General features: G+C 65.2%; 54 protein-coding genes (1 of these 54 cut by a window edge). 28 read left to right on the top strand and 26 right to left on the bottom strand.

The window, feature by feature from the left end:
* The 3 genes from DY467_RS11690 to DY467_RS11685 form a co-directional block, all read left to right on the top strand.
* A protein-coding gene (locus DY467_RS11690; RefSeq protein ID WP_164636176.1) for an autotransporter outer membrane beta-barrel domain-containing protein crosses the window boundary here: on the top strand, positions 1–429 show its 3' portion. It extends 2343 nt beyond the left edge of the window; 429 of the gene's 2772 nt are visible here — the last part of the coding sequence; its start codon lies beyond the left edge, outside the window; its stop codon occupies positions 427–429.
* 90 nt (positions 430–519) lie between these two features.
* Positions 520–720: a hypothetical protein gene (locus tag DY467_RS26215; RefSeq protein ID WP_205502290.1), complete on the top strand. Its 201-nt coding sequence runs from the start codon at positions 520–522 to the stop codon at positions 718–720.
* Between the two features lie 226 nt (positions 721–946).
* Positions 947–3619 (top strand): autotransporter outer membrane beta-barrel domain-containing protein, encoded by a 2673-nt coding sequence (locus tag DY467_RS11685; protein ID WP_349627630.1) that lies wholly within the window; start codon positions 947–949, stop codon positions 3617–3619.
* Between the two features lie 57 nt (positions 3620–3676).
* On the opposite strand, the gene DY467_RS11680 is transcribed toward DY467_RS11685, so the two are convergent.
* From DY467_RS11680 to groES, 3 genes are all read right to left on the bottom strand, one after another.
* A complete protein-coding gene (locus DY467_RS11680; protein ID WP_164636174.1) occupies positions 3677–4366 on the bottom strand; it encodes a UPF0149 family protein in 690 nt (229 codons plus the stop codon).
* A 338-nt stretch (positions 4367–4704) separates the two neighbouring features.
* The gene (gene groL / locus DY467_RS11675; protein ID WP_107344129.1) at positions 4705–6345 is read right to left on the bottom strand and encodes a chaperonin GroEL; all 1641 of its coding nucleotides are present in this window, start codon (positions 6343–6345) and stop codon (positions 4705–4707) included.
* A gap of 152 nt (positions 6346–6497) precedes the next feature.
* A complete protein-coding gene (gene groES / locus DY467_RS11670; protein ID WP_013503045.1) occupies positions 6498–6812 on the bottom strand; it encodes a co-chaperone GroES in 315 nt (104 codons plus the stop codon).
* Positions 6813–7255: 443 nt separating this feature from the next.
* Here groES and DY467_RS11665 point away from each other — a divergent pair, with 443 nt between their 5' ends.
* A complete protein-coding gene (locus tag DY467_RS11665; RefSeq protein ID WP_107344130.1) occupies positions 7256–7540 on the top strand; it encodes an usg protein in 285 nt (94 codons plus the stop codon).
* A gap of 204 nt (positions 7541–7744) precedes the next feature.
* On the opposite strand, the gene DY467_RS11660 is transcribed toward DY467_RS11665, so the two are convergent.
* Complete coding sequence (locus DY467_RS11660) at positions 7745–8995, bottom strand: NupC/NupG family nucleoside CNT transporter (protein ID WP_164636172.1); 1251 nt, start codon at positions 8993–8995, stop codon at positions 7745–7747.
* Between the two features lie 179 nt (positions 8996–9174).
* On the opposite strand from DY467_RS11660, the gene DY467_RS11655 reads away from it, so the two are divergent.
* Together DY467_RS11655 and DY467_RS11650 are read left to right on the top strand one after the other, a co-directional pair.
* Complete coding sequence (locus DY467_RS11655; RefSeq protein WP_164636170.1) at positions 9175–10275, top strand: RuBisCO large subunit C-terminal-like domain-containing protein; 1101 nt, start codon at positions 9175–9177, stop codon at positions 10273–10275.
* Positions 10265–10762, top strand: a complete 498-nt coding sequence (locus tag DY467_RS11650; RefSeq protein WP_164636168.1) for a cupin domain-containing protein — start codon at positions 10265–10267, stop codon at positions 10760–10762. Before DY467_RS11655 ends, DY467_RS11650 begins: the two co-directional genes overlap by 11 nt.
* Positions 10763–10768: 6 nt before the next feature.
* On the opposite strand, the gene DY467_RS11645 is transcribed toward DY467_RS11650, so the two are convergent.
* The 8 genes from DY467_RS11645 to DY467_RS11610 form a co-directional block, all read right to left on the bottom strand.
* A complete protein-coding gene (locus DY467_RS11645) occupies positions 10769–11188 on the bottom strand; it encodes a protease inhibitor I42 family protein (RefSeq protein WP_164636166.1) in 420 nt (139 codons plus the stop codon).
* Between the two features lie 23 nt (positions 11189–11211).
* On the bottom strand, positions 11212–11964 hold the full coding sequence (locus tag DY467_RS11640) for an SDR family oxidoreductase (protein ID WP_164636164.1): 753 nt from the start codon (positions 11962–11964) through the stop codon (positions 11212–11214).
* 80 nt (positions 11965–12044) lie between these two features.
* Positions 12045–13205 carry a GNAT family N-acetyltransferase gene (locus tag DY467_RS11635; RefSeq protein ID WP_164636162.1) on the bottom strand — a complete coding sequence of 387 codons (1161 nt, stop codon included), beginning with the start codon at positions 13203–13205 and terminating at the stop codon, positions 12045–12047.
* Between the two features lie 254 nt (positions 13206–13459).
* Positions 13460–13969 (bottom strand): GNAT family N-acetyltransferase, encoded by a 510-nt coding sequence (locus DY467_RS11630; RefSeq protein ID WP_164636161.1) that lies wholly within the window; start codon positions 13967–13969, stop codon positions 13460–13462.
* Positions 13970–13987: 18 nt separating this feature from the next.
* Positions 13988–14734, bottom strand: a complete 747-nt coding sequence (locus tag DY467_RS11625) for a proteasome-type protease (protein WP_164636159.1) — start codon at positions 14732–14734, stop codon at positions 13988–13990.
* 107 nt (positions 14735–14841) lie between these two features.
* Positions 14842–15669 carry a transglutaminase family protein gene (locus DY467_RS11620; RefSeq protein WP_164636157.1) on the bottom strand — a complete coding sequence of 276 codons (828 nt, stop codon included), beginning with the start codon at positions 15667–15669 and terminating at the stop codon, positions 14842–14844.
* 51 nt (positions 15670–15720) lie between these two features.
* The gene (locus tag DY467_RS11615) at positions 15721–16665 is read right to left on the bottom strand and encodes an alpha-E domain-containing protein (RefSeq protein WP_107344139.1); all 945 of its coding nucleotides are present in this window, start codon (positions 16663–16665) and stop codon (positions 15721–15723) included.
* Positions 16666–16775: 110 nt separating this feature from the next.
* Complete coding sequence (locus DY467_RS11610; RefSeq protein ID WP_107344140.1) at positions 16776–18194, bottom strand: circularly permuted type 2 ATP-grasp protein; 1419 nt, start codon at positions 18192–18194, stop codon at positions 16776–16778.
* A gap of 222 nt (positions 18195–18416) precedes the next feature.
* Between DY467_RS11610 and DY467_RS11605 the strand changes: the two genes are divergently transcribed.
* The 3 genes from DY467_RS11605 to DY467_RS11595 all read left to right on the top strand — a co-directional run bounded on the left by DY467_RS11605 (position 18417) and on the right by DY467_RS11595 (position 20617).
* On the top strand, positions 18417–19154 hold the full coding sequence (locus DY467_RS11605; protein WP_164636155.1) for a competence/damage-inducible protein A: 738 nt from the start codon (positions 18417–18419) through the stop codon (positions 19152–19154).
* 160 nt (positions 19155–19314) lie between these two features.
* Complete coding sequence (gene gpt, locus DY467_RS11600; protein ID WP_164571590.1) at positions 19315–19836, top strand: xanthine phosphoribosyltransferase; 522 nt, start codon at positions 19315–19317, stop codon at positions 19834–19836.
* Positions 19837–19942: 106 nt separating this feature from the next.
* Positions 19943–20617 (top strand): hypothetical protein, encoded by a 675-nt coding sequence (locus tag DY467_RS11595; RefSeq protein ID WP_164636153.1) that lies wholly within the window; start codon positions 19943–19945, stop codon positions 20615–20617.
* A gap of 191 nt (positions 20618–20808) precedes the next feature.
* On the opposite strand, the gene DY467_RS11590 is transcribed toward DY467_RS11595, so the two are convergent.
* A complete protein-coding gene (locus DY467_RS11590) occupies positions 20809–21831 on the bottom strand; it encodes a methionine synthase (RefSeq protein WP_164636152.1) in 1023 nt (340 codons plus the stop codon).
* 150 nt (positions 21832–21981) lie between these two features.
* On the opposite strand from DY467_RS11590, the gene DY467_RS11585 reads away from it, so the two are divergent.
* The 6 genes from DY467_RS11585 to DY467_RS11560 all read left to right on the top strand — a co-directional run bounded on the left by DY467_RS11585 (position 21982) and on the right by DY467_RS11560 (position 27486).
* A complete protein-coding gene (locus DY467_RS11585; protein WP_164636150.1) occupies positions 21982–22701 on the top strand; it encodes a glutathione binding-like protein in 720 nt (239 codons plus the stop codon).
* Between the two features lie 253 nt (positions 22702–22954).
* The gene (locus DY467_RS11580) at positions 22955–23575 is read left to right on the top strand and encodes a 2-hydroxychromene-2-carboxylate isomerase (RefSeq protein ID WP_164636149.1); all 621 of its coding nucleotides are present in this window, start codon (positions 22955–22957) and stop codon (positions 23573–23575) included.
* Positions 23575–24549 carry an NADPH:quinone oxidoreductase family protein gene (locus DY467_RS11575; protein WP_164636146.1) on the top strand — a complete coding sequence of 325 codons (975 nt, stop codon included), beginning with the start codon at positions 23575–23577 and terminating at the stop codon, positions 24547–24549. The genes DY467_RS11580 and DY467_RS11575 overlap by 1 nt, the downstream gene beginning before the upstream one ends.
* Before the next feature lie 92 nt (positions 24550–24641).
* Positions 24642–25109 carry a MaoC family dehydratase gene (locus tag DY467_RS11570; protein ID WP_107344148.1) on the top strand — a complete coding sequence of 156 codons (468 nt, stop codon included), beginning with the start codon at positions 24642–24644 and terminating at the stop codon, positions 25107–25109.
* Between the two features lie 18 nt (positions 25110–25127).
* A complete protein-coding gene (locus DY467_RS11565) occupies positions 25128–26045 on the top strand; it encodes an SDR family NAD(P)-dependent oxidoreductase (protein ID WP_012495736.1) in 918 nt (305 codons plus the stop codon).
* A 205-nt stretch (positions 26046–26250) separates the two neighbouring features.
* A complete protein-coding gene (locus DY467_RS11560; RefSeq protein ID WP_164636144.1) occupies positions 26251–27486 on the top strand; it encodes a BaiN/RdsA family NAD(P)/FAD-dependent oxidoreductase in 1236 nt (411 codons plus the stop codon).
* Between the two features lie 10 nt (positions 27487–27496).
* On the opposite strand, the gene DY467_RS11555 is transcribed toward DY467_RS11560, so the two are convergent.
* The 4 genes from DY467_RS11555 to DY467_RS11540 all read right to left on the bottom strand — a co-directional run bounded on the left by DY467_RS11555 (position 27497) and on the right by DY467_RS11540 (position 30878).
* A complete protein-coding gene (locus DY467_RS11555; RefSeq protein WP_164636142.1) occupies positions 27497–27805 on the bottom strand; it encodes a hypothetical protein in 309 nt (102 codons plus the stop codon).
* A gap of 11 nt (positions 27806–27816) precedes the next feature.
* Entirely contained in the window at positions 27817–28470 is a 654-nt protein-coding gene (locus tag DY467_RS11550) for a TetR/AcrR family transcriptional regulator (protein ID WP_164636141.1), read from the bottom strand.
* A 103-nt stretch (positions 28471–28573) separates the two neighbouring features.
* A complete protein-coding gene (locus DY467_RS11545) occupies positions 28574–30391 on the bottom strand; it encodes an ABC-F family ATP-binding cassette domain-containing protein (RefSeq protein WP_164636139.1) in 1818 nt (605 codons plus the stop codon).
* Positions 30392–30401: 10 nt separating this feature from the next.
* Positions 30402–30878 (bottom strand): YaiI/YqxD family protein, encoded by a 477-nt coding sequence (locus DY467_RS11540; protein ID WP_107346561.1) that lies wholly within the window; start codon positions 30876–30878, stop codon positions 30402–30404.
* 101 nt (positions 30879–30979) lie between these two features.
* Between DY467_RS11540 and DY467_RS11535 the strand changes: the two genes are divergently transcribed.
* Together DY467_RS11535 and DY467_RS11530 are read left to right on the top strand one after the other, a co-directional pair.
* Complete coding sequence (locus tag DY467_RS11535) at positions 30980–31780, top strand: hotdog family protein (protein ID WP_164636138.1); 801 nt, start codon at positions 30980–30982, stop codon at positions 31778–31780.
* Positions 31781–31972: 192 nt separating this feature from the next.
* Positions 31973–33187, top strand: coding sequence for an ABC transporter substrate-binding protein (locus DY467_RS11530; protein WP_107355344.1), 1215 nt, complete (start codon positions 31973–31975; stop codon positions 33185–33187).
* Between the two features lie 198 nt (positions 33188–33385).
* Here DY467_RS11530 and DY467_RS11525 read toward each other — a convergent pair whose 3' ends face one another.
* The gene (locus tag DY467_RS11525; protein ID WP_164636136.1) at positions 33386–35761 is read right to left on the bottom strand and encodes a xanthine dehydrogenase family protein molybdopterin-binding subunit; all 2376 of its coding nucleotides are present in this window, start codon (positions 35759–35761) and stop codon (positions 33386–33388) included.
* 239 nt (positions 35762–36000) lie between these two features.
* On the opposite strand from DY467_RS11525, the gene DY467_RS11520 reads away from it, so the two are divergent.
* Positions 36001–37068 (top strand): Ppx/GppA phosphatase family protein, encoded by a 1068-nt coding sequence (locus tag DY467_RS11520; protein ID WP_164636134.1) that lies wholly within the window; start codon positions 36001–36003, stop codon positions 37066–37068.
* Positions 37069–37093: 25 nt separating this feature from the next.
* Here the strand turns inward: DY467_RS11520 and DY467_RS11515 are convergent, their stop codons facing one another.
* Complete coding sequence (locus tag DY467_RS11515) at positions 37094–37669, bottom strand: hypothetical protein (protein ID WP_107346563.1); 576 nt, start codon at positions 37667–37669, stop codon at positions 37094–37096.
* A 197-nt stretch (positions 37670–37866) separates the two neighbouring features.
* Between DY467_RS11515 and DY467_RS11510 the strand changes: the two genes are divergently transcribed.
* The gene (locus tag DY467_RS11510; RefSeq protein WP_164572822.1) at positions 37867–38580 is read left to right on the top strand and encodes an RlmE family RNA methyltransferase; all 714 of its coding nucleotides are present in this window, start codon (positions 37867–37869) and stop codon (positions 38578–38580) included.
* 161 nt (positions 38581–38741) lie between these two features.
* Positions 38742–38921 carry a hypothetical protein gene (locus DY467_RS11505; RefSeq protein ID WP_012495747.1) on the top strand — a complete coding sequence of 60 codons (180 nt, stop codon included), beginning with the start codon at positions 38742–38744 and terminating at the stop codon, positions 38919–38921.
* 15 nt (positions 38922–38936) lie between these two features.
* On the opposite strand, the gene DY467_RS11500 is transcribed toward DY467_RS11505, so the two are convergent.
* Positions 38937–40412 carry an MFS transporter gene (locus DY467_RS11500; protein WP_107355348.1) on the bottom strand — a complete coding sequence of 492 codons (1476 nt, stop codon included), beginning with the start codon at positions 40410–40412 and terminating at the stop codon, positions 38937–38939.
* Positions 40413–40604: 192 nt separating this feature from the next.
* On the opposite strand from DY467_RS11500, the gene DY467_RS11495 reads away from it, so the two are divergent.
* The 7 genes from DY467_RS11495 (at position 40605) to DY467_RS11465 (ending at position 49890) form a co-directional block, all read left to right on the top strand.
* The gene (locus tag DY467_RS11495; protein ID WP_164636131.1) at positions 40605–40853 is read left to right on the top strand and encodes a hypothetical protein; all 249 of its coding nucleotides are present in this window, start codon (positions 40605–40607) and stop codon (positions 40851–40853) included.
* Between the two features lie 353 nt (positions 40854–41206).
* Positions 41207–42703, top strand: coding sequence for an IMP dehydrogenase (gene guaB, locus DY467_RS11490; protein WP_107344158.1), 1497 nt, complete (start codon positions 41207–41209; stop codon positions 42701–42703).
* A gap of 246 nt (positions 42704–42949) precedes the next feature.
* Positions 42950–43975 carry an NADPH-dependent curcumin/dihydrocurcumin reductase gene (curA, locus tag DY467_RS11485; RefSeq protein WP_107344159.1) on the top strand — a complete coding sequence of 342 codons (1026 nt, stop codon included), beginning with the start codon at positions 42950–42952 and terminating at the stop codon, positions 43973–43975.
* Between the two features lie 188 nt (positions 43976–44163).
* On the top strand, positions 44164–45465 hold the full coding sequence (locus DY467_RS11480) for an RsmB/NOP family class I SAM-dependent RNA methyltransferase (protein WP_164636130.1): 1302 nt from the start codon (positions 44164–44166) through the stop codon (positions 45463–45465).
* Positions 45466–45731: 266 nt separating this feature from the next.
* A complete protein-coding gene (guaA, locus tag DY467_RS11475; RefSeq protein WP_164636128.1) occupies positions 45732–47354 on the top strand; it encodes a glutamine-hydrolyzing GMP synthase in 1623 nt (540 codons plus the stop codon).
* Between the two features lie 165 nt (positions 47355–47519).
* The gene (locus tag DY467_RS11470) at positions 47520–49148 is read left to right on the top strand and encodes an RNA-directed DNA polymerase (protein ID WP_164636126.1); all 1629 of its coding nucleotides are present in this window, start codon (positions 47520–47522) and stop codon (positions 49146–49148) included.
* A gap of 28 nt (positions 49149–49176) precedes the next feature.
* Positions 49177–49890, top strand: coding sequence for a hypothetical protein (locus DY467_RS11465; protein WP_349627629.1), 714 nt, complete (start codon positions 49177–49179; stop codon positions 49888–49890).
* 245 nt (positions 49891–50135) lie between these two features.
* Here DY467_RS11465 and DY467_RS11460 read toward each other — a convergent pair whose 3' ends face one another.
* From DY467_RS11460 to DY467_RS11435, 6 genes are all read right to left on the bottom strand, one after another.
* Positions 50136–51383 carry a type II toxin-antitoxin system HipA family toxin gene (locus DY467_RS11460; RefSeq protein WP_164636123.1) on the bottom strand — a complete coding sequence of 416 codons (1248 nt, stop codon included), beginning with the start codon at positions 51381–51383 and terminating at the stop codon, positions 50136–50138.
* The gene (locus DY467_RS11455; protein ID WP_164636121.1) at positions 51376–51711 is read right to left on the bottom strand and encodes a helix-turn-helix domain-containing protein; all 336 of its coding nucleotides are present in this window, start codon (positions 51709–51711) and stop codon (positions 51376–51378) included. Before DY467_RS11455 ends, DY467_RS11460 begins: the two co-directional genes overlap by 8 nt.
* A gap of 330 nt (positions 51712–52041) precedes the next feature.
* Positions 52042–53238, bottom strand: coding sequence for a sodium/glutamate symporter (gltS, locus tag DY467_RS11450; RefSeq protein WP_164636119.1), 1197 nt, complete (start codon positions 53236–53238; stop codon positions 52042–52044).
* Positions 53239–53657: 419 nt separating this feature from the next.
* Positions 53658–54047 (bottom strand): nuclear transport factor 2 family protein, encoded by a 390-nt coding sequence (locus tag DY467_RS11445; protein ID WP_164636117.1) that lies wholly within the window; start codon positions 54045–54047, stop codon positions 53658–53660.
* 1 nt (position 54048) lies between these two features.
* Positions 54049–54948 (bottom strand): MBL fold metallo-hydrolase, encoded by a 900-nt coding sequence (locus DY467_RS11440; RefSeq protein ID WP_164636301.1) that lies wholly within the window; start codon positions 54946–54948, stop codon positions 54049–54051.
* A gap of 76 nt (positions 54949–55024) precedes the next feature.
* A complete protein-coding gene (locus DY467_RS11435) occupies positions 55025–55657 on the bottom strand; it encodes a DsbA family protein (protein ID WP_164636115.1) in 633 nt (210 codons plus the stop codon).
* Positions 55658–55766: 109 nt separating this feature from the next.
* Between DY467_RS11435 and DY467_RS11430 the strand changes: the two genes are divergently transcribed.
* Positions 55767–56669, top strand: a complete 903-nt coding sequence (locus tag DY467_RS11430) for a LysR family transcriptional regulator (protein WP_164636300.1) — start codon at positions 55767–55769, stop codon at positions 56667–56669.
* Positions 56670–56776: the final 107 nt, after the last annotated feature.

Raw genomic sequence — 56776 nt, 5'->3', positions numbered from 1 at the left:
CTCGGCCGCGCCGCACTGCAGCCGTTCGCCGGCCTTGCTTATGTCAGCCTCGACACCTCGGGCTTCACCGAGCGGGGCGGGGCGGCTGCGCTGCGCAGCGCTGGCGATAATGTCGATGCCACGTTCTCGACGCTCGGCCTGCGTGCCAACGGTGCGCTGACGCTCGGCACCACCGCCGTGACGGCGAACGGCATGGTCGGCTGGCGGCACACGATGAACAGCGTGATCCCCACCGCCACGAACGCGTTTGCGACCGGCAATGCGTTCACGGTGTCGGGTCTTCCGCTGGCGAAGGACGTCGCCGTGTTCGAAGCCGGCCTCGGCACCGCGCTCAATCCGAGCACGGCGCTCAGCGTCAACTACTCCGGCCAGGTCGGCTCCAGCATCTCCGACCACGGCGTCCGCGCGAACCTCCGCGTCACGTTCTGATCAGCAATCAAAGGCGGTGCCGTTTCCGACATTCGGCACCGCCTTCCCAACATATCGGCGACAGCAGGGCTTCGATGGGCCGGCTGGTAAATGACCCACAAGCAGATCGACTGGAGGTACTATGGCGGCTCGCGATTCTATCTGGTGGAAGGCACGGCTCGCCGCTTCCCCGGCTCGCCGTCTGCTGATCTCGACCGCTCTCACGCCGCTGTTGATCGGCGCGATGTCCAGTTGGTCCGCCGCTCAAGCCGCGTGCAGCGTCTCGGGAAACGTGACTCTGAATCAGTGTGACAATTCGCTCGTCTCCGCGACTCCGATCGCGGGTGCGTCGTCCATCACTCTCGACTCGGTGACGTCCGGCGGCATCGACGTCTATCCGTCCGGGAGCGCTACCGGTCTTGTGGACGTCACGGTCAATGTGCTCGGCGCGACTAATGTCTACCGAACCAACTACCCGGCATTCGCGTGGGAGACGAACCGGAGTAATGCCAATTTGTCAGTTTCCATCGGATCGGCTGTGACGCTGCGGTCCGACCAGGATATGGGGGCGGTCTGGCTGCGAAACACCACGTCAGGGAACCTCTCCGTCGACAACGCTGGCACCATCATAGCCAACGGTGTGGGCCAGGATGGCATCACTCTGACGACACATGACGGCACCGTCACCCTGATCAATCGCGGTAATGTCACTTCGACGCAGGCGCGGGGGCTTTACGCCGACGGCAACTTCGGCGGCGCCACCCCGCGGACGGTCAACATCGTCAATTCCGGTTGGGTGAGCTCGGCCCTCGCTGGTGCGCGCGCGATCGCCTACAACGGCTTGGCATCGATCGAGAACTCCGGCACCGTCGAGAGCACCTATCGGCAAGGTCTCGTCGCTTGGTCGAATAGTGGCCCGGCCTCGATAACAAACAGCGGCACTGTGACCGCCAACGACGATTCCGCCCTGTTGTCGTGGTCGGAGAGCGGCGACACCACGATCGTGAACAGCGGCACCGCCATCGCGCGTGACAACACCGGCCACGCCGATCTCGGCGACGGCGGGCATCACGGCATCTATACCAAGGTCGGAACTTTCGGTCAGACGACGATCGATAACCAGCAGGGTGCGGTTGTCCAGGCGGATCAAGCCGGAATCTCCGCCAGCTCGGCGGGCGGCGGCATCACCATCACACAGTCTGGTTCGATCACGGCGGCCCAGGGCATTGTCGCCTCCACGGCGAACGGTGCTATCAACGTCAGCAATAGCGGTGCCGTCACCGCGACCGGCGTCGGCGTCAATCTCGACGGCACGACCAATTCGCTTGTCAACTCGGGCACGATCACGACGAACTCGGCGACTGATGCGGCGATCGTCACGGGTAACGGCAACAGCACGATCAGCAATGCCGGCACGATCAGCAATTCGGGCGGAGGCGCGGCGATCAAGTTCGGCAACGGCACCAACAGGCTGGTGCTTGATGCCGCCACGTCCAACATTCAAGGCGTGGTTCAGGGAGGCACTGGCGACAACTATCTTGTTCTCAACACCGGCGCGTCGGCGTCTCTGACGATGCTGTCCGTGGGCGCGACCGGGCAGTTCCGCGATTTCAACTTTATTGAGAAGACCGGCGCTGGTGCGCTGACGCTGTCCGGCAACGGCGGCGGATTCACCGGATCGATGCTGATCAAAGACGGCCAGATGGTGGTCAACAGCACCAGCGCAACGTCCGCGGTCACGGTCTATAGCGGGGCGGCGCTCTCGGGCTCGGGCATCGTCGGTGCGGTCCAGATGCTGTCTGGTTCGACCATCTCTCCGGGCAACAGCCCCGGCACGTTGACGGTGACCGGCAATTATCAGCAGGCGGCCGGCTCGACCTACAATGCCGAGCTGGTACCCGGCAGCACGGTATCGGACCGGATCGCGGTCGGCGGCACCGCGACGCTTGCGCCTGGCGCGATCCTGATGCTCACCAAATACGGCACCGCCCCTTACGCGCTCGATGCGCGCTACACCGTGTTGACTGCGACCGGCGGCGTCAACGGCACCTACGTTCTCACCGGCGATACCACGGTGTCGGCGTTCTACTCACTGATCGCCAGCTACGATCCGAACAACGTCTATCTGCAAGCGGTGCAGACCCGCGGATTCACCGACGCGGCGCTGACCGCCAATCAGCGCTCCACGGCGGGCGCGCTGCAGGGCCTTGGCGCCGGCGGCGCTTTGCGTGCGGCGGTCGCGGCGTCGCCGACCGACACTGCGGCACGGGCGGCGTTCGATCAGCTCTCGGGCGAGGCCTTCGCATCGGCCAAGACAGCGCTGCTCGACGACAGCCGGTTCGTGCGCGAAGCGACCTCGCAGCAGGTGCAGTCGGCGCTGCGCGGACCTGACACGGCGGTATGGGCGCGCGCCTATGGCTCGTGGGCGAAGACTGATGGCAATGGCAATGCCGCAGACGTGCGTCGCAATGCCGGCGGCGTGCTGTTCGGTGCCGATGGCGAATTGTTCAACGCGCTGCGGCTCGGCGTGGTCGGCGGCTATGGGTCCACGTCGATCAATCTCGACGGCGGGCGCGGCTCGGTGTCGGGCGACACCTATAGCGTCGGCCTCTATGGCGGCCGGGCCTGGAACGCGTTGGCGCTCAGCTTCGGTGCCAATCACGCGTGGCACAATCTGTCCTCGACCCGCACCGTGGCGCTGACCGGCTTCGCCGACCGGCTGACCGCGGACTACAACGCCCGCACCACGCAGGTCTATGGCGATGTCGGTTACACCGTCGAACTCGGCCGCGCCGCGCTGCAGCCGTTCGCCGGCCTTGCTTATGTCAGCCTTGACACCTCCGGCTTCACCGAACGGGGCGGGGCGGCTGCGCTCCGCAGCGCTGGCGACAATGTCGATGCAACGTTCTCGACACTCGGCCTGCGTGCCAACGGTGCGCTAACGCTCGGCACCACCGCCGTGACGGCGAACGGCATGGTCGGCTGGCGGCACACGATGAACAGCGTGATCCCGACCGCCACGAACGCGTTTGCGACCGGCAATGCGTTCACGGTGTCGGGTCTTCCGCTGGCGAAGGACGTCGCCGTGTTCGAAGCAGGCCTCGGCACCGCGCTCAATCCGAGCACGGCGCTCAGCGTCAACTACTCCGGCCAGGTCGGCTCCAGCATCTCCGACCACGGTGTCCGCGCCAACCTGCGCGTCACGTTCTGAGCCGACAACGCGGCTGTCGGATGAGCGATCGTCCGGCGGCCGCCGCACCGCGGTGCTTCAGGTCATCCCGCAACAGCGTTTGTACTTCTTGCCCGAGCCGCAGGGGCACGGCTCGTTGCGGCCGACTTTGCGTGCCGCTGAGGGCGGTCCCCATTCGATCTCGCGCGGCGCCGGGTCGAGAGCGATGCGCCAGCGGTTCAGCGTCAGGATCCAGCCGGCGATCTGGTCGGAGTTCGGCACGGTGACCGCGGGGCGATCGCTTGGCGGACTGTCCGCTTCGGCGTGCACCTCGGCGTCGGCAATCTCGATCAGATCGAGCAGCCCGTCGAACGCGGCCGCCGTCGCTTCGTCGGCATCGTCCAGGCGGCTCCACGCCTCTGGCCGCAGGTCGGTCGCAGCCGCGAAGCCGTCGATCCAGACCTGCCACACCAATTCGCCGCTGTCGGGATCGACCGGCAGCAGCGGCTGGTAGCGCTCGGGGTGCTCCGACAGAGTTTTGGCGACGGAGTTGTAGTACTGCATGATCAGCGCGAACACCCGGTTGGCATGCGCCAGATCGGTGAACGGCGACGCCTGGTCATCGCCGGCACCGTAGACGACCGGCAGCCAGTCGCCGGGCTTGATCGGCTCGGGACACAGCAGCAGGCCGGCAACGAAGCCGTCGAGTTCCTCGACCAGCATGGCGTCCGGGCCGAGCGCCTCCAGCGCGTGGTCAAGCTTGTCGAGATAATTTGCTGATTTGGCCATGGGCTGGTTCGCTCGGGCGGTGGTGAGAGGGAGCGCCCTCTGTAGCGCGGATCGCGCGATGGTGCGCGCTCTTGGAAGTAAATGCGCCAATCCTCGAGATCGTCATTCCCGGACGCGGGCGAAAGCTCGCGGACCCGGAATCCATAACCACCGGAGTTCAAGCTGATCAAGAACGCATCGACGGCTGTGCTTGACCGCTAGCACAGCGAGTATGGATTCCGGGCTCGCGCTTCGCGCGCCCTGGAATGACGAAACAGAGGCGTTGCGGACCCGATTACGCCAACAAAAAAGCCCGGCGTTTCCGCCGGGCTTCATTGTCTTTGCGAAGGTCGCTGGACTTAGAAGTCCATGCCGCCCATGCCGCCGCCGGGGGGCATCGCGGGGCCGCCGGCGTTCTTCTTCGGCAGTTCGGCGATCATCGCTTCGGTGGTGATCAGCAGCGCGGCCACTGAGGCGGCGTTCTGGATCGCGGTGCGGACCACCTTGGTCGGATCGATGATGCCCTTCTTGACCAGGTCGCCGTATTCGCCCGACTGCGAGTCGAAGCCGAACGCGTACTGCTCCTTCTCGAGCACCTTGCCGACGATCACCGAGCCGTCTTCGCCGGCGTTGATGGCGATCTGACGGGCCGGGGCGGAGAGGGCGCGACGCACGATCTCGACGCCGGTCTTCTGGTCGTCGTTCTTGGTCTTGAGGCCCTTGAGCTGCTCGGAGGCGCGCAGCAGAGCGACGCCGCCGCCCGGAACGATGCCTTCCTCGACCGCAGCGCGGGTGGCGTGCATCGCGTCATCAACGCGATCCTTACGCTCCTTCACCTCGACCTCGGTCGCGCCGCCGACGCGGATCACCGCGACGCCGCCGGCGAGCTTGGCCAGACGCTCCTGCAGCTTCTCGCGGTCGTAGTCCGAGGTGGTTTCCTCGATCTGCGCCTTGATCTGCGCGACGCGGGCCTCGATGTCGGCCTTCTTGCCGGCGCCGTTGACGATCGTGGTGTTTTCCTTGTCGATCATCACCTTCTTGGCGCGACCCAGCATCTGCAGGGTGACGTTCTCCATCTTGATGCCGAGGTCTTCCGAGATCGCCTGGCCGCCGGTCAGGATTGCGATGTCCTGCAGCATGGCCTTGCGGCGGTCACCGAAGCCCGGCGCCTTGACGGCCGCGACCTTGAGGCCGCCGCGCAGACGGTTGACGACGAGGGTGGCGAGGGCTTCGCCTTCGACGTCTTCCGCGACGATCACCAGCGGCTTGCCGGTCTGCACCACGGCTTCGAGCAGCGGCAGCAGCTCGTTGAGGTTGGAGAGCTTCTTCTCGTTGATCAGGATGTAGGCGTCGTCGAATTCAACGCGCATCTTGTCGGCGTTGGTGACGAAGTAGGGCGAGATGTAGCCGCGGTCGAACTGCATGCCCTCGACGACGTCGAGTTCGGTCTCGAGCGACTTGGCTTCCTCGACGGTGATGACACCCTCGTTGCCGACCTTCTTCATCGCGTCGGCGAGGAACTTGCCGATCTCCGAGTCGCCGTTGGCCGAGATGGTGCCGACCTGGGCGATCTCGTCGTTCGAGGTGACCTTCTTGGAGTTCTTGACGAGGTCTGCGACGACGGCTTCCACCGCCAGGTCGATACCGCGCTTCAGATCCATCGGGTTCATCCCGGCGGCAACCGCCTTGGCGCCTTCGCGGACGATCGCCTGGGCCAGCACGGTCGCGGTGGTGGTGCCGTCACCGGCGGCGTCGGCCGACTTCGAGGCGACTTCGCGCACCATCTGGGCGCCCATGTTCTCGAACTTGTCGTCGAGCTCGATGTCCTTGGCGACGGTGACGCCGTCCTTTGTGATGCGCGGCGCGCCGAACGACTTGTCGAGGACGACGTTGCGGCCCTTCGGCCCCAGCGTGACCTTCACGGCGTTGGCGAGAATGTCCACGCCGCGCAGCATGCGGTCGCGGGCGTCGACGCCGAATTTGACTTCTTTAGCGGACATAAGAGGTTTCCCTTGGGTTGGATCGTTGTCTCCTCATCCTGAGGAGCGGACCGCAGGTCCGCATCTCGAAGGATGAGCGGTCTCAGCGTGTGGAGCTCACCCTTCGAGACGCGCCTTGCAGGCGCTCCTCAGGGTGAGGGACATCCAAAGGCTCAGGCGGCCTTCTTCTTGGCGCCGGCGTCGGTGATGACGCCCATGATGTCGCTTTCCTTCATGATCAGCAGCTCTTTGCCGTCGATCTTGACCTCGGTGCCGCTCCACTTGCCGAACAGCACGCGGTCACCGACCTTGAGGTCGATCGGGATTAGCTTGCCGGCTTCGTCGCGGCCACCCGGGCCGACGGCGACGACTTCGCCCTGCGAGGGCTTTTCCTTGGCCGTGTCAGGAATGATGATACCGCCGGCGGTCTTCTCTTCGGCGTCGATGCGCTTGACCACGACGCGGTCGTGAAGCGGACGGAAGTTCATGCAAGTCCTCCTAAGTTTCTGAACTTGTTTCAGAAATCGAAATATTGGCAGTCGCGGACATTGAGTGCCAGCGCGACACCGACGAGATAGTCGAGGGTTTTTGGGGAGACAAGGGCTGCGCGCGAAATTTTTAGCACTCGCGCGGAACATCTGCCAAACACCGTGAACGACGATGCGGCGACAATCAAGCCCCGACTATCCCGTGGCCCTTGGCGTCTCTGTTAGCACTTGTATTAAGTCGCTGCTAAGGCTGCATTTTTCCGCATTTGCCGTCGATTTTTGACTTGAGATGCCCAGTCCAGATGCGTCACATTTTCAGGTGCGCGGGATGGGCAAGTGAAGACCGGAGCCAAGCACCGCGGGGACAGCAGACGGAAGGACGGCATTCCCAGGCAATCCCGGTCGCGAACTGTTGCGGAATGCTGGTTCGGGAAGGAGGATTTATGGTCGAACGAGGTGCAGTTTCTGAAGACTTCAGGAAGCAGGTGCTCGGCTACGGTCTGACGACGGCCGAGATTCTCTATCGCCGCCCCGACCGGCAGTGGCTGCTGCAGAGCTACACGTGGCAGGACTACGACTTGGCGCCCGATTTCCCCGCCCTGAACGACTTTCTCAGTTTTTGGAAAGCGAAGCTCGAAGGGCCGCTGTTCGCCGTCACCGTCGCGCATTCCAAGCTGATCAAGCCGGCCGAGCTACGCGCCGTCGACGGTGTCTTCAGACTGCACTGACTTCGTTATTGCCGGTCGGCGGTCCCTTCGTCGGCCGGCAGCGGATAGGGCGACCATTGCCGCGCGCCGCGGTCGTAGCGGCACGTTGAGCAGGGATCGATTGCGACAGTCATAGCGATACGGCGACGGCGCTGTTTCCACAGCGGCCGAGAGTAGTTGTGCCTATGTTGGTGAGCTTCGAAAAACTGATCGTAGTGCGCAAGACTACGTCAATAACCCCACCACCGCACCCATCAGGCAAGTGGTCAGTGTGCCGGACACGATCGAGCGCAGGCCGAGGGCTGCGATCTCTTCGCGGCGCTCGGGGGCCATTGCGGTGAGGCCGCCCAGCATGATGCCAAGGCTGCCGAAATTGGCGAAGCCGCACATCGCGTACAGCATGATCAGCTTCGAGCGCGGGTCGAGCGCATCGGGCGGCAACTTCGCCAGCTCGACATAGGCGATCAGCTCGTTGAGGACGGTCTTGATCCCCATCAGCGAACCGGCGGTGACCGCCTGATCCCATGGCAAGCCGAGCAGCCAGCACACCGGCGCCATCAGATAGCCTAGCAGCCGTTGCAGCGTGATCGCCTCGCCGCCGACATGCGGCAGCAGGCCGAGCACGGCGTTGCCGAGATACACCAGCGCCACCAGCACGATCAGCATCGCGATGATGTTGAGCAGCAGCTCGAGGCCGGCCGCGGTCCCCTTGACGATCGCATCCATGCTGCTGACCGCGATCTGGCCGGGGTCGGCGAGTTCGCCGCCGGTTGCGCGCGCTTCGGTCTCCGGCACCATGATCAGGCTGACCAGAATCGCGGCCGGCGCGCCGAGCACCGAGGCGATGACAAAGTGCGCGGCGGCATCGGGCAGCACCGGCGCCAGCAGCGTGGCGTATAGCACCAGCACGGTGCCGGCGATGCCGGCCATGCCGCCGGTCATCACCAGAAACAGTTCGCTGCGGGTGAGCTGCGCCAGATAGGGGCGGATGAACAGCGGTGCTTCGACCATGCCGAGAAACACATTGGCGGCGGTCGATAGCCCGACCGCACCGCCGACGCCGAGCGTGCGCTTGAGTAGCCAGGCCATGCCCCGCACCACCGGCGGGAGGATCCGCCAGTAGAACAACAGCGTGGTCAGCACGCTCATCACCAGCACCACCGGCAGCGCCTGAAACGCCAGGATGAAATCGGCTCCCGGCGCCTTGATGTCGAATGGTGCCGGCGCGCCCCCGAGATAGCCGAACGCGAACGAGGTGCCGGCCCGGCTCGCTGCCGAAATGACGCCGACTGCATCGTTGATCGTCCCGAACACCTGAGCGGCGCCGGGCAGCTTCAGCATCGCCACCGCGGTCAAAAGCGTGATGCCGAGCCCGATTGCGACCTGCCGCACCGACACGCGGTCGCGATTCTCGCCGAATGCCCACGCGAGCATCAGCAGCGCGAATACGCCGAATCCGGATTGCAGTTGAAGCATGTCGTCCCCCGAGCCGAAGCCGATGGGTAGGCCAGGGCAGGGCGCGCTGGCAAGTCGACTAAAGCGCGGGCCGCTGGGGCGCAGCCGTCATCGCAGCTTCGTCGAGGGCGGCGACAGTGCGGCCGAACGGGTGTGCTAGACAGGGCCGACACCTCGGACTTCCGGATATCGGATTGAACATGAGCGAGCGGATTATCGTCACCTATCAGGTCGCCTCGGCACCGGGGGAGATCGCTGCCCGGGCCGAGGCGCTGGCGATCGAGCAGAGCGTCGAGTGTCCGCTGGCGGCGGTGACGGAGCAGCGGATCCGGGACGAGATCGTCGGCCGGGTCGAGGCGATCACGCCGATCGGCGAGGCTCGCTTTTCGGTGCAGGTCAGCCTGGCGAGCGCGACCGCGCCAGCCGAGCCCGGACAGCTGCTCAACATGCTGTTCGGCAACAGTTCGATCCACCCCGACGTGACGTTGGCCGATGTCGAACTGCCGTCGGCCTATCCGGCTGCCTTCGGTGGGCCGAGGCTCGGCATCGCCGGTCTTCGCGCCAAGCTCGGCGCGCCGCGGCGTGCGCTGACTGCGTCGGCGCTGAAGCCGCAGGGACTGGCGCCGGAGGCGCTGGCTGGGCTGGCGCACCGGCTGGCGCTCGGCGGTGTCGATCTGATCAAGGACGACCACGGCATCGCCGATCAGGCGTTCAGTCCGTTCTCGGCACGGGTGCCGGCGGTGGCTCGCGCGGTGCGCGAGGCCTGCGACTCTCGGGGCGCCGCGACGCTGTATGCGCCGCATGTCTCCGGTTCGCTCGACGACATGCGGCGGCAGCTCGACATTGTCCGCCGCGAAGGCCTGTCCGCGGTGATGCTGATGCCGATGATCGTTGGGCTGGCCAACTTCCACCTGATTGCCAAAGAGGCGGAAGGGTTGGTCATGCTGGCGCATCCGTCGCTGGCCGGTGCGCAGCGGATCGCGCCCGATCTGCTGCTGGGCAAACTGTTCAGGTTGCTTGGGGCGGATGCGACGATCTTCCCGCATCACGGCGGCCGGTTCGCCTACACGCCGGAGACCTGTAGCGCGCTGGCGGATGCGGCGCGACGCGACTGGTACGATCTGAAGCCGTGCCTGCCAGTGCCGGCCGGCGGTATCGCGATTGATCGCATCCAAGAGCTGCTGGCATTCTACGGCTGTGACGTGATGCTGCTGATCGGCGGCAGCCTGCTGTCCGCGGGGGAGCAACTGACCGAGCAGGCGGCGCGGTTCACCGCGGAGGTGGCAAGCCATGGCCAATGACAATTCAGCAGCGCCGCATCCGGCGGCGGGCGAACGAGTTGGTGTCCGCGCGCAGACTGCCCCGGGCCGCTGGGACGGTGTCGCGGTGATGCCGTACAAGCAGACCGCCGAGGCGCCGTTCCAGGACGTATCGCGGCAGCTTCTGTTCTCGGATCCGAACCTCGCCTGCGAGTGGCGCTATTTCGAGGTCGACGAGGGCGGCTACTCGACGCTGGAGCGTCACGCCCATGTGCATGCGGTGATGATCCATCGCGGTCGCGGGCAGTGCCTGGTCGGCGACACGATCAACGATGTCGGGCAGGGCGATTTGGTATTCATCCCGCCGAGGACCTGGCATCAGTTTCGTGCCAATCGCGGCGACTGCCTCGGTTTTCTCTGCGTCGTCAACGTCGCGCGTGACCGGCCGCAATTGCCGACGGCGGACGATGTTGCGGAGCTGCGTAAGAACGAGCGTATCGCCGACTTCATTCGCACCGGCGGGGAGTAGCTGTGGTCAGCGTGGCGCGATCTCGACCGTGACGGTGTGCCGCTGCGCTGGAGCCTGGTTCTCCCAGTCGCGCAAGTAATCGAACACCGCGGTGGCGGTGCCGTCCTTGCGGGCGATGATCCGGAACGACCGGGTGCCGGGGACGCCGACCATCGGCTGGTGCACGACATCGCCGCCGCCCTGGCGGTAACCGGCATCGGAAATCTCGATCAGGTCGAGATTCCGGCTCGCTTTGGTGTCGAGATGCCAGCGATAGCCGGTCGACGGATTCTCTTTCAGGCTGAACGTGGCTTCGCCGCTGACCGCGAGGCGCAGTGTTTCGGCGGTGTCGTCGGCTCGCGGTGGCGCGACACCCGCAACCAGCGCAATGCCGGCCAGGATGCCGAGCAGTCCCAGTCGTCGGAAGGTCGTGAACGATGTCCGCATGTTAGCCCCCGGAAGGACGCGGCTCAGCCGCGTCCGACGAATGGCATCTTGGTCGCCATCACCGTCATGAACAGGACGTTGGCGTCGAGCGGCAGGCCTGCCATGTAGGCCACCGCATTGCCAACCGCGTTCGCATCCATCCGCGGCTCGGCGATGGTGCGGCCGTCGGGCTGCAGCACGCCTTGCACCATGCGATCGGTCATCGGCGTGGCGGCGTTGCCGATGTCGATCTGGCCGACCGCGATGTCGTAGGCGCGGCCGTCGAGATTGCTGGCCTTGGTCAGGCCGCTGATCGCGTGCTTGGTGGCGGTGTAGGCGGCCGAGAACGGCCGCGGCGCGTGCGCCGAGATCGACCCGTTGTTGATGATACGGCCGCCGCGCGGGGTCTGATCCTTCATAATGCGGAACGCGTGCTGGGTGCATAGGAACGGCGCGGTGAGGTTGGTCGTCACCACCGCTTGCCACTGCTCCAGCGGCAGATCTTCGAACGGCACGGGCGGGGCGCCGATGCCGGCGTTGTTGAACAGCACGTCGAGACGGCCGTAGCGCTGCACGATGGTGTCGAACAGCGCGGCGATCGATGCCGGATCGGCCATGTCGGCGACAACCGGCAGGCTCTCACCGAACTCGGCGCCGAGCTTCTGGGTCTCCTGCAGCAGTTGCATCCGACGCCCGGCCAGCACCACGGTGAATCCGGCTTGCATCAGCGCCAGCGCCGCGGCACGGCCGACGCCGGTGCCAGCGCCTGTGACGAGGGCGATTTTGGTGGTGGGCATTGGCGTCTTCCCGATGTTGTTTCTTGTTGGATGGCGCCGCGATCGTAGACGTTGTCTGCTCGGGCAACAAGCAAATCGGATTATCGATCGGCAGCAGCTTGGCTTGCCGGCCTCTTATCCAAGAATCGTTTGGCCCTCGACAGCCCGCTCTGCATCCGCCCTCGATAGGTCTGCAGCGTGTGCCAAGCGCGGTCCGATCGCAGCGCCGCCTCGCCGAGAAGAGTCCGCCCGGCGACAAACGACGCCAAGGTCACCTGCTGATTGGCAAAGCGATATTTGTAATCCTCGTCGCCACAGAGAAAGTCGATTGTCGTGGCGCCGTGATCAATCGACCAACGGATGTAGTCGAACAGCAGGATATAGCCGGGCGAGCTGCGATCGAAGGCGGCGTCGTACGTCGTGACGTAAGCCATCATCGTATCGTGCTGCATCAGATTGATCGTCATGGCGACGATCACGCCGTCTCGCTCCAGCACGAACACCCGAAGCAGTCCTTTGTCGGCGAGCACTTGCGCAAGCGTCTCCAGCATCGGCGAGCCCTCATCGAACAGCGGCGCCACCAGACCGTTCCGCTCGCACCAGGCACGCTTCAGGTCGGCACAGCGCCGCACCGCAGGGCCAATCGGCTCCTCGGGCGACAGCAGGCGGAATTCGACTTTTGCACCTTCCGACAGGCTTTTCAGCGAGCGGCGATAGTTTCGACGCGCATTTCCGGACTGCGCATCGAACCACGCCTGGCTGCTGGCCCATGGGCCGACGACGCGGAGACTGGTGGCTTGCCGATAGTGCGGGCGCAGCGTGCGGCGATATCCAGCTTTATCGTTGGCGAGTGTCCTCACCGCTGCTGTTGGCAGGAGATGGCCGAGGTAAACAGCATCGAAGCCGCCGTGCGCGTGGCTGTAGTCCCACATCCGTTCGAGCACCGACGGGTCGGCGGTTGGGTGCAGAAGTGCATCGCAGTAGTCGGAATAGTCCTTGGCGGCCCATTCGAGGACGCGGACGCCATGCTGGCGACAGATCGCAAGCGGCAGGACGGCCTCTAGAGTGTCGCCGCGCCACGCAAGGACGATAAACAGGTTCCGCCGTTCCCGATCGGGAAGCGCATGCCACCAGGCCGCGATCCAAGCATGGCTCTGAAACACGACGGCGCCGGTGTAGTCCCACAGCGCCTCCCAGGCGGGGCCGATTTCCTGCAGGCGTTCGCCCGTCTGCACGATTTCCAGCCGTTCGCCGTTGATCATTCTCACGTCTCTCAAGATGGTGTCGCAACTCAGTATGTTTGTGATGTCGGTCGACAACCTATCATTGAGGGAAGTCGGATGGAAAACGCCGGACGATACGAATGGAAAGGAGAGTTAATCGGGGCGGAATGTCTTGTTGACCGTTCCAAGGATGCGCATTCGCGAGCTGTACGGAACGACCGCTGTGCTCGGTCTCGATCGACCTGCATCCCCTTCGATCGCGGTTGCTCCTTAGTATCAAGACGACTCGCGATTCATCCGAGTTTGGCTGGACGACCCATGTAGCGTGCGTCGGCGCCGTAGCTGGCGAGTTTTTGGGAGAGCTCTTTGCTGTCGATTGGCTCGAAGCCCAGTCGCTGCCAAAACCGAACGGTGCCGCCAACGGCGACCAGCGAGATGTTGTCCGCAGTCTCGACGGCATGCTGTTCCAGCGTTGAGAGAATGGTTGCGGCCGCGCCGCTGCCGCGCGCTTCGGGGAGCAGCGCGATGTCGTGTAGATAATAGGTCGAGGCCGGCTGGGGAATGCGGCCGAGTAACGCGTTGAGCGCCGGTGGCTGTTTGAAATGCCACGGGTGGCTGATCAGATAGCCGCCGAGGCCGCTTGCGGTTTCGAGCACGAAGCAGCCGCCCGGATGCAGCGACAGTCGCTCGGCAAACACCGTGGCATCTTCAGGATAGGCCGCATGCACCACCGCAGCGATCGCGTTGACGGCGGACAGATCGGCGGATGTCATGCGGCGCCAGGTCGCAGTCTTGACGGTCATCATCTCGCGCCCGATGCCTCACGCCTGGTCCTTGTAGGGCGGGCGCGGGATGTTTTTGTGGGCGGCGCGAAGGGCGGCGGACCAGCGCGAGCGGAGGTCGTGGAAGTAGGGCTCGCCGGCCTCGATGCGGTGGTTGAGATCGGCATCGCAGACATCGGTGCGCACCACCAGCACATCGATCGGCAGCCCGACGCCGAGATTGGAGCGCATCGTCGAATCCATCGAGATCAGGCTGGTCTTCAGCGCCTCGTACAGTTCGACGTCGTAAGTAATCGCGCGGTCGAGCACCGGCTTGCCGTATTTGTGCTCGCCGATTTGCAGATACGGCGTGTCGATGGTGCATTCGATAAAATTGCCGGCCGGATAGATCATGAACAGGCGCATCCGCTCGCCCTTGATCTGGCCGCCGAACAGGAACGACACCTCGTAGTTGATGTCTTCCGCCTTCAGCGCCTGCGCCTCGGTGGCGTTGACGTGGCGGATCGCGCGACCGATCAGCTGCGCCGCCTGAAACATGCTGGAGGCGCTGATCAGGGTCTCGCGCTCGCCGGTCTCGGTGTTCTCCAGGCCCTCGGTGAGGGTCGACAGCACCGACTGGCTGATCGACAGATTGCCGGCGCTCGCCACCGCCATGATGCGGTCGCCCGGCTTGCTGAAGACGTGCAGCTTGCGGAAGGTCGAGATGTTGTCGAGCCCGGCATTGGTGCGGGTGTCGGCCACCATCACCAGGCCTTCACGCACCAGAACTCCACAGCAATAGGTCATCTCGTCCTCGAACACCGGTCTGAAGGAAAGCGCGGCGGCGCAGAAGGCGGCCGGCTGCGGGACACTAGCCCATCCGCGCCGGCGGTCCAGCCCCCGAAGGGCGTAAGCTACTGCGACTGAAACTGCCGGCCGGCCTGATCGACCTTCACCGACACCGTCAGCGTCTCGAGGCCGCCACCATAGCGGGTGCCGCGCACCGGGGCGGCGCCGAGATAGTCGAGGCCGATCGCGACGCGGGCATGAGCGTCGGTGGTGCAAATGCCGTTGGCCGGATCGAATCCGACCCAGCCGAGACCCGGCACATAGGCTTCGGCCCAGGCGTGGCCGGCGGGCTGGTGCACCACGCCGTCAGCGCGCAGGAAATGTCCGGAGACGAACCGGGCCGGCACGCCGCCGGCGCGTGCGCAGGCGATGAACACATGCGCGTAGTCCTGGCAGACGCCGCGGCGCAGCGTGAAGGCTTCGGCCGCCGTGGTGCCGGAATGGGTCGGGTCGTCGTCGAAGGTGATGTGCTTGTTGATCGCCGTCATCAGCGCATGCAGGAAGCCGATCGTATCGCCGCTGCCGTCGCCGCGCAGCTCGCGCGCCAGCGCCTGCATCGGCGGCGCCAGATCGGTCAGCTCGGTCGGGCGCAGAAAGAGCTGCGGCGGAAACCGCTCGTCGGCGCCCTTCAGCACGCCGCCGGTGTCGGAGGTCTCGATCAGCCCCTCGGCTGTGATGGTGAGGTCTTCAGTGGCGCCGACCGTCAGCACATGGGTGATGTTGCCGAACGCGTCGTAATGCATGTCCAGCCGGGTGTCGGAGGAGATGTCGATCTGCCATTCGGCGACGTACTGCCCGTCGTGGCTGCTCGGCGTGATCCGCAGCACCTGGATCACGCCGGTGGCGGGCGGCTCGTAGTGATAGTTGGTGGTGTGCGTGATGCGCAGGCGCATGGCGTCCAGAGTCCGGTTGCGGCGGCGGGCAGGGCGCGCGCCTGTGCTCGATCAGATAAGATACTGCTTGGCGACGATTTCGCCGAGCCGGCTGTTGTCGGCGATGAATTCTTGGATGAATTCGTGGACGCCGCGCTGGAAGATGTCGTCCATGTTGGAGTGTTCCAGCCGGTTGCGGATGGCGCGGGCATGGCGCTGGGAGGGGCCCTGGCGGCCATAGGCGACGCCGATCTGGTCGAGGTTGCGCACCAGATTGCCGTAGCACGAGGCGAGTGACCGCGGCAGGCTGTCGTTGAGGATCAGCAGGTCGGCGATCAGCCACGGTTTCAACGTCTCGCGATACACCCAGTGATACGCGGTCAGTGCCGACACCGAGCGCAGGATCGACGACCACTGATAGTAGTCGAGCGGACCGCCGACGTGCTCCTCTTCGGGCAGCAGCAGGTGATATTTGACGTCGAGAATCCGCGCTGTGTTGTCGGCGCGTTCGAGATGTACGCCGAGCCGTGAGAACCAATAGGCGTCGTTCCGCAGCATGGTGCGATAGGCCGAGCCGTCGAACCGCAGCGAGGTCTCCTGCACGAAGCGCAGGAACTGCGTCAGCTGCTCGCGGGTCTTGGCACCCTTGCTCCAGTTTTCCTGCAGCTCGATCCAGGCCGAGTTGATGGTGTCCCACATCGCGCCCGTCAGCGCGGTGCGCACCGAGCGCGCGTTCAGCCGTGCCGCCTCGATGCAGTTGCGGATCGAGGACGGGTTCGAGGTCGACATCGACAGGAAATCGACGACGTTGGGCTCGTTGGCCTCGTCGTACTGCGCATAGAAGCTGGCACTGACGCCGGCGGTCAGCAGCGCCGAATCCCATTCGTTGCCCTGGCCCGAATAGGTGTTCGGCAGCGCGGTGACGCGCAGCGTCGCCTCAATGGTCCGCGCCAGATATTCGGCGCGCTCGACGTAACGGGACAGCCAGAACAGGTTTTCAGCGGTACGGGATAGCATGACTCATTCCGTCATTGCGAGGAGCGGAGCGACGAAGCAATCCAGCTTGCCGAGCGTGGCGCCATGGATTGCTTCGCTTCGCTCGCAATGACGCCTCCGATGTTGCGAACCTACTCATCCAGCACCCAGGTGTCCTTGGTGCCGCCGCCTTGGCTGGAGTTCACCACCAGCGAGCCTTCCTGCAGCGCGACGCGGGTCAGGCCGCCGGGCACCACGGTGATGCGGTCGCGGCCGGTGAGCACGAACGGGCGCAGGTCGACATGGCGCGGGGCGAGGCCGGCTTCGGTGCAGGTGGGGCAGGTGGAGAGCGCGAGCGTCGGTTGGGCGATGAAGCCCTCCGGCTCGCGCTTCAGCTTCTCACGGAATGCCTCGATCGTCGCCTTGGTGGCAGTGGGGCCGATCAGCATACCGTAGCCGCCGGAGCCATGGACTTCCTTGACCACCAGCTCGGACAGATGGTCGAGCACGTAGGCCAGGTCGCTCGGCTCGCGGCAGCGCCAGGTCGGGACGTTCTTCAGGATCGGTTCTTCGTCCAGGTAGAATTTCACGATGTCCGGCATATAGCTGTACACCGCCTTGTCGTCGGCGATGCCGGTGCCGACCGCGTTGGCCAGCGTGACGTTGCCGGCCCGGTAGGCCGACATCAGCCCGGGCACGCCGAGCACCGAATCCGGGCGGAAGGTTAAAGGATCGATGAAATCGTCGTCGACCCGGCGATAGATCACGTCGACCCGTTTCAGCCCTTCGGTGGTGCGCATGAACACCTCGTCGTTCTTGACGACGAGGTCACGGCCCTCGACCAGTTCGATGCCGAGCTTGTCGGCGAGGAACGAGTGTTCGTAATAGGCGGAATTGAACACGCCCGGCGTCATCAGCGCGACGGTTGGTTCCGACGACGAGTGTGCGGGAGCCACCGAGCGCAGCGCGGTCAAGAGTTCGTCCGGATAGCGCTCGACCGGCGCGATGCGGTGCCGCGCGAACAGATCCGGAAACAGCCGCATCATGATCTCGCGGTTTTCCAGCATGTAGGAGACGCCCGACGGCGTCCGCGCATTGTCCTCCAGCACGTAGAAATGCTCGTCGTCGACCCGGACGATGTCGATGCCGGCGATGTGGACGTAAACGTCGTGCGGCACCGCCTGGCCGTTCATCTCCGGGCGGAACACCGGGTTCTGGAAGATCAGGTCGTCGGGGATGATTCCGGCGCGCAGGATGTCGCGGCCGTGATAGATGTCGCGCAGGAACATGTTGAGCGCGCGGACGCGCTGCTTCAGCCCGAGTTCCATCCGCGCCCATTCCTGCGCCGACAGAATGCGCGGGATGACGTCGAACGGGATCAGCCGCTCTTGCGCTTCCGCGTCGCCATACACCGCGAAGGTGATGCCGATGCGGCGAAACAGCAGCTCGGCTTCCTGGCGTCGATGGGTGAGGGCTTCGGGCGGCGTTTCGCCGAGCCAGCGGGACAATTCCTGATAGGCCGCGCGAACATCGCCGCCGGGGCCATTCATTTCATCAAACGCAACTGCCATGAAACCAGTCTGATTCCCCACAATGCTGCGTAGAGTGCAGCATGGAACACAGCAGTAGCAAGGGCCGGGCCAGCACGATATGGAAGGAGTGGACGGTTTTTGACCGCGGGTTCACAATGTTGCCCGCAATTCAGGCGGCGTGTTGCTCAATTCATTGGCAGGCGTCTTCGGAACGGGCAGGGCTTGTCGCCGGCAGGTAGCAGCGGGGAAACGGAAGCATTCATGAGCGAGATCGTTACGGCGGGTATCCTGGTGATCGGCGACGAGATTCTGTCGGGCCGGACCAAGGACAAGAACATCGGCTTCATCGCCGAGTACCTGACCAATATCGCGATCGATTTGCGCGAGGTGCGCGTGGTGGCCGACGACGAGCCCGCGATCATCGAGGCGCTGGACGCGTTACGCAGCCGCTACACCTACGTGTTCACCACCGGCGGCATCGGACCGACCCATGACGACATCACCGCCGACTGCGTCGCCAAGGCGTTCGGCGTTGAGATCGGCTATCACCCCGAGGTGGTCGCCCGGTTCCGCGAACGGTTCTCCGAAGCCGAGCTCAACGAGGCCCGGCTGCGGATGGCACGGATTCCGGATGGCGCCGAGCTGATCCAGAGCGCGACCATCATCGCGCCCGGTTTCAAGATCGGCAACGTCATCGTCATGGCCGGCGTGCCGTCGATCATGCAGGCGATGATGGACATCGTGGCGCCGCGGCTGAAGTCCGGCGTCCGGATGCTGTCGGAGACGGTGAAGGCCAACGCGCGCGAGGGCGACATCGGCGGCCCGCTGCGCGAGATCGCCGCCGCGCATCCGGATACGATGATCGGCAGCTATCCGTTCCTCGACGAGGAGCGCAAGCCGAACACCAATCTGGTGGTGCGCTCGCGCGATCCGGAAAAGCTGCAGCAGGCGATGGCCGCCGTAAAGCAGATGCTGGCGGACCTGCAGGCCGCAAAGTGAACCAAGACAAGTAGGTCCCGTCATTGCGAGGAGCGGCACGACGAAGCCATCCAGACCGCGCGCACCGTGGCTCTGGGATTGTTTCGCGGAGCCTGTGCTCCGGACGGCGCAAAGCGCCGATCCGGCTGGCTCGCAATGACGGAATAGTCGGAGTGAATGGATGACGCAAAGCGAACCGAGTGAACAGAAGCGGGCAGGGCGTCCGTTTCCGGTGTCATGGGATCAGTTTCATCGTGATTGCCGGGCGCTGAGCTGGCGGCTCAACGAACTCGGGCCGTTCCATGCGGTGATCGCCATCACCCGCGGCGGTCTGGTGCCCGCCGCGATCGTCGCGCGTGAGCTCGGCCTACGGGTGATCGACACGGTGTGCATCGCCAGCTACGAGCACGACAAGCAGGGCGAGCTGCAGGTGCTCAAGGGCGTCTCCGATCAGACCGCCACGCTGGGCGGTGGCACCGGCAAGGGACTGCTGATCATCGACGACCTGGTCGACACCGGCAAGACCGGCCGGATGGTACGATCGATGCTGCCCGACGCGCATTTCGCGGCGGTCTATGCCAAGCCGAAGGGCCGTCCCTTGGTCGACACCTTCATTACCGAAGTGTCGCAGGACACCTGGATCTTCTTCCCCTGGGATACCGGGCTCAGCTTCCAGCCGCCGCTCAAGGACGGGGCGGGCTGAAGCAAACACACCGTCATTGCGAGCGAAGCGAAGCAATCCAGTTCCGAGCACGAACCGTCTGGATTGTTTCGTCGTTTCGCTCCTCGCAATGACGCGCGGAGGGACCATGCCGCTGCAGAACCGCGTGACGCCGTTCGGCGAGATCGTCGCGGTAGCCAGCCGCGGGATGTTCACCGGCAATCGCGGCATCATCCATGATCCGGCGACTAAGACGCTGCTCAAGCGGCGGTGGTCGAGCCCGGCGTGGATCTCTTGCGTCTGTGAGTTCCGCGGCCGCCGCCGCGACGTGATGGCGACGCGGAGCTGGACCGAGCTGTTCTTTCTCGACGAGGCGACCGCGCTCGCGGCCGGGCATCGGCCTTGCTACTACTGCCGCCGCACCGACGCGCATGCCTTCGCCGCCGCCTGGGCGCGCGGCAACGGGCTCGAGCAAGTCAGCGCCAAACAGATCGACGCCACATTGCATCGCGAACGGCTCGACGGCAGAGCCAAGCGACTGCATCCGCTGGCATGCGCGGTGAGCGAGTTGCCGGATGGGGCGATGGTGGCGGACGTAAAGCACGACGATGCCGGCGTCCGCGATGGCGCCTGCACCGGCATTGCTTATCTGTTCACACGGGGTGGGCTGCTGCGGTGGTCATTTGAGGGGTATCAGCCGGTCGAAGCGGCGATGCTCGAAGGCTTGCAGGATCGTCTCGGCCTCCTCACGCCACCATCGACGCTAAGGGCTCTCGAAGCCGGCTATCAACCCGCACTGCATCCAAGTGCACGCACAAACTAACCACGTCATTCCGGGGCGCTCGCACAGGGAGCGAGCCCGGAATCCATACCCCCTGTGCATGTGATGAGCACTGCGGCGCGGGCTTCGAGCTACATTTTCACTGGGGGTATGGATTCCGGGTTCGCGCTACGCGCGCCCCGGAATGACGAAAGAGCGGGCAATAATGCGTTGCGCTCGGCGAGTTAAGCTCACTACGCAAACCGCTGCCGTGCCAATTCCGCCCCCGCGCCGAGCGCAAATAGCTTCGCTTCCGCGATCTCCCGGCGCATCGGGGCCATGCCGCAGTTGGTGGTGGCGATGATGTTGCTCTTCGGCACGTGCTGCATCACCGCTTCGATCGTGGCGCAGACGTCTTCCGCGGTCTCGACCTCGTCGCTGGCGACATCGATGACGCCGGCCTGGACGATCTTGCCCTTCAGCAGCGACAACAGTTCCAGCGGCACTTTCGAATTGCGGCATTCGACCGCGACCTGCTGGATCGAGCTGGCGTCGATCGCCGGGAAGATGTCCTCGTATTGCCGCCACTCGGCGCCGAGCGTTTCCTTCCAATCGGTGTTGGCCTTGATGCCGTAGCCGTAGCAGATGTGGACGGCGGTGGCGCAGGTCAGGTCCTGCGCGGCGCGCTCCAGCGCCTTGACGCCCCAGTCGGCAGCCTCGCTCATGTAAACATTAAACGCCGGTTCGTCGAACTGGATCATGTCGATGCCGTCCGCCTGCAGCGCCTTGGCTTCCTCGTTGAGCAGTTCGGCGAAGGCAAATGCCATCTTGACGCGGTCGCCGTAGTAGCGATCGGCGATGGTGTCGATGATAGTCATCGGGCCGGGCAGGGTGAATTTGATCTTGTGCGTGCTATGCGCGCGCGCGATCTGGCCTTCGAAGCCGTGAACGCGGCCCTTCAGCCGCAGCGGCGCCACCACCTGCGGTACCATCGCTTTGTAGCGATCGTTGCGGATGCCCATCTCGACCTTGTGGGCGAAGTCGATGCCCTCGACGGCTTCGAGGAAGCCATGGACGAAATGCTGCCGCGCCTGTTCGCCCTCGGTGACGATGTCGATCCCCGAGTCTTCCTGCAGCTTCAGCGCCAGGATGGTGGCGTCGCGCTTGGCGCGGAGCAGCTCAGCGCCCGTCGACTTCCACGGCGCCCACAGCTTGTTGGGCTCGGCCAGCCATTCCGGTTTCGGCAACGAGCCGGCGATCGTGGTCGGAAACAGCATCGTGTTCTCTCCCTGCAGCCTGACATGGGCCTGATTGACGCCCTCTGTGCCACGTCCGCGGCGGGGCGTACAGAAGTGCGAGACCGAGGTGACAAGCCGGCCGAAGCCGGGCTAGGATCGACGCAAACCCGTCAAGAGGACCCTGCCGCCATGATCGATCTGTATTACGCGCCGACGCCGAACGGCTGGAAGATCTCGATCATGCTGGAAGAGTGCGGACTGCCTTACAAGGTGGTGCCGATGCAGCTCGGCCGCGGCGATCAGCACCAACCGGAATTCCTCAAGCTCAGCCCCAACGGACGAATGCCGGCGATCGTCGATCACGCGCCGATCGGCGGCGGCGAGCCGCTGTCGGTGTTCGAGAGCGGGGCGATCCTGATCTATCTGGCGGAGAAATCCGGGCAACTGATGCCGACCGAGACGCGGGCGCGGTTTGAGGTGATGCAGTGGCTGATGTGGCAGATGGCCGGGCTCGGGCCGATGCTCGGGCAGAACGGTCATTTCCTGCTGTATGCTCCGGAGAAGATCCCGTACGCGATCGACCGCTACAGCCGCGAAGCGAAGCGGCTGTACGGCGTGCTCGATCAGCGGCTGGCCGACCGCGACTATATCGCCGGCGACTACTCGATCGCCGACATCGCCTGCTTTCCCTGGATCATGACCCACAAGGCGCAGGGCTTGACGCTCGACGACTATCCCAACATCAAGCGCTGGTACGCGACGTTGCGCGCTCGGCCCAAGCTGCAGGCCGGTCTCGCCCTCGGCAAGGAGGACAAGAAGCCGATGGACGAGCAGGCCCGCAAACTGCTGTTCGGCGTCGACAAGCCGGCGCATGCCGACGCCCAGGCGCAAAGCGCGCAGCAGCAGTGATCGCCGCCTGTAGAGCATCCGCGTTCGTCATTCCGGGGCGTGCGGCGAAGCCGCGCGAGCCCGGAATCCATACGCCGCAGCGTTGGCGGTGGAGCGGGGCGGCCGTTGCGCTTTGCTCGAACGAGGGATTAGGGGTTATGGATTCCGGGTTCGCGAGCTGCGCTCGCGCCCCGGAATGACGAACGAGAGTTTGATCGCAGACAAGTGGGCCAGCTAAGTAACAATCAACAACAACCAAGAAAAGGAAACGCCGATGCTCGAATTCTTCTTCGACTGCTCCAGTCCGTGGACGTATCTCGCCTTTCACAACATCCAGCCGCTGGCGAAAGAGATGGGCGAGGAGATCACCTGGCGGCCGATCCTGGTCGGCGGCATCTTTAACTCGGTCAATCCGAGCGTGTACGAATCCCGCAAGACGCCGGTGCCGCTGAAGGCGCGCTACATGGTCAAGGACCTGTCGGATTGGGCGCGCTCGGCCGGGCTCGCGATCAAGATGCCCCCGAGCGTGTTTCCGGTGAACAGCGTCAAGGCGATGCGTGGCTGTCTTTGGTTGCTGCGCGACAAGCCCGACGCGATGGTGCCGTTTGCGACCGCGGTGTTCGAAGCGTATTGGGGCGACGATCAGGACATTTCCAAGGACGACGTGCTGACCGCCATCTGCGCCCGATGCGGCCTCGATCCGCAGGCATTCTTCGCCGCGATCGCGGAGCAGAGCATCAAGGACCACCTTAAGGACAACACCGACGAGGTGATGGCACGCGGCGGCTTCGGCTCGCCGACCATCTTTGTGGACAAGACCGACATGTATTTTGGTAACGACCGGCTTCCGTTGGTGCGCGAGGCGCTGGCGCGTCGCAAGGCGGGTGCCGCCTGATGCCGAAGGCTGTGGTGTGCCGCGAACTCGGACCTCCCGAGTCGCTGCGGCTGGAAGAGATCGAACGCAAGGACTTGAAGCCCGGCGATGTGCGGGTCGCGATCCGCGCCGCCGGCATCAACTTCCCCGATATCCTGATGTGCGCCGGCGAGTATCAGCTCAAGCCGGAGCTGCCGTTCATTCCCGGCATGGAAGCGGCCGGCGAGATCATCGAACTCGGCGCTGATGTTGCAAACGTGAGGCTCGGCGATCGGGTGATCGTCAAGTTGCGGTTCGGTGCTTATGCCGAAGAGGTGGTGGCTGCGGCTTCGCAACTCACGCCCGCGCCGGCCAATTTCGATTTCGCCGAAGCTGCGACCTATCTGGCTGGCCACGGCACCGCTTGGCACGGGCTGGTCGAACGCGGCCAGCTGCAGCCCGGCGAAGTTCTGCTGGTGCATGGCGCCGGCGGCGGCGTCGGGCTCGCGGCGGTCGAGGTCGGCAAGTATCTCGGCGCCACCGTGATCGCGGCGGCGTCGAGCGAAGAGAAGCTCGCGGTGGCGCGGCAGCGCGGCGCCGACCACGGCATCCTCTATGGCGCCGAACCGTTCAAGGATGCGGTGAAGCGCATCACCGAGGGCCGCGGTGCCGACGTGGTGTTCGATCCGGTCGGCGGCCAGATCTTCGAAGACAGCGTGCGCTGTATCAATTGGGGTGCGCGGCTGCTGGTGGTCGGCTTTACCGGCGGCATTGGGCTCGCGCGCACCAATTTGATCCTGATGAAGGGCGCCAGCGTGATCGGTGTCCGCGCCGGCGAGGCGGTGCGGCGCGATCCGGCGCGCGGCGAGCAGCGCACCGCCAAGCTGCTCGAGCTTGCCGCCAAGGGCCTGCTTCGGCCCAACGTGTCGCATCGCTTGCCGCTGTCGGAATGGGCACCGGCGATGCGTTTGCTGATCGACCGCAAGGCCATCGGCCGGGTCGCGTTGCTCCCGTAATACGGAATTTTCACGTGCCCGCGGCGAGCGAAGATTTCGCTTGGCGCGGGTTTCGCGATGTGGAATGTGCAACGCGGAACAACGAGGTTGGAATGAGCACTGAACTGGAACTCGACGCCTATATCAAGCTCGTCGGCACCGAGATCGGCGTGTCGGAATGGCATGTGCTCGATCAGAAGCGGATCGATCAGTTCGCCGATTGCACCGAGGATTGGCAGTACATCCACGTCGATCCCGAGCGCGCCGCGCGCGAGACGCCGTTCGGCACCACGATCGCTCACGGCTTCCTGACGCTGTCGATGCTGAGCGTGTTCTCCTACGAGGCGATGCCGAGGATCAAGGGCGTCACCATGGGCGTCAACTACGGCTTCGACCGGCTGCGCTTCATCTCGCCGGTGAAGGCAGGATCGCGCGTGCGCGGCCGCTTCATGCTGGCGGAAGCTACTGTGCGCAAGCCTGGCGAATTGTTGTCGCGTACCAGCGTCAACGTCGAAATCGAGGGCGAGAAGCGCTCGGCCCTCGTGGCTGACTGGCTCGGCCTGATCTACTTCGAACAATAATCCGGGGAAGCAACACACATGGCTATCAGGTTCGACGGACGCGTCGCCATCGTCACCGGCGCGGGCAACGGTCTCGGCCGCGCGCATGCGCTGGGTCTCGCGGCGCTCGGCGCCAAGGTGGTGGTGAACGATTTCGGTGGCGCGCGTGACGGCACCGGCGGTTCGATGACCGCCGCCGAGACCGTGGTCGAAGAGATCAAGAAGGCCGGCGGCACCGCGATGGCCGACGGTGCCGACGTGTCGAACTACGAACAGGTCCAGGCGATGGTCGCCAAGGCGACCAAGGAGTGGGGCAGCGTCGACCTGCTGGTCGCCAACGCCGGCATCCTGCGCGACAAGTCGTTCGGCAAGATGGAGCTGAGCGATTTCCAGAAGGTGATCGACGTGCATCTCGCCGGCACTTTCTACTGCTGCAAGGCGGTGTGGGACGGCATGAAGGAGCGCAACTACGGCCGCATCGTGCTGACCACCTCGTCGTCGGGCATGTTCGGCAATTTCGGCCAGGCCAACTACGGCGCCGCGAAGGCCGGCATCGTCGGGCTGATGAACGTACTGGCGCAGGAAGGCCGCAAGACCGACATCCGCGTCAACACCGTGTCGCCGACCGCTGCGACCCGCATGACCGAAGAGCTGCTGCCGCCGCAGGCGCTGCAGTTGATGAAGCCGGAGGCGATCACGCCCGCGGTTCTGTTCCTGCTCAGCGAGAACGCGCCGACCCGCACCACGCTCGGCGCCGGTGCCGGCTCGTTCGCGCAGATCAAGATCATCGAGACCGAAGGCATCAACCTGCCGGAGTCCGAATGGACCCCCGACGCGATCGCCGCGCACTTCGCCGAGATCAGCGACGACTCCAAGGCCCAGGCGCTCGAAGGCGCGTTCCAGCAGACGCAGAAGTACGTGGCCCAGGCCGCCGCGCGCCTCGGCATCAAGATGTAAGACCGTGCTGCGGCTCGTTGCTGAGCCGCAGACCACCTCCGGATTCCGGGTTCGCTCGCTGAGCGCGAGCGCCCCGGAATGACGGAGCTGGACTAGGTCTTTCCGCGAGTCATTCCGGGGCACGCCGAAGGCGTGAACCCGGAATCTCTACGCCGATCCCGGTTCGTGTATAAGCGCCGGATGATTTTCATCGCAGGCAGCCGTCGTGGCTGACATTCTCGACATCGACGCCGCCGTGATCGGCGCCGGGCCGGCGGGGCTGATGGCGGCCGAGCAGCTCGCGCTTGGCGGCATGCGCGTCACCGTGTTCGACGGCATGGGTGCACCGGCGCGGAAGTTTCTGCTGGCCGGGCGCGGCGGCCTCAACCTCACGCACAGCGAAGCACTGCCGGACTTCCTGTCGCGCTACGGCACGGCGCAGCCGCGCCTGACTCCAGCGCTCGAGGCGTTCGGCCCCGAGCAACTGCGCGCCTGGGCCGATGATCGCGGGCAGCCGACCTTCGTCGGCTCCAGCGGTCGGGTGTTTCCGGTGGCGATGAAGGCTTCGCCGCTTCTGCGCGCCTGGCTGCGCCGGCTCGATGCGCTGGGCGTGCAGCTCCGCCTGAAGCATCGCTGGACCGGATGGGACGGCGAGGGGCGTCTGTCGTTCGACACAGTGGACGGTCCGCGCAGCATCGCGGCGCGGGCGACCGTGCTGGCGCTAGGCGGCGCCAGCTGGCCGCGGCTCGGCTCGGATGGAAGCTGGAGCGATCTGCTCGCCGCCAGAGGCATCACGATTGCGCCGCTCAGGCCAGCGAATTGCGGCTTCGTCGTGCAGTGGTCGGCACTGTTCGCGGACAAGTATCAGGGCGCGCCGCTGAAGAACGTCGCGCTGTCGTTCGGACCGCGCACCGTACGCGGCGAGGCGGTGATCACCCGTGACGGCATCGAAGGCGGCGCGATCTATGCGATCTCGGCACTGTTGCGCGATGCGATCCTGGCGCACGGCGAAGCGAAGCTGTGGATCGCGCTGCGGCCGGATCTCAGCACAGCCGATCTTGCGGCGCGATTAGCGAAGCCGAAGGGCAAGCAGTCGCTGTCGACGTATTTGCGTAAAGTGGCGGGACTGTCACCGGCCGGCATCGGCCTGCTGCAGGAAGCCTCGCATGGAACGGGCGTTGCGCTGGCGACGCTGCCGGCCGATCAGCTCGCCGCGCTGATCAATGCCGTGCCGGTGCGCTTAGTTGGCACCGCGCCGATCGCCAAGGCGATCTCGACCGCGGGCGGCATTGCGCTGGGTGAGATCGACGCGGACTACATGCTGCGCAAACTGCCCGGCGTGTTCGCCGCCGGCGAGATGCTCGACTGGGAAGCGCCGACCGGCGGCTATCTGCTCACGGCGTGCTTTGCGACCGGCGTGATGGCCGGCCGCGGCGCGCTGCGCTGGCTGCAACGCGCCTGACGCCGCGTGGTTATTGGGTCACGACCGGACGGCTCGCCCGGCTATGCGTCGCGTCGCTGTGACGGTTCGGGAACATCACCAGCGAGCAGGCCTGGCTGAGCTGGGTGCGCTTGGCGATCAAGCAGGCGGTGATGGCCGGCACGTCGGGGATCTCGGAGCGGCACAGCCGCATCACGTCGGGCCTGCAGGCGCGGCGCTCCTCCGGCGTACCCTGCGCCGAGGCCGCATTCACCGTCACAGTCGCGCACAGCGCTGCGGCGGCGAGCGAAGCGATGCGGAGCCTGAAGCGGCGAGCGGAATGATCGGCTGAAGCAGTCATGGTCTGGTCCTTCACGAGGTGGGGGAATGCAGAAAGGTCGCGACGATGCTGCGCGCCAGCAGGGATGGCGCTTCGGCGGGGGCGATGTCCGGCGCGATCTCGTTGAGCAGCACCGGCACCGAATGCGGCTGATGCACCGAGTTGCTGAGCAGCAGGAAGAACAGCGCCGGATGCGGCGTCCGCACTACGCCGCAATCGATGCCGGCCTGCACCAGATCGCGGATCGACAGATAAGCGGGCCGGGCGAGCCGATCGATCAGCAACGCGGCGCGTTCTGGCGTCTCAGCAGGGTGCTGCGCGACGAACTGGCGGACTTCCGGATGGGCGATGCCGAAGGCCACGAAGGTCTCGATCGCTTCGCGCAGCCGGTCGTAGATCGGGCGATCGGCTTCGGTGGAAAGCTTGGTCATCACCGCCATGATCGGCGCGGCTTCCTGGGTCACCGCGTCGAGGCAGGCGAGCCACAGCGCGGCCTTGTCGCCGAAATGGATCCGGATCAGCCCGGTATCGACGTCAGCGGCTTTGGCGATGCTGCGCAGATCCGCGCGCTCGAAGCCGAGTTCGGCGAAGGCGCGGGTCGCTGCGGTGAGCAGGGCGGCGCGGCCGCTAGGCGCCCCGGAGGGGCGGCGGCCACGTGGGCGATGGGGTGGGGTCGGAGCGTGCATGGCTAATATCTACAGATGTAGATATAAACTCATGCACGTGCAGAGTCAACCGCTCAGTCGTTGCGGTGATTAAGTACCGTTCAGTGTTTCGGAAGAGGCCGGGTCAGGCGCTTTCGATCTCTTCGCGTAGCATCTCCAGCTCGAGCCAGCGCTGCTCGGCGGCGTGCAGCTCGTCGTGCGCCTTGGCCATCGCGGCCGAGACCTTGTCGAACTTGGCGCGGTCCTTGGCATAGAGCTGCGGATCGTCGAGCTGCTTCTGCAAGCTCGCGATCTCGGCCTCCAGCTTGGCGATGGTCTTCGGCAGCGTTTCCAGCGCGTGCTTCTCGTTGAAGCTCAGCTTGCGCTTCGGCGCAGGCGCGGCGGCGGGCGAGGGCGTCGCCTTCGCGGCCGTGGGTTCGGCCACGGCGGCCTTGGCCGGCTGCCGGGTCAGGTCGGCGCCGCGCTGCGCCAGCATGTCGGAGTAGCCGCCGGCATATTCGATCCATTTACCGCCGCCGTCCGGCGCGATCACGGAGGTGACGACGCGGTCGAGAAAGTCGCGGTCGTGGCTGATCAGGATCACCGTGCCGTCGTAGTCGCCGAGCATCTCCTCGAGCACGTCGAGGGTTTCGAGGTCGAGGTCGTTGGTCGGCTCGTCGAGCACCAACAGGTTCGATGGTTTCGCCAGCGCGCGCGCCAGCATCAGCCGGCCGCGTTCGCCGCCGGACAGCGCCTCCAGCGGCGTACGCGCCTGCTCCTGGGTGAACAGGAAGTCCTTCATGTAGCCGATCACGTGGCGCGGCTTGCCGCCGACCATCACCTGGTCGCCGCGGCCGCCGGTCAGCGCGTCGCTCAGCGTCGATTTCGGGTCCAGGCTGTCGCGGCTCTGGTCGAGCGTGGCGATCTCCAGATTGGTGCCGAGCCGCACCGTGCCGCTGTCCGGGGCCAGCGCGCCGGTCAGCAGGCTGATCAGCGTGGTCTTGCCGGCGCCGTTCGGGCCGACGATGCCGACGCGGTCGCCGCGATTGATCCGGATCGAGAACGCATCGACGATCGGCCGGTCGCCCCAGGCCTTGTTGATCGACTTGGCTTCGATCACCAGCTTGCCGGACTTGTCGGCCTCGGCCGCTGCGAGTGAGGCGGCACCAGTTGGGCCGCGATAGTCGCGGCGCTGCGCGCGCAATTCGTGCAGGCCGGCGAGCCGCTTGACGTTGCGCTTGCGGCGGCCGGAGACGCCGTAGCGCAGCCAGTGCTCTTCCATCACGATCTTGCGGTCGAGCTTGTGCTGATCGCGTTCTTCTTCCGCCAGCACGTCGTCGCGCCAGCTTTCGAACTGCGAAAAGCCGCGGTCGATCTGGCGGATCACGCCGCGGTCGAGCCAAGCGGTGGCGCGCGACAGGTTGGTGAGGAAGCGGCGGTCGTGGCTGATCATCACGATTGCGCATCTGCGCTGGGCGAGATCGTTCTCCAGCCATTCGATCGTGGTCAGGTCGAGATGGTTGGTCGGCTCGTCGAGTAGCAGGATATCGGGATCGGGCGCGAGAATTCGCGCCAGCGCCGCGCGCCGGGCCTCGCCGCCGGAGAGATTGGCCGGGTTCTCGTCGCCGTGCAGGCCGAGCTGTTCGAGCAGATAGGCGGCCTGATAGTGATCGTCGCCCGGCGCAAGCCCGGCCTCGACATAAGCCAGCGTGGTGGTGAAGCCGTCGAAATCCGGCTCCTGCGGCAGATAGCGCACGGTGGCGCCGGGCTGCACGAAGCGGCTGCCGCGGTCGGGCTCGATCAGGCCGGCGACGATCTTCAGAAGCGTCGACTTACCGGAGCCGTTGCGGCCGATCAGGCACAGCCGGTCGCCGGCGGAGACGGCGAGTTCGACGCCGTCGAACAGCGCGGCGCCGCCGAAGGTCAGCGCGATGTCTTTCAGTTGGATCAGCGGCGGCGCCATGGTCGGTCCATCAGGTCGGAGCGGCCCTGCGGCGCGCGATCCTGCGGATCGCGCTGTCGAGCGCCGAAAGAAAGGTGGAGCGGTCGCGCGGCGAAAACGCGCGCGGGCCGCCGGTGATCTCGCCGGTCGAGCGCAGATCGGTCATCAGATTGCGCACCGCCAGCGTCATGCCGATCGACTCCTCGGTGAACGGCTTGCCGTTTGGAGCGATCGCGGTGGCGCCCGCTTTGACGCAGCGGCTCGCCAGCGGAATGTCCGCGGTGATGACGATATCGCCCGGTTTGATCCGCTCCGCAATCCAGTCGTCGGCCGCATCCATGCCGGAACCGGCGGCGACACGCTCGATCAGCGGATGCTGCGGCACCCGGATGAAGCCGCCGGCCACCACCGTCACCGGAAGATGGTGACGCTCGGCCACCTTGTACACCTCGTCCTTCACCGGACAGGCGTCGGCGTCGACATAGATGCGGGTGAGGGCGTCGGTCATCGGGCGGTGTGCGGTTCTCTGGGCGGCCTTGCGTTGCCGGCGCAGTGGCGTAGCATCGCCGGCAACGATCGCCAACAAGATCGGGCAAACCGGGAGACACCATGGCCGCATCGCTTGCGCCCTGGCGCGTCAGCGCCTTCAACACCGCCAAACAATCCGAAAACAAGATGCACGACGACACCGTCGCCCGCCGCTTCGGCTTCACCGGCGGCCTGGTGCCCGGGGTCGAGGTGATGGCCTACATGATGCATCTGCCGGTCGCCCGCTGGGGCCGGGACTTCTTGGAGCGCGGGCTGATCGAGGCGCGGTTCGTCAAGCCGGTGTACGACGGCGAGACCGCGACGGTGACGGGCGAGCAGCAGGGCGAGGCCATCACGCTCGCGGTCGAGAGCCGCGGCGAGCTCTGTGCCACCGGCAGCGCATCACTGCCGGCGCAGGCGCCAGCGGTCGATCTGTCCGCCTATCCGGAGACAGCCGCGGCGACGACCCGGCCGCCGGTCGGCGCGGAGTCGTTTCCGCAAGGTCACTGGTTCGGCACCGCACCGGTGAACTGGGGCGGGGCGAAGCTGCGCGCGTATCTCGACGAGATCCGCGAGACCGATCGGATCTACCAAAGCGATGACCTGATCCATCCTGGCACGCTGCAGCGGATCATGAACCGCGTGCTGGTCGACAATGTCGTGCTCGGGCCGTGGATCCATGTCGGATCGAAGATGCAGTTGCTCGCCGCGGCGCGCGGCGACGATGTGCTCACCGCGCGAGCGAGGGTGGTCGCCAACTACGACAAGAAGGGCCACCGCTTCGCCGAGTTCGACGCGCTGATCGTGGCAAATGGCGACCGGCCGGTGGCGCATTGTCACCACGTCGCGATCTTTGCCCCGCGGCAGCAGGCGGCCGCGTAGACGTTTATTCCGTCAGGCGGACGGCGGGCGACGTCATGCGACGTTCTGCCCCTCTCGCCTTGCGGGCGAGCGGAGCCAGAATGCTTGCCGACGATCACAGCAACCAGGAGGGCGGGGGCACATCAATCCATGCGCGGGAGCCGGCGATACGGCCGAACTGATAACAAATCAAAAAATCATTCCGGAGGAAACATGACACTCGTTCAACGGGCGGCAGCGATGATGCTGGCCGCGCCGCTGCTGCTCGGCGCACCTGCCTTCGCGCAGCAACAGGCTCCGCTCAAGATCGGTCTGCTCGGCGACTTCCAGTCGGTGTATTCCGACATCGGCGGCCAGGGGAACGTCGAAGCCGCCAAGATGGCGATCGAGGAGATGGGCGGCACGATGTTCGGCAAGCCGATCGAGTTCATCTCGGCGGACGTGCAGAACAAGCCCGACATCGCCGCGTCGCTGGCGCGCAAATGGTACGAGAACGAAAACGTCGACATGATCGTCGATCTGCCGACCTCGGCCACTGCGCTTGCCGCGATGGAGATGTCGAAGAAGTTCGAGAAGATCATGATCGTCACCGACGCGGCGTCGTCGGACATCACCGGCAAATCGTGCTCGCCATATACCGCGCACTGGACCTACGACACCTATTCGAACGCCCACACCGTCGGCTCGGCGATCGTCAAGAACGGCGGCGACACCTGGTTCTTCATCACCGCGGACTATCTGTTCGGCCATTCGATCGAACGCGACACCGGCGAGGTGGTGAAGGCGGCGGGCGGCAAGGTGCTCGGCAGCGCGCGGCATCCCTTGAACAACGCCGACTTCTCCTCGTTCCTGCTGCAGGCGCAGTCGTCGAAGGCCAAGATCATCGGTATGGCCAATGGCGGCGGCGACACCATCAACACCATCAAGCAGGCGGCGGAGTTCGGCATTGTCACCGGCGGCCAGAAGCTCGCCGGCATCGTGATGTTCATCTCCGACATCCACAGCCTGGGTCTGAAGATGGCCAACGGTCTGATCATCACCGAGGCGTACTATTGGGACCTCAATGACCGCACCCGCGAGTTCGGCAAGAAGTACTTCGAACGCATGAAGCGGATGCCGACGATGAACCAGGCCGCCACCTACAGCGCGACACTGCACTATTTGAAGGCGGTGAAGGCGGCGAACAGCAAGGACACCAAGACGGTGCTGGCGAAGATGCGCGAACTGCCGGTGCGCGACGCCTTCACCGACAACGGCTTCCTGCGCGAAGACGGTCGCATGGTGCACTCGATGTTCCTGTTCGAGGTCAAGAAGCCGGAAGAATCCAAGGCGCCGTGGGACTACTACAAAGTCCTCGCCGAAGTCCCCGGCGACCAGGCCTTCCGCCCGCTGAAAGACGGCGGCTGCCCGCTGGTGAAGGCCGAGTAGAGAGCAGGCCTCTGACGACGAGGCAACGTCCTCGCAGAACAACAGACGTCGTCGCCGGGCTCGACCCGGCGACGCATCTTCTTCGTTGGGACTCTCTCGCTTGCGCGCTGCGCGCGCGATGGATGCGCGGGTCAAGCCCGAGCATGACGCTTCGTAGCGAGGCTCGCCCGACAAAAATGCCGATAGCAGCGGCGGCGCCTACGCCGCCGTGTTCGCCTTCGCCTCGTGGATCGCGCGCCACACCTTCTCAGGCGTCAGCGGCATGTCGAGTGTCGTCACGCCGTAATCCTTCAGCGCATCGAGCGCGGCGTTGACGATGGTGGCGAGGGAGCCGGCGCAGCCGGCTTCGCCGCAGCCCTTGGTGCCGAGCGGATTGGTCTTGGCCGGCACCGGGTGGTCGCCGACCGTCATCAGCGGGATGTCCTCGGCGCGCGGCAGCGCGTAGTCCTGCAGCGAGCCGGTGATCGGCTGGCCGTCGGCGTTGTACGAGATCTTCTCCATCAGCGCCTGGCCGATGCCTTGGGCGACGCCGCCATGGAGCTGACCGGCGACGATCATCGGATTGACCACGGTGCCGAAGTCGTTGACCGCGGTGTAGCGCACCACGCGGGTGACGCCGGTGTCCGGATCGATCTCGACCTCGGCCACATGGCAGCCGTTGGGGAAGGCGGAGGGGACGCCTTCGGTGGTGTGATCGACATCGAGCGAGGAGGGGATGCCCTCCGGCAGCTCGGCGCCGCGCAGCCGCTGCGCCAGGTCCATGATGCCGATGCTGCGGTCGGTGCCGGCGACGGTGAAGCGGCCGTCGGCAAATTCGATGTCGGCTTCGGCGGTTTCCAAGAGATGCGCCGCGGCGCTCTTGCCCTTGGCGATCACCTTTTGCGACGCCTCGACGATCGCCATGCCGCTGGCGGTGATCGAGCGCGATCCACCGGTGCCGTTGCCGGTGTGGACGATATCGCTGTCGCCCTGTTCGAGCCGGATGCGCTCGAACGGCACGCCGAGAAACGTGCTGAGCACCTGCGCGAACGGCGTCGCATGGCCCTGGCCGTAGTCGAGCGTGCCGGTGATCAGGCGCACCGTCCCGCCTTCTTCGAACACGATCTTGCCGAGTTCGGTGTTCGGCGGTGCCGTCACTTCCAGATACGAGCCGACCGCGATGCCGCGCAGCTTGCCGGCCTTGCGCGCGTCCTTCTTGCGCTTGGCGAAGCCGTCATAGTCGGACTGTTCCAGCGCCTGTCCGAACACGCCGGCGAAATCGCCGCTGTCGTAGGTGACGCCGGAGCAGGCGGTGAACGGCATCTGCGTCGGCTTGATGAAGTTGCGCTTGCGCAAGGTGAGGCGGTCGATCCCCATCTCGTCGGCGGCGCGATCGATCAGCCGCTCCAGGAAGTAGTTGGCTTCGGGCCGGCCGGCGCCGCGATAGGCGCCCATCAGCGTGACGTTGGTGACGACGCACTTGATATCGACGCTGAGCAACGGCGTCCGGTACACGCTGCCGATGTTCTTGCCGGTGTTGAGCGACAGCGGCAGCGGCGCGACGCCGGTGATCTGGGCGCCGAGATTGCCGGTGCCGGACAGGCGGATCGCCAGGAAGCGTCCGCCGGCATCCAGCGCCAGTTCGGCGCGGATCTGTTGGCCGCGGCCCTGACTGTCGGAAAGGAAACTGGTCGAGCGCTCGTCGGTCCACTTCACCGGGCGGCCGAGTGCCTTGGCGGCGTGCAGAATGCAGATGTACTCGGGGTAAGAGATGTTCTTCATCCCGAATGAGCCGCCGACCTGGCCGGTCAGCACCCGCACCTTGTCGGTCGGCACGCCGAGCAGTTTGGCCAGCGTATTGCGGTTGCCGGAGACGCCCTGGGTCGGCAGCTGAATGGTGTAGCGGCCGTTCTGCTGATCGTAGGAGGCGAGCCCGACGCGCGGCTCCATCGGCACCGCGGCAACGCGGGTGTTCTCGATATCCAGCGTGGTGACGTGCGCGGCCGCGGTGAAGGCTGCGTTCACGGCTGCGGTGTCGCCGAAGTGATAGTCGAGCGCAACGTTGTTCTCGATGTGGTCGTAGAGCTGGGGCGCGCCGGGCTGCATCGCGGCTTCTGCATCGGTGACGGCGGGGAGCGGGTCGATGTCGAGTTCGACCGCTTCGGCGGCATCGCGCGCCTGCGCCAGCGTCTTGGCGACCACAAACGCGATGGGCTCGCCGACGAAGCGCACCTTGTCGGTGGCCAGCGCGCCGTGATGGGTTTGCTTCAGCGGCGTGCCGTCGCGGCTCTTGAGCGGCAGGCCGGAACTGAACGGCGCGTAGCCGGCGACGGCGAGCTCGGCGCCGGTGTAGATCGCGCAGACGCCGGGCATTGCCTTGGCTGCTTCGGTGTCGATGCCGCGGATGATGCCGTGCGGATGCGGGCTGCGCACCATCACGGCGTAGAACTGCCCCGGCAGATTGCAGTCGTCGGTGTAGCGGCCCTTGCCGCGCAGCAGCGTCTCGTCCTCCTTGCGCCGGACCGGCTGGCCCACGCCGAATTTGTGCAGCGCGAGGGAGGTGTCGAGCGACGCGTTGGCGGGGCTGTCCTGCATGAGGCTGAGTTCCGGCTTGAGAGGCGCGCGGGACGGGAAAAGGCCGCGTGGGCGGCGTTTCTGCGCGGGGAATGTCAGTGCTGATAGTCCCAACGGATAGCGCAGCCGCCCACACGCCACAACGCACGAAACCGCATGCTTCGCCCGCAGGTGGGTTGCGCCGGGGCGGTGCGCTGCTAAACTTTCCGTGAATGATGATTTCGACGTCGGCCGTGCACGGCCGCGGAAAGACGAATTTGATGGACGACGAAACGCGGCTTCGCCCGGGCTCGCTGCCTGGCGAGGATCCGCACGCGATCGTTGCGATCGCCGAGGAGGAGCACGCCGCCGCGTCCCATGGCGACGGCGTTTACGCCGCGCTCGACCTCGGCACCAACAACTGCCGGCTGCTGATCGCGCGGCCGGCGGGCGACGGCTTTCGCGTGATCGACTCGTTCTCGCGGATCATCCGGCTCGGAGAGGGCGTTGCAACCACCGGCCGGATCAGCGAGGCGGCGATCGGACGGGCGATTTCGGCGCTCGCGGTGTGCCGCGAGAAGATCGATGCACGCAAAGCCAGGCGGCAGCGGCTGATTGCAACCGAGGCCTGCCGCGCCGCCAGCAATGCCGACGAGTTTTGTGACAGGGTCGCGCACGCCACCGGCATCCGGCTCGAGATCATCGGCCGCGAAACCGAGGCGCGGCTCGCCGCGACCGGCTGCTCGCCGCTGCTCGATCCGAACGGCCGCGGCGCCATCCTGTTCGATATCGGCGGCGGCTCCAGCGAATTGGTGCGGATCGCCCGCGATCCGGATCGGCCCGACGTGCCGCCGCGAATTCAGGCCTGGATGTCGGTGCCGCTCGGCGTCGTCACGCTGGCCGAAGCGTTCGGTGGCAAGGTGGTGACGCCGGAGACCTACACGTCGATGGTCGCCGAGGTCGCCAAGCATGTGGCGCCGTTCGCCGCGCAGCATGGCGGCGATCTCGACCGGATGCACCTGCTCGGCACCTCGGGCACGGTGACGACGCTGGCCGGTCTGTATCTCGATCTGATCCGCTACGACCGGCGGCGGGTCGATGGCATCTGGATGAGCGACGCCGAACTCAGCGCCACGGTCGAGAAGCTGCGCAGCATGAGTTATCACGACCGCGCGCATAACCATTGTATCGGCAATGAGCGGGCCGATCTGGTGCTGGCCGGCTGCGCCATCCTCGATGCGGTCCGCGCGGCGTTCCCGCTGCCGCGGCTGCGTGTCGCCGATCGCGGTCTGCGCGAGGGCATGCTGGTCGAAATGATGCGCGAAGACGGCGTGCTCGGGCCGGTGTAGTTCGCGCGAGGACGCAGCTGGCGGTTCAGACGGTGGTGAGCGCGCCGGCGATCAGCGACAGCGACACCAGCGCCAGCCATAGCGACGCGATCCGCTGCGTCAGCCTGAGGCGGCCGTCGCCGCCGGCGCCGATCTGCGTCATCGTGCCGGCAAAGCCCCACAGCAGCGCCACCGCGAAGACCATCAGGCAGAACATCATCAGCCTGGCGGCAAAGTCCGGTTCGCTCGGCGCAGGCAGCAGCACCAGGGCGAAGATCAGCGCCTTTGGGTTCAGCAACGTCGTGAGGTAAACCCGCCGCGCCGTGATGGCGCCGGTCGCGCCGGACGGATTCAGGTGCCACAGCCGCACCGCCAGCAGCATCACCCAGGCAGCCGCGGCGACCTTCACGATCAGAGCTGCGGCCGGCAGCTCCGCCATCAGGTCGGCGCCGAGATAGGCGAGGGGCAGGATCGCCGTCAGGTAGCCGAGCAGTTCGGCCGGCAGCAGCCGCGCGACGCGGCCGAGCCCGCCCTGTGCCCCGGCGACGCCGATCAGGGTGTTGGTCGGCCCCGGGGCCAGCAGCAGCGCCAGAACGGCGGAGGCGAAAGCGGCTAACGACATGATCCCAGCCTGTTGGACCTCCGGGAGGTATTCTTTGCGGCCATCGATGTCTTGATCTTGATCATGCCGCAAGCCTCGAAACGCCGCGGCATCCTGGCACGCATCCGCGATGGCGGCCGGATGGCGCCGGTTCCGCACTGGTTTTTCCGGGCCCGTCTGGTAAGCAGCGGCCTTATCCCTCGATCGTAAGCGAAGCCATGGCCAAGGACACCACCGGACGAATGCGCGTCACCGTCAAAAGCGGCGGGCGGATGAAGCTGTCGTCCAAGCTGTGGCTGGAGCGCCAGCTCAATGACCCTTACGTGGCGCAGGCCAAGCGCGACGGCTACCGTTCGCGCGCCGCCTACAAGCTGACCGAGATCGACGACAAGTTCCGGCTGCTCAAGCCCGGCATGGCGGTGGTCGACCTCGGCGCCGCACCCGGCGGTTGGAGCCAGGTTGCGGCCAAGAAGGTCGGGGCCGCCGACGGCCGCGGTAAGGTGGTGGCGATCGACTTGTTGGAGATGGGCGAGGTCCCCGGGGTCACCTTCGCGCAGCTCGATTTTCTCGATCCCTCGGCGCCGGACCGGTTGCGCGAAATGCTCGGCGGCGGTGCCGATCTGGTGATGAGCGACATGGCCGCCAACACCACCGGCCATCGCAAAACCGACCAGCTCCGCATCGTCGGTCTGGTCGAGACCGCGGCGATGTTCGCGGCCGAAGTGTTGAAGCCGGGCGGGGCGTTTCTCGCCAAGGTGTTTCAGAGCGGCGCCGATGCAGCGCTGATGGCCGAACTGAAGCGCGACTATGCCAGCGTGAAACACGTCAAACCGGCGGCGAGCCGCAAGGACTCGTCTGAGCGCTACCTGCTGGCGACCGGCTTTCGTGGCGGTGCGGCGCGTGACGCAACGGCGAGCGGCGAACTGGAGTGACGCCCCTCGCTTGGCGTCCCCTGCGCGAGAGTTGCAACTTAGTCGCGCTTTAAACTAGCGAATTCATCTGGTTAATTGTTGGTAAAGGTAGCTTTCTACAGAGCACTTCCTCGTAGTTCCCATAGGCTTAGCGGCATCCATCGGGCGAATCGGGGGGACCAATGGAGATTCCTACGCCGATGTGCAGAGCCTGCGGTGTCGATCGGGAGCTGATCGAGATCGAGCACGCCAACGCGTCGTTCGATGTGCCGCATTATCGCTGCCCGATCTGCAACGATGTGCTGCGGCTGGCCGTCCGCCAGGACGACGGTGCCCAGTCCGGTGGCGACCGTTTCGGCTGATCGACAGAACCTTACCTAGCCGAACCGCTGGTCGCGGGCGTCCTGGGTCTGTTCGGACGCGGCCTTGGTCGCGGCTTTGGCGCCGGCCTTCTTGCTCGAAATCTCGATCGCCTTGCGCCCCGAAATCTCGTGGCCGGCATCGCTCGGCATTTGCCAGAAGAACAGCGCTGACAGCGCAGCCGGCACCGCCACCACGATAAAGGCGGGGGCGAAGTCGGCCGCGCCGAGCGTGGTGACGCCGCGCAGCGCCATCGTCGCTTCCACCGAGAACGCGCCGACTGCAACACCTGCCGACAGCGCAAGCTGCTGGCCGACGCTGAGCAGGGTGGTGGCGCGGCTCATCTGGGCCTGCTCGACCTCGGCATATGCGACGGTGTTGATCGAGGTGAACTGCAGCGATCGGAAGAAGCCGCCGACCACCAGGATGATCATGATCAGCAGCAGCGGCGTGCCCGGTGCGAACAGCGCGCAGGCGGCGAGAAACACCGAGCTGACCACGGCGTTCACCGTCATGATGTTGCGGAACCCGAAGGCGCGGATGATCCGCGCCGCCAGCGTCTTCATCCCGATCGCGCCGGCCGCGGAGGCGAAGGTGACGAGGCCGGATTGAAACGGCGACAGCCCGAAGCCGATCTGCATCAGCAGCGGCAGCAGGAACGGCAGTGCGCCGATGCCGAGCCGAAACAGAAAGCCGCCGATCAGGCTGGAGCGCAGCGTCGTCAGGCGCAGCAGCGAGAAATCCAGCACCGGCGCCGGCACTCTGCGGGCGTGGAACACGTACAGTGTCATCGCGATCGCCCCGACGCCGATCAGCCCGACCACCACGCTCCAGTGCAGCAGGCCGAGGCCGGCGACCGACAGGCCGAAGGCGATACCGGCGACGCCGATGCCGGCGAGGACCAGGCCCGTCAGGTCGAACCGTTCTGGGCGTTCGCCCTGAATGGGATCGATGAAGCGCTGCGCCATCGCGATACCGATCAGCCCGATCGGGATGTTGATTAGGAAGATCCAGTGCCAGGAGAAGTAGGTGGTGATGAAGCCGCCGAGCGGCGGCCCGATCACCGGCCCGATCAGCGCCGGTACGGTGACCCAGGCCATCGCCCCGACCAGCGCGCTTTTTTCGATCGAGCGCAGCAGCACCAACCGCCCAACAGGAGTCATCATCGCTCCCCCGATCCCCTGGATGATGCGGGCGATGACGAAGTGATGGATCGAGCTCGACAGCGCGCAGCCGATCGAGCCGACCATGAACACCGCGATCGCGATCGAGAACACCGTGCGCGCGCCGAACCGGTCCGCAGTCCAGCCCGACGCCGGAATGAACACGGCCAGCGACAGCAGATACGAGGTGATCGCCAGCTTCAGCGTCAGCGGCGAGGTGCCGATGTCGGCGGCGATCGCCGGCAGCGAAGTCGCGATCACGGTCGCGTCCATGTTCTCCATGAACAGCGCGGCAGCCACGATCAGCGGAATAACTCGATCTTTGTTCATCGGAGATTTCGACCAGAGGAGGGCGCCCGGGCTGTAGCACCGTGTCGCGGCCCCGGCTATTGCGGAGCTTGCGCGGTTACCTAAATCCTCTGTGACCGGCACAGCTTCCTTATGGCGGAAATCGCTTTCGGATGTGCTTGCCGTGATGACGATGAGCGGCGCCTCGATCAGTTCCGCGACGGAGACTGGCCGATGATCTATCTGCTCGCTGCGTTCCTGCCGCCGCTCGGTTTGTTGTTCAACGGCCAGCCGCTGTCGGCGGTGTTCAACCTCGTGTTGCTGGTGCTCTGCATCGTGCTCGGGCTGATCTTCCACCCGCTGCTGGTGCTCCCATCGCTGCACGCGCTGATTGCCGTGCGGATGGAGCGCGAAAAGCGGATGCACCGCGAGGTCGTCGAGGCGATCCGCGAACATGGTCTGCCGCCGGCCTACCGGCGCTGACCGGCGCCTTCATGCAGAGGTGATCTTCAGCGGGATTCGTCCAAAAAACATCCGACGACCGAGCTTTTTGGTGCCCGGCCAAGGCTGCTGGTGTCGTCGCGGCCGCCGACGCCGCCACGAAATCCCTGAAATCGCGGTGATTTCCGGCCAGCATGGCTTGTTGAGGGATGCTTGGGGAGCGGGGCGGGGCTGTCAGCCTTGCCCCTTTGATTCGTCATATCCCCATGCTATCGACCACCGCCAACCCTACCGACGGGCTCGATTCGACGGCGCCGCCCCCCAGTGGCGCCGAACGTGCCTCCCGTCCCCGCAAAATCGAGCGCGGCCTTCGGCGCCGCTGAACGGAGTTGGCCATGGCGTCAGTGAGCGCATCCCCACAATTTATCGAAGCCCTCACCTTCGACGACGTGCTGCTGAAGCCAGGCCTGTCGGACGTGCTGCCGTCCGAGGTCGACATCCGTTCGCGCATCACCCGTGCGATCCCGCTGAACATTCCGATCATCGCCTCGGCGATGGACACGGTCACCGAAGCGCGGATGGCGATCGCGATGGCGCAGGCCGGCGGCCTCGGCGTGATCCATCGTAACTTCGATCCCGAAGGGCAGGCCGCGCAGGTCCGTCAAGTCAAGAAGTTCGAATCCGGCATGGTGGTGAACCCGCTCACCATCAGCCCGGATGCCAAGCTGGCCGATGCGCTGGCGCTGATGAATCAGTACGGTTTCTCCGGCATTCCGGTGGTCACCGGCGCGCAGGGCCACGGCCCCGGCAAGCTCGTCGGCATCCTCACTAATCGCGACGTGCGCTTCGCCACCGATCCGGCGCAGAAGGTCTCGGAGCTGATGACGCACGAGAACCTCGTCACCGTGCGCGAGGGCGTCAGCCAGGGCGAGGCCAAGAAGCTGCTGCATCAGCATCGCATCGAGAAGTTGCTGGTGGTCGATGATCAGTATCGCTGCGTCGGCCTGATCACCGTCAAGGATATGGAAAAGGCGGTCGCGCATCCTCTCGCCAGCAAAGACGCGCAGGGTCGCCTTCGCGTCGCCGCGGCCACCACGGTCGGCGAGGGTGGTTATGAGCGCACCGAGCGGCTGATCGAAGCCGGCGTCGACGTTGTTGTCGTCGACACCGCGCATGGCCATTCGGCCCGCGTGCTCGACGCGGTCACCCGCATCAAGCGGATCTCCAACGAGGTTCAGGTGATCGCCGGCAATATCGCCACCCGCGACGGCGCCCAGGCGCTGATCGACTCCGGCGCCGACGCCGTCAAGGTCGGCATTGGCCCGGGTTCGATCTGCACCACCCGCATCGTCGCCGGCGTCGGCGTGCCGCAGCTCACCGCGATCATGGATGCGGTCCAGGCTTGTAAGAAGGCCGACGTGCCGGTGATCGCCGACGGCGGCATCAAGTACTCGGGCGACCTCGCCAAGGCGCTCGCCGCCGGCGCGGACATCGCAATGGTCGGCTCGCTGCTCGCCGGCACCGACGAGACTCCCGGTGAAGTGTTCCTGTGGCAGGGCCGCTCCTACAAGGCGTATCGCGGCATGGGCTCGGTTGGCGCGATGGCGCGCGGTTCGGCCGATCGTTACTTCCAGCAGGACATCAAGGACACGCTGAAGCTGGTGCCGGAAGGCATCGAGGGCCAGGTGCCGTACAAGGGCCCGGTCGGCAACGTCGTGCATCAGCTCGCCGGCGGCCTCCGCGCCGCGATGGGCTATGTCGGCGCCAAGGACCTTGGCGAATTCCACACCAAGGCCGAGTTCGTCCGCATCACCGGCGCGGGCCTGCGCGAAAGCCACGTCCACGACGTCACGATCACCCGCGAGAGCCCGAACTATCCGGGCGGGGTGTGAGGCGGCTGACTTAAGTAACGACCTCTTCACAGTCATTCCGGGGCGCGCGTGAAACGCGCGAACCCGGAATCTGGAGACTGTTGCAGTCTCTGAAGTGTCCCGACCCGCGAGATTCCGGGTTCGCTCGCTGACGCGAGCGCCCCGGAATGACGATGAAGGCTGCCTGCAGGGCTGCGCAGTTGGCGAATGCGGTGGTGTCGCTTACAGTCGCGGCCCTGACGACAACGAACATAAAAAGGAAACGAAATGTCCAAGGGTCAGCGTATCGTGCTCGCGTCGCGTCCGGTCGGCGAGCCGACGCCGCAGAATTTCCGCCTCGAAGAGTTCGACGTTCCGGCGCCCGGCGAGGGGCAGGTACTGCTGCGCACGATCTGGCTGTCGCTCGATCCTTATATGCGCGGCCGCATGAGTGATGGTCCGTCCTACGCGCAGCCGGTGCCGGTTGGCGGCGTGATGGAAGGCGGCACGGTCTGCGAAGTGATCGATAGCAAGAGCCCGGCCTTTGCCAAGGGTGACATCGTGCTGGCGCATTCGGGCTGGGCGACGCATGCGGTCGCCGATGCCAAGCCGCTGCGCAAAATCGATCCGTCGCTCGGCCCGATCTCGACCGCGGTCGGCGTGCTCGGCATGCCGGGGATGACCGCCTACACTGGCCTGCTCGACATCGGCCAGCCGAAGGAAGGCGAGACTGTCGTGGTCGCGGCGGCCTCGGGCGCGGTCGGCTCTGCCGTGGGCCAGATCGCCAAGGTGAAGGGGGCACGCGCGATCGGCATCGCCGGCGGCAAGGACAAGTGCGACTACGTCAAGCAGGAGCTCGGATTCGACGACTGCCTCGATCACCGTGATCCCGATCTCGCCGCGAAGCTGAAGGCGGCGTGTCCGAACGGCATCGACGTGTACTTCGAGAACGTCGGCGGCGAAGTGTTCGAGGCGGTGTTTCCGCTGTTCAACGCCTTCGCCCGCATGCCGGTGTGCGGACTGATCGCGCAGTACAATGCGTTCGAAACCCCGCCGACGCCGAAATGGGCGACCGCGCTGATGCGCCACGTGCTGACCAAGCGGCTTACCATCCGCGGCTTCATCGTCAGCGATTTCGCCGGCCGGCGTCAGGAGTTTCTGCGCGAGATGTCGGGCTGGGTGCGGGACGGCAAGGTCAAGTATCGCGAGCACGTCACCGACGGGCTGCAAAACGCACCGGAGGCGTTCATGGGCCTGCTCAAGGGCGCCAATTTCGGCAAGCAGCTGGTCCGCGTCGGGCCGGAGCGCGCCTGATCGCAAGGGCCGCAGCAGAGCCCCGGCATGGCCGGGACTCTGCGTTGCGGTGGTTCGATTGTCATCGGCGGGGGCGGCAGCTATAGCGGGAGCCTGAAAGCGTCGGACCGATACGGCCCTTGAGCGTATCGTCCTGTTGTGACGCCGCTCGGCGCGTTGCGCGCCCTGACCCTGATTGAAAGCTCCGCATGACCCCCGCCGCACGGCTGTCCGCAGCCATCGACCTGATTGCCACCATCGACAGCCAGCGCATTCCCGCGGCCAAGGCGCTGAAGGAATGGGGCACCGCGCATCGCTATGCCGGCTCCGGTGACCGATCTGCGATCGCCGGGCTGGTGTGGGACGTGTTGCGCCGACGGGCGTCGAGCGCGTTCATCATGGATACCGATACCGCCCGGGCGCGGGTGCTGGGCATGCTGAAGCTGGAGCGCGGCATGACGGCGGAGGCGATCGCGGCGCTGTGCGACGGCAGCCGGTTCGCGCCGGAGCCGCTGAGCGATGCCGAACACGCCGCGCTGTCGACGCGGACGCTGGACGGCGCGCCGCCGCATATCGCCGGCGACTATCCGGAATGGCTCGACGGCGCGCTTGCCGAGATGTTCGGCGAGGCCCGCGTCGCCGAGGCGGCGGCGATGGCCAGCCGGGCGCCGCTCGACCTGCGCGTCAACACCCTGAAGGCCTCGCGCGACAAGGTACTGGCCTCGCTGGCGCATCTGCGCGCCAAGCCGGCGCCGTGGTCGCCGTGGGGGCTGCGGATCGAATTACCGGCCGACGCCCGCAATCCCGGGGTGCAAGCCGAGCCGGATTTCATCAAGGGCGCGGTCGAGGTCCAGGACGAGGGCTCGCAGCTTGCCGCGCTGTTTTCCGCCGCCAAACCCGGCGAACAGGTGATCGACCTGTGTGCCGGGGCCGGCGGCAAGACCCTGGCGCTGGCGGCGATGATGCAGGGCAAAGGCCGGCTGATCGCCACCGACGCCGACAAGCGCCAGCTCGCCCCGATCCACGAGCGGCTGTCGCGCGCCGGCGTCCACAATGCCGAGGTGAGGGCGCGGAAGGGCGACGCCGATCCGCTGGCCGACATCAAGGGCAGCGCCGATCTGGTGCTGGTCGACGCGCCGTGCACCGGCACCGGCACCTGGCGCCGCAACCCGGACGCCAAATGGCGGACGCGCCCCGGCGCGCTGGAGATCCGGCTCAAGGACCAGGCCGAGGTGCTGGCGCGCGCCGCGCGGCTGGTGAAGCCGGGCGGGCGGATCGCCTATGTCACCTGCTCGGTGCTGGCGCCGGAAAATACCGGCCAGATCCAGGCCTTCACCGTCGCCCATCCGGAGTTCGCCGTCGTCCCGCCGGCCGAGGTTGCGGCTGCGCTGTGGGACAAGGCCGAGCTGTTCCTGGCCGCCGCCTGGACCTCGCCCGAAGGCCTGCTGATGACCCCGCGCCGCACCGGCACCGACGGGTTTTTCGTCAGCGTGCTGAAGCGCAAAGCCTGAACCGGGCAGGGCGCAGCGCTTTCGTTTCGAGTCTGCGACCGCCCCAAGCAAGGCGCGCTCCCTCTCCCGCGCGCGGGAGAGGGCTGGGGTGAGGGCGACCAGCGTGCGGAGTCTCGGCTCCGCGGAGGCGCCCTCTCACCCGACCCCGCGCGCGGGGAGGTGACCACAGCGCGGACGCGAGGCGAGGGACCGCCTGCGCCCGGTCGCTGTCCCCATCGCCGTTTTTCCCCGTTGCGAGCCGGGCTGCGGTCGCGTATCTGCTGCCCATGACAGCCCCCAGCACAACCTCCGCTTCGTCCGTCGTCCCCTCTGGCGCCGACACCTCGCCGCACGTCGCTGCGATCCACGAGAAGATCCTGATCGTCGACTTCGGCTCGCAGGTCACCCAGCTGATCGCCCGCCGCGTCCGCGAGGAGGGCGTGTATTCCGAGATCGTGCCGTTCCAGAAGGCGGAGGCCGCCTTCGCCGAGATGAAGCCGAAAGCCGTGATCCTGTCCGGCGGCCCGGCCTCGGTGCTGGACGACAACGCCCCCAGCGCCCCGATGGCGATCCTGGAAGCCGGCGTGCCGGTGCTCGGCATCTGCTACGGCGAACAGACGCTCGCAAAGCAGCTCGGCGGCATCGTCGAGGGCGGCCATCACCGCGAATTCGGCCGCGCCCAGATCGAGATCACCGATGAATGCGCGCTGTTCGACGGCGTCTGGCAGAAGGGCGGCAAATACGACGTCTGGATGAGCCACGGCGACCGCGTCACCAAGCTGCCGGACGGTTTCCGCGCGGTGGCGCAGGCGCCGGGTTCGCCGATCTCGGTGATCGCCGACGACACCCGCAAATTCTACGCGATGCAGTTCCACCCCGAAGTGGTGCACACGCCCGACGGCGCCAAGCTGCTGCGCAACTTCGTCCGCAAGGTCGCAGGCCTCACCGGCGACTGGACGATGCGCGCCTTCCGCGAGGAAGCGATCGAGAAGATCCGCACCCAGGTCGGCAGCGGCAAGGTGATCTGCGGCCTGTCCGGCGGCGTCGATAGCGCGGTGGCGGCGGTGCTGATCCATGAGGCGATCGGCGATCAGCTCACTTGCGTGTTCGTCGACCATGGCCTGCTGCGCAAGGACGAAGGCAAGACCGTCGTCGACCTGTTCCGTCACCACTACAACATCCCGCTGGTGCACGTGGATGCGTCGGAGACCTTCCTCGGCGCGCTGAAGGGCGTCACCGATCCGGAGCAGAAGCGCAAGACCATCGGCAAGCTGTTCATCGACGTGTTCGAAGCCGAGGCCAAGAAGGTCGGCGGCACCGACTTCCTCGCGCAGGGCACGTTGTACCCGGACGTGATCGAGAGCGTGTCGTTCACCGGCGGCCCGTCGGTGACGATCAAGTCGCATCACAACGTCGGCGGCTTGCCGGCACGCATGAACATGAAGCTGGTGGAGCCCTTGCGCGAACTGTTCAAGGACGAGGTCCGCGCGCTCGGCCGTGAGCTCGGGCTGCCCGACGTGTTCGTCGGCCGCCATCCGTTCCCGGGCCCCGGCCTCGCGATCCGCTGCCCCGGCGAGATCACCGAAGACAAGCTCGAAATCCTGCGCAACGCAGACGCGGTGTATATCGACCAGATCCGCAAGGCGGGGCTCTACGACGACATCTGGCAGGCGTTCGCTGTGCTGCTCCCGGTCCGCACCGTCGGCGTGATGGGCGATGGCCGCACCTATGAGTACGTCGTCGGCCTGCGCGCCGTGACGTCCACCGACGGCATGACCGCCGACTTCTATCAGTTCGAAATGTCTTTCCTCGGCGCCACCGCAACGCGGATCATCAACGAGGTCAAGGGCGTCAACCGCGTGGTTTACGACGTCACGTCGAAGCCGCCGGGGACGATTGAGTGGGAGTAGAGCGGGTACCGCAAGGTAGACTGGGTTAGCGTAGCATAGTTTCATTTTCGATAGTACGCGATTGACAGTAGCAGGCAGTGGGAACGTCAAAGCGTTCTGCTGCTGCAATATTGTGGCGTCGGGATTTTGTCCTTCCTCTCATTGGATTCGAGAAGTGATTTCGAAATGATCAAGGTCGACATTAATCATTTCGTACGGGCGGCGCTCGAGATAGGTCATAGCGGTGATAACGACACGCTGCCCTACGATCTGGATGCCGGCTTCGTGAAGGAAAAGGCCGACGATCTCGCAGCGCTCTGCATTGACCTGTTTCAGAACATCGAGACAGGCAAGGTTGAAAAGCCCGTCAAATTCATCAATGGTCTGGTAATCTCGGCGGAACGCCTACTCGTTCCATCAGGGCCGCACGGTTTCCGCATTACGACGAAGATCCATCCGTTTTGGAATCTCTATCTCAACGGCCTTGGACTGGCGATTGCGGAGGCAAATGAAAGCCAACGGAGCGAGCGGGCGCACTCATATCGGCTAGCATCCGAAGGTCCAGGTTTTTTCGATCGCAATAGGTCGTGGCGCACCTACAAGCTTGCAACGCTGGACGAACTAGACCTCGATCAAGAGGGCTCGGTTGTCATCCAGACCGACATCTCAAGCTTCTACGAACACATCTACCACCATCGATTGGAGAATGCGCTCAAGGATCTGGCGCCAGCCTCTACCGTTGCGATGCAAATCGATCGGATACTGAACCAACTCGCAGCCGGCCGTTCATTTGGGTTGCCCGTCGGCGGCCAGTGCGCACGGGTTCTGGCAGAGGTGATGATGACGCCGATCGATCGGTCGCTCACCGATGTCGGCTTAGCTTGGCATCGATACGTCGACGACTACACCTTGATCTGTCGTTCGCGACAGGAGGCCTACAAGGCGCTCTCCGATCTGTCGCATGCACTCGCAGACTACGGTCTTTCTCTCAACCGTAGCAAAACCACGATCCTGAGCGCGAAACATTATCGCGACTTCGTTTGTGCTCAATTGGGGGAAGGGGAGGATGCAAGTCTCGCGCTGAGGGAGCTGGACCTTCATTTTGATCCATATTCCGACAGCGCTACAGCCGATTACGAGAAGCTTAAACAGTCCTTCGCGAAGATCGACATATCATTTCTGCTCAACCTCGAGCGGGAGAAATCACAACCGGATGCGTTCGTGCTTGCCCAGATCGGACGCGCCCTTAAGTTCCAGGAGCCGGGTGTGGCGGTTCAACTTTGCGCCACGCTTCTCGACCCGAACAATCTCGACGCGTTCCGCGCGTCGTGGTCGAAGATCATGCGTGGCGTCTACGCTGTTCGGGCCAACGACGCGTTCGCTTCGATCTTCGAGACCATCGATGTCCTACTAGATCGCATACCGGGAGCCGCCGCCCATCTTCTTGTTCCCGAAGCTAACATGCTGCACTACCTCCGGGTGATCCGGTTCGTCAGAACCGATATCCGCGGCGCCTTCCTCCGTCGGACCTACGACACGACGAAATCGACGTCGGTTCGGCGAGCCTGCATCGATTGCTGGCGCCACTGGCGCGACCGGTCGAATTTCACTCGTCTTCGCAACCAGTGGCAGAACCTTGGGGCTGACGAACAACGTATGCTGTGGCTGGCGGCGGGCGCATTCGGGGACGAGGGTGAGAAGTCGCGGCAGCAGTTGCGCGGCACCCTGTCCCAAGCCTGGCGACTTGGGATCGAGACCATCACGCAGAGCGATTTCGCGGCCTGTTACGAGGACTGGGTGCAGAATGCGGGCTAATCGCCTCCCGGCACGAGATCCGAGGACGGTGGCGCGAGACATCCCTGGCGTTCTCGATATCCTGTTCCCACACCTGACAGGCGGACTCGTCAATGCCTTGAACAGCAAGATGTTTGCCTTCCCTGACGTCCAAGCGATTTCGGCTGAAGCGATTGAAGGCAGCAGCTTGCAGAACGCAATGCTATTCGAAATCTCAATGGCCCGCGCCGAGAGCGTACTGCGCGGCGGCGGTGCAGCGTCGTGGGACGAGTGCCTGAAAGTGGCAACGTCGCGACAGCGCCGTCATTTTGACGCGCGCATTCCAGAGAAGCTCGAACTAGGCGACATCTCGATCGCCGACCATGCGGCTCGCAACCTTGTGGCGATGCTTAATAGCATTCGGGCGCAACGGTCTTACGACGTTCTGGAATTTGCGCCGCTCATTCCTGGGCTCGGCTGGGTGGCGTCAGGCAACGGAGACTTTGCGCTCGGCTCTACCCTCATCGAGGTCAAACATACGGCACGCAATTTCGGCGCGAGCGATTTCCGCCAAGTCCTCATGTACTGGCTTCTGCAGTATGCACGATCGGTCGAAAACGACGGGCCGGTCTGGTCGGACGTGCTCCTACTGAATCCCCGGCGTAACGCGGCGCTTCTGGTGAACTACGACCATCTGCTACGGTCGGCGTCCGCGTCCTCAAACCGCGTTGAACTCGTTGAATTGTTGCGATCTGCGGTCGGGCAGGACTTCGACCGTCGATGAAGCGTGGCAAGCCGAACCTGCAATCAGGGCGCGCGCGCCTAGTCGCGCCAATCCAGGAGCGGGCTACGCTTGTCAATAGGTCATTGGCTGCGTCGCGGTGAGCGCACGAAAACGGCTGGGTGCGGGAAGCGGTCGTCGAGCGGTGTGCAGTCGTGTACCCGCGCGATCCGGTAGGTCCGGACGCTCCGTTAACCTGTTCGGCGAGATACTGTCTGCCGTCTTCACCACCGCAGATCGCGCCGCAGTCACAGCGCCATCGCCCGCGTGAGATCGTCATGCTCGAAGGCGCTGGCCATGCGGGTGATCTCGGCCGACCGGGCGCCGACGGCCTTCGCGGTGTCGCGCCATGTCGCGGTCACGGTCGCGACTTGTTTGATGATCGCGCGGGCCTGCGGCAGCGTGAGCGCGAAGTATTCCGATGCCTGTTCGAGCAAATCGATCGAGCATGTACCTTCGTCGAGGTCGATATTCGTCGTCAGCACGCGCGCCTTGAGATCGACCGGCACCGGATTGAGATCATAGGCGGGCGAGAGCGACCATCCGGCTTTGCCGAGCCAGAGGAAGCCGTGGTTGCGTAGATGATCGTCGACATTGGAGATCAGCACGTTGAAGGCTACCCGCCGGTAGAGCGCGTGGGCGTCCGTCTTTCCCTGCGCGCCGTGCCGGGCCAAGGCGTCGACGATCTCGGGGTAGCTGCCACGCTCGCCATCCTTCGCGCCCAACATCGCCATGGCGGATAGGAACGGGATGCGGATCGCGCCATCGCGATCGAAGCGTCGCGACAGCAGCACCGGCCTGCCGGCAACTTCGACAAGCTGGTGGTGCGGAGTGGCGATACCGGCTTGATCGGCAAGCCGCAGCGCGATCTCTTCCCAGGTCTCCATGCTGTACTCGTCGGCTTCCTTCGGAAACTTGGCGATGGACAGATGGCCGTGTCGGTCGGTCACCGACGCCTTCGGCCGCGCTCCGCCGAGAGAAGAGCCGGGTGCGTATATCGTTTGAAGGTCTTCGTCCGTTTCCTCGTCCCGAAGAATCCTCTCGGTGATCTGAAGCAGGCGGCCAAGCTCGATCAGGGCCGGCACGCCGGTTCTGATCGGTGCTTGGAAGGTTTCTTCGCCGACCCAGCGAAAACGCAGGGCGCCGAGTCGTGTCTCATCCGCGACCCCGAGCAGGTAGTCGCTTTCCGCGAGCGTGCGAACGGCGCGGTTTTCGCGTTCGGCAAGGCGACGTTCGGCGCGCTGCATGAGGCGACGGCCCCAAGTATCTGGCGCGGAGTCCCCGATCGAACCGAAGAGTGCCTGTCCGGCAGGAGGAGCAAACGCGCCTCGCGTCAGCGCAAGTGCGGGCTCCAGCGAGAAGTGGTCAGCGTCTGTGAGCCATTCTCCGTCATACTCGAAAACGACCGTTTCCGCGCCGCGGACGCGATTGCTTCGCGCCAATCCGACCCGGCGCGTGCGGCCGCGAAGATCGATATGCACCTCGAAGTCAGCCATTGCGGGACGATCCGGTCGGCCGTTTGAGGTGAATGCGCTTGGGCAGATCGGCACTGGCGAGCGACTGTCCGACGCTGTCGCTGCCGATGTCGGCCACTCGGCTCAGACCTTCGAGCAGGCCGAGGGCCTGAAGCACACTGGCATAGATGCCGATGCCGACGTTGGTGTCGCCGGCTTCGACCCTCTGCAGGGTCGAGCGGGACGTGAACGCGCGCTCCGCCACGACCGCCATCGGCAGCCGACGACGCCGGCGGGCGTCGTGGATATCCGCGCCGAGCTTCCGCAAGGCGCGGCGCACGGCCGCCGGAGGGGTATGGGGAGTTGGCATTTGCTACCTTCGCGCTACAGAATGCTCAGATATGTAGCACGAAGTTTACAATTCTCATAGCTCCCGACTGGAACGGCCAGAATTATCGGTGGCGGGAGCTTGCCCGTCAGCCAGAAAAGTAAGGGGGCAAGGTGAGGCGGTTGAGGACGCCCCGAGCCACTCCAGCAAGACATTGAAGTGCGTAAGCAACGCCAGAGTCGACCTCATCACCTTCGACCGCTCGCTTCATTGCTGATTGCGCCGTCAGGGTGCGCTCCTAAAGTTGGCCCGGCGCGCAGCCCTGCAATTCGGTTTTCCCAAAGGATGCCCGAACCGTGATGTCGCGCTCTCTCAACCGACAAAGGCGGAGATGATCAGGGCGTTGACGATGTCGATGAAGAAGCCGCACACCAGAGGCACGACGATGAAGGCGCGATGGGCGGCGCCGTATTGCTGGGTGACCGCTGTCATGTTGGCAATGGCGGTGGCTGTCGAGCCGAGCGCTATTCCGCCGAAGCCCGCCGAGATCACCACAGCCTCGTAGTCCTTCCCCATAAACCGGAACACGATCGATATGGTGAAGATGACCGCCAGGATGATCTGCACGACAAGGGCCGAGGCGACGAAGGTGAAGACGCCGTTGAGTTGCCAGAGCTGAAGCCCCATTAGCGCCATGGTCAGGAACAGGCCGAGGGCGAGATCGGAGACGAGCGCCAGCCCGTCGTCCACGCCGGGCCAAAGTTTTTGGACACGCGAACTTACGGCGATGGGCATGAGGTTGCGGATCAGGATTCCGGCCATCAGGCAGCTCACGAAGGCGGGCAGGTTCAGGCCGGTGCGTGTCAACGCATCATGAATGCCGAGCCCGAGGATGATGGCGAGGTTCAAAGCCAGCACGGCCCAAAGGATGCAGAAGTAATCGAGCTTGGGCTGACGGCCGTCATTGGAAACGCCGATGGAGAGTTCAGGGTCGTCGGTGGCGGCGACACTGTGACGCTTCATCAGGAAGGCGGCCACGGGGCCGCCGATCATGCAGGCCGCGATCAGCCCGACCGTGTTGGCCGCGACACCCAATTCCATGGCGTTGCTGATGCCAAGCCGCTCGGTGAATGTCGGTGCCCAGGCGAGCGTCGTCCCGATGCCGCCGGTCAGCGAGATCGAGCCCACCATCAATCCGGCCTTGGCTTCGAGTCCGAACAGCGAAGCCATCCCCATGCCGGCGAAGTTCTGGATCAGCATGAGGACGATAGCGAGCGACAGCAGGATGACCAGCGGCCGGCCGCCGGCCAGAAGCATCTTGACCTCGGCCTTCAGTCCGATGCCCGCGAAAAACAACAGAAACAGAAAGTCGCGCATCGCGAGATCGAAGGTGACCGGCCGATCGAAAAGCGTGTAGCTCAGGGCGACCACCGCTGTGCAGAGGAAGCCGCCGATGACCGGCTCGGGAATGGAGTATTGGCGCAGCAGCGGCGCGTTCAGTGTCGCGATCTTGCCGGTCAAAAGCAGGATGACGGCGATCGTGAACGTATAGAAGGCATCGATTTCCATAGGTGTCCGGATTCCAATGGATGGCCAGGCCGTGACAGCGGTTTTGCCATCACGGCGGACAGGACTTTAAAAGGGCTGCTCGCTCAATGCGCGCGGTTGGCAGTCATCGGGAGGTGCGGGCGCGGGACAGCGCCATGCGCGCATATGACCTTCCGGCAAGTCGTCACCTGGTGACTGGCCCATTTTATGCCGCCAGCCTCATCGACTGTCAATTTGGTGGCACGATGCGATCGTTGCCGCATCACCAGGCCGCGATCGAAGAACGTCCAGCGATCGCGAGTGGCCGCCGCCGCATGATCGGCGATCGCGTTTCCGATGGCGCGGCGCCAAAACGCGGCGAGACCGCGCCGCAGCAGCGCGTTGCGCGGCCGCGAGCTCGGGCTGCCCGACGTGTTCGTCGGCCGCCACGGACGCTGCACTCAGGACAACGCCTTTGCCACCATGACGGTGTCGACATATTGGGTCATACGCCGGATTTTGCCGTCCTGGATCTCATAAAGATGCGCGAAGGCGGCGCGCATCGACTTGCCGGTGGTTTTGTACGTGCCGGAGTACACGCCGAAGGCGGCGACGCGGTCGCCATCGGCGAGGTAGGTGTGGACCTCGGCGCGGTAGCCGATCCACTCGCTGGCCAAGCGGGCGAATACGCCCGCCATCAATGCGTCGACTCCGACATACGTGCCGGCATACGGAAAGCCTTCCGCTTCGGTCCACTCCACGTCGGGATGAAGGACGGCCAATAGATTGTGGCCGTTCTCTTCGGAGGATCCTTCATAGGTCCTCCGGATGAGGTCGAGATGACTCGTCATTTCAACCCCACTTCATTTCGCCTTTGGCCACCTTCGAGCCGATATCCAGCGCGACGCCCATACCGAGGCCGGGGAAGCGTCTCTCCATCGCGGCCTTCAGCGCGGCGGCGTCGGCCGCCTTGCTCAATTCCTCGTCGAAGGCGAGGAGATAGGCCTTGGTGTGCGCGACCGCACTCAGATCGGTCGCCGCCTTCGGATCGAGGTGGCCAGGCACGACGATCGATGGTTTCAATGCGGCGATCTTGTCGAGGTTTGCGACCCATGCGGCCCGCGCCTCCTTGGTCGGCGTGTCGGCGGTCCAGACATGGACGCCGGAGAAAACCAGTACGCCGCCGAACACCGCGCCCAGCGTGGGAACGTGGAGATAGCGCCGGTTGGCGAGGCCGATGGCGTTGACGATCTCGACCGTCTCGCCATCGATCGCCAGCGCCTGGCCATCGAAAGCTTGAGGCAGCACGATGTCGGTCAATGCTTGCGGGCCGTTCTCCTTCAATTGCGGGCCCCAGACGGCGAGCTTCTTTTCGACGTTGCCCTTGATGGCGGCGATCGTGTCGGAGGCTGCGATCACCTTGGCGGCCGGGAAAGCCTCGCGCACCGGCTTCAGGCTGAAGTAATAGTCCGGGTCAGACTGACTGACATAGATGGTGGTCAGCGGCTTGCCGGTCGCCTTGATCGCCTCGACCAGTGCGCGCCCGTCCGAATAGGTGAAGCCGCCGTCGATCAAGAGCGCTTCGGCCCGGCCTGTGAGGAGCACCGGCGCGCGGAAGAAGCCGTTCGGGCCTGCCGGAAAGTGTTTCCAAGTCAGAGCCGATCCCGCTGCATGTCCGACGCCCGCCGGCGCGAAGGCCATGGCGGCGCCTGCCGCGAGGGTCGTTTTCATGAGGTCTCTCCTTGAATACATGGCTGTCTCTTGTTGTTGCGGCCGCCGAGACGCGGCGCGTGGTGAGGAGGGAAACTGTCGGGGAAGGGGGGCTCGATCAGGCCAGCCGAAGTTCAGCGACGAGCAGATCGAAATCCCCATACAGAAGGCTGCTATCGATCTTGCGGCGGCGGTCGCCGGAGCCGAGCAGAATGCCGGGCACGCCCCGGACGCCGAAGCGCGCCATATCGGCTCGCGCGGCTGCGATCTTGCTCTGATAGGCGGCGAGAAGCGGCTCGTCAGGCACCTGAACCCGCCGGGCGGCCTCGACGAAGCTGGCCGCCGTCAGCGTTTCGGCGACGACGCCGAGGTCAGAATTGTCGCGGCCGGCGCGATAGCGGGCGTTCTGCAGGCTTTTCAGCGCGTCGAGTTCGCGCGCCGGCTCGCTGAGGCCGACGGCGACCAGCCCGAGGGTGGCCGGCCCGGAGTCGAACCGGCTGCCCACCGCACCGAGCACATGCTCGCGATAGAGGTCTGAAAAGATCTGTCCGGTCAGCTGGGCGATGCGCTGATCATTCTGCCAGGCATAGTCCGCAAACCGCTGGTCGATCGGCCGCGACCCTTCGCCCGCAAACAAGCCCGTCGGCGCCAGGTCGAGCGTTACGTCATCGAGCCGGGACAGCTTCTCCAGCGCGGGGCCGGCGCCATAGCACCAGCCGCACAGAGGATCGAAGAGATAGGTGATCCGCATATCCGTTTCCTGTGTTGTCTGGCGCCAAAGTAGGTCATCGGGATTTGGTTGATAATTTCGATGAAATATCCATACTGTATGTTTTTGGCTGACAATGACGGAGGCGGACCTGGAGGCGATCAATCTCAACCGGCTCGCTTACTTCGTCGCGGTGGTTGACGCGGGATCGTTCACACGCGCGGCCGAACGGCTCGGGATCACCAAGACCGTTGTCAGCCAGCAGGTGGCCCGGCTGGAGGCTGACCTGCGGACGAGCCTCCTGCTGCGAACGACCCGCCGGGTCGAGCCCACCGAAGCGGGCCGGCTGCTGCATGCGCGGGCTGTCATCATCCTGCGCGACGCAGAGGATGCGTTCGGAGCGGTCGCCGAAGTCACCGCGAGCCCGATCGGGACATTGCGGGTGGCCGCACCGAACGACTTCGGCACGTCGATGATTGCGCCCTTGGTGGCGAAGTTCTGCCGGACCTATCCGGCCTGTACGGTCGATCTCGTGTTGTCGGACGCCAGGATCGACCTGATCACCCATCACATCGACGTTTCGATCCGCGTCGGATGGCTCGACGATTCCAGCCAGCAGGCGCGCAGGATCGGCACGTTCCGGCAGTTACTTGTCGCCGCGCCGGACTTCGCGCGCACGATCACCGCCAAGGTGCCTGAGGATCTTGCCCCGCAACCGTTCATCGCCAACGGCGCGTTGCGTGAGCCGCTGGTCTTGCAGTTCTCGCGCGCCGACGTCGATCGCCGCACCATCCGCATGCGGCCGGCGATGACCATCAACACCACGCCGGCCGTGCTTGCGGCGACAATCGCCGGTGGCGGGCTTTCGGTGCTGCCGGATTTTTTGGTCGGCGAGTCCCTGGAGAGTGGTGCGCTCGTCCAGCTGTTGCCGGACTGGTCGCTGCCATCGGGCGGGATCCATGTGGTCTATCCCGCCGCCCGGTTTCGTCCACCCAAGGTCACGGCGTTCGTCGATCTGCTGTCCTCCGCCATGGTCAGAGCCGACGGCGCCTGAGACCGCTCCGTGAGAGCGTATTGATCAGACGCTCATGTCGCGCCGGATGGAGACTTTCGGGGGTGTCGTCTTTCCCGGATTCACTGCTGCCTACGACGAGATTGAGG

The organism is Rhodopseudomonas sp. BR0G17, from assembly GCF_010907025.1.
In the GTDB taxonomy this organism is placed as follows: domain Bacteria; phylum Pseudomonadota; class Alphaproteobacteria; order Rhizobiales; family Xanthobacteraceae; genus Rhodopseudomonas; species Rhodopseudomonas palustris_H.
Note: the sequence above shows the minus strand (reverse complement) of the source record. Positions and strands in the feature narration are given on the sequence as shown.

Coding starts and splice junctions, on each gene's coding strand:
- DY467_RS26215 (WP_205502290.1), top strand. CDS start 520: ATGACCCACAAGCAGATCGACTGGAGGTACTATGGCGGCTCGCGATTC.
- DY467_RS11680 (WP_164636174.1), bottom strand. CDS start 4,366: ATGGCCAAATCAGCAAATTATCTCGACAAGCTTGACCACGCGCTGGAG.
- groL (WP_107344129.1), bottom strand. CDS start 6,345: ATGTCCGCTAAAGAAGTCAAATTCGGCGTCGACGCCCGCGACCGCATG.
- groES (WP_013503045.1), bottom strand. CDS start 6,812: ATGAACTTCCGTCCGCTTCACGACCGCGTCGTGGTCAAGCGCATCGAC.
- DY467_RS11665 (WP_107344130.1), top strand. CDS start 7,256: ATGGTCGAACGAGGTGCAGTTTCTGAAGACTTCAGGAAGCAGGTGCTC.
- DY467_RS11660 (WP_164636172.1), bottom strand. CDS start 8,995: ATGCTTCAACTGCAATCCGGATTCGGCGTATTCGCGCTGCTGATGCTC.
- DY467_RS11655 (WP_164636170.1), top strand. CDS start 9,175: ATGAGCGAGCGGATTATCGTCACCTATCAGGTCGCCTCGGCACCGGGG.
- DY467_RS11650 (WP_164636168.1), top strand. CDS start 10,265: ATGGCCAATGACAATTCAGCAGCGCCGCATCCGGCGGCGGGCGAACGA.
- DY467_RS11645 (WP_164636166.1), bottom strand. CDS start 11,188: ATGCGGACATCGTTCACGACCTTCCGACGACTGGGACTGCTCGGCATC.
- DY467_RS11640 (WP_164636164.1), bottom strand. CDS start 11,964: ATGCCCACCACCAAAATCGCCCTCGTCACAGGCGCTGGCACCGGCGTC.
- DY467_RS11635 (WP_164636162.1), bottom strand. CDS start 13,205: ATGATCAACGGCGAACGGCTGGAAATCGTGCAGACGGGCGAACGCCTG.
- DY467_RS11630 (WP_164636161.1), bottom strand. CDS start 13,969: ATGACCGTCAAGACTGCGACCTGGCGCCGCATGACATCCGCCGATCTG.
- DY467_RS11625 (WP_164636159.1), bottom strand. CDS start 14,734: ATGACCTATTGCTGTGGAGTTCTGGTGCGTGAAGGCCTGGTGATGGTG.
- DY467_RS11620 (WP_164636157.1), bottom strand. CDS start 15,669: ATGCGCCTGCGCATCACGCACACCACCAACTATCACTACGAGCCGCCC.
- DY467_RS11615 (WP_107344139.1), bottom strand. CDS start 16,665: ATGCTATCCCGTACCGCTGAAAACCTGTTCTGGCTGTCCCGTTACGTC.
- DY467_RS11610 (WP_107344140.1), bottom strand. CDS start 18,194: ATGGCAGTTGCGTTTGATGAAATGAATGGCCCCGGCGGCGATGTTCGC.
- DY467_RS11605 (WP_164636155.1), top strand. CDS start 18,417: ATGAGCGAGATCGTTACGGCGGGTATCCTGGTGATCGGCGACGAGATT.
- gpt (WP_164571590.1), top strand. CDS start 19,315: ATGACGCAAAGCGAACCGAGTGAACAGAAGCGGGCAGGGCGTCCGTTT.
- DY467_RS11595 (WP_164636153.1), top strand. CDS start 19,943: ATGCCGCTGCAGAACCGCGTGACGCCGTTCGGCGAGATCGTCGCGGTA.
- DY467_RS11590 (WP_164636152.1), bottom strand. CDS start 21,831: ATGCTGTTTCCGACCACGATCGCCGGCTCGTTGCCGAAACCGGAATGG.
- DY467_RS11585 (WP_164636150.1), top strand. CDS start 21,982: ATGATCGATCTGTATTACGCGCCGACGCCGAACGGCTGGAAGATCTCG.
- DY467_RS11580 (WP_164636149.1), top strand. CDS start 22,955: ATGCTCGAATTCTTCTTCGACTGCTCCAGTCCGTGGACGTATCTCGCC.
- DY467_RS11575 (WP_164636146.1), top strand. CDS start 23,575: ATGCCGAAGGCTGTGGTGTGCCGCGAACTCGGACCTCCCGAGTCGCTG.
- DY467_RS11570 (WP_107344148.1), top strand. CDS start 24,642: ATGAGCACTGAACTGGAACTCGACGCCTATATCAAGCTCGTCGGCACC.
- DY467_RS11565 (WP_012495736.1), top strand. CDS start 25,128: ATGGCTATCAGGTTCGACGGACGCGTCGCCATCGTCACCGGCGCGGGC.
- DY467_RS11555 (WP_164636142.1), bottom strand. CDS start 27,805: ATGACTGCTTCAGCCGATCATTCCGCTCGCCGCTTCAGGCTCCGCATC.
- DY467_RS11550 (WP_164636141.1), bottom strand. CDS start 28,470: ATGCACGCTCCGACCCCACCCCATCGCCCACGTGGCCGCCGCCCCTCC.
- DY467_RS11545 (WP_164636139.1), bottom strand. CDS start 30,391: ATGGCGCCGCCGCTGATCCAACTGAAAGACATCGCGCTGACCTTCGGC.
- DY467_RS11540 (WP_107346561.1), bottom strand. CDS start 30,878: ATGACCGACGCCCTCACCCGCATCTATGTCGACGCCGACGCCTGTCCG.
- DY467_RS11535 (WP_164636138.1), top strand. CDS start 30,980: ATGGCCGCATCGCTTGCGCCCTGGCGCGTCAGCGCCTTCAACACCGCC.
- DY467_RS11530 (WP_107355344.1), top strand. CDS start 31,973: ATGACACTCGTTCAACGGGCGGCAGCGATGATGCTGGCCGCGCCGCTG.
- DY467_RS11525 (WP_164636136.1), bottom strand. CDS start 35,761: ATGCAGGACAGCCCCGCCAACGCGTCGCTCGACACCTCCCTCGCGCTG.
- DY467_RS11520 (WP_164636134.1), top strand. CDS start 36,001: ATGGACGACGAAACGCGGCTTCGCCCGGGCTCGCTGCCTGGCGAGGAT.
- DY467_RS11515 (WP_107346563.1), bottom strand. CDS start 37,669: ATGTCGTTAGCCGCTTTCGCCTCCGCCGTTCTGGCGCTGCTGCTGGCC.
- DY467_RS11510 (WP_164572822.1), top strand. CDS start 37,867: ATGGCCAAGGACACCACCGGACGAATGCGCGTCACCGTCAAAAGCGGC.
- DY467_RS11505 (WP_012495747.1), top strand. CDS start 38,742: ATGGAGATTCCTACGCCGATGTGCAGAGCCTGCGGTGTCGATCGGGAG.
- DY467_RS11500 (WP_107355348.1), bottom strand. CDS start 40,412: ATGAACAAAGATCGAGTTATTCCGCTGATCGTGGCTGCCGCGCTGTTC.
- DY467_RS11495 (WP_164636131.1), top strand. CDS start 40,605: ATGATCTATCTGCTCGCTGCGTTCCTGCCGCCGCTCGGTTTGTTGTTC.
- guaB (WP_107344158.1), top strand. CDS start 41,207: ATGGCGTCAGTGAGCGCATCCCCACAATTTATCGAAGCCCTCACCTTC.
- curA (WP_107344159.1), top strand. CDS start 42,950: ATGTCCAAGGGTCAGCGTATCGTGCTCGCGTCGCGTCCGGTCGGCGAG.
- DY467_RS11480 (WP_164636130.1), top strand. CDS start 44,164: ATGACCCCCGCCGCACGGCTGTCCGCAGCCATCGACCTGATTGCCACC.
- guaA (WP_164636128.1), top strand. CDS start 45,732: ATGACAGCCCCCAGCACAACCTCCGCTTCGTCCGTCGTCCCCTCTGGC.
- DY467_RS11470 (WP_164636126.1), top strand. CDS start 47,520: ATGATCAAGGTCGACATTAATCATTTCGTACGGGCGGCGCTCGAGATA.
- DY467_RS11460 (WP_164636123.1), bottom strand. CDS start 51,383: ATGGCTGACTTCGAGGTGCATATCGATCTTCGCGGCCGCACGCGCCGG.
- DY467_RS11455 (WP_164636121.1), bottom strand. CDS start 51,711: ATGCCAACTCCCCATACCCCTCCGGCGGCCGTGCGCCGCGCCTTGCGG.
- gltS (WP_164636119.1), bottom strand. CDS start 53,238: ATGGAAATCGATGCCTTCTATACGTTCACGATCGCCGTCATCCTGCTT.
- DY467_RS11445 (WP_164636117.1), bottom strand. CDS start 54,047: ATGACGAGTCATCTCGACCTCATCCGGAGGACCTATGAAGGATCCTCC.
- DY467_RS11440 (WP_164636301.1), bottom strand. CDS start 54,948: ATGTATTCAAGGAGAGACCTCATGAAAACGACCCTCGCGGCAGGCGCC.
- DY467_RS11435 (WP_164636115.1), bottom strand. CDS start 55,657: ATGCGGATCACCTATCTCTTCGATCCTCTGTGCGGCTGGTGCTATGGC.